Annotated in this window: 57 protein-coding genes, 1 tRNA gene, 1 other RNA gene and 1 pseudogene (1 of these 60 only partly in view); 34 read left to right on the top strand and 26 right to left on the bottom strand. The window is 70.2% G+C overall.

The window, feature by feature from the left end:
• Positions 1-610, top strand: partial view of a class I SAM-dependent methyltransferase gene (locus tag J5X75_RS12935; protein WP_208467586.1) — the 3' portion only. Its footprint begins 188 nt before the window's first position; the window shows 610 of its 798 coding nt (coding positions 189-798); the start codon falls outside the window, past its left edge; the stop codon is at positions 608-610.
• Positions 611-614: 4 nt separating this feature from the next.
• Here the strand turns inward: J5X75_RS12935 and J5X75_RS12930 are convergent, their stop codons facing one another.
• From J5X75_RS12930 to J5X75_RS12915, 4 genes are all read right to left on the bottom strand, one after another.
• The gene (locus J5X75_RS12930; RefSeq protein ID WP_208467585.1) at positions 615-1,199 is read right to left on the bottom strand and encodes a M15 family metallopeptidase; all 585 of its coding nucleotides are present in this window, start codon (positions 1,197-1,199) and stop codon (positions 615-617) included.
• A 42-nt stretch (positions 1,200-1,241) separates the two neighbouring features.
• On the bottom strand, positions 1,242-1,850 hold the full coding sequence (locus tag J5X75_RS12925; RefSeq protein ID WP_208467584.1) for a GTP cyclohydrolase II: 609 nt from the start codon (positions 1,848-1,850) through the stop codon (positions 1,242-1,244).
• A gap of 103 nt (positions 1,851-1,953) precedes the next feature.
• Positions 1,954-2,853: a serine/threonine dehydratase gene (locus tag J5X75_RS12920; protein ID WP_208467583.1), complete on the bottom strand. Its 900-nt coding sequence runs from the start codon at positions 2,851-2,853 to the stop codon at positions 1,954-1,956.
• Between the two features lie 9 nt (positions 2,854-2,862).
• The gene (locus tag J5X75_RS12915; RefSeq protein WP_208467582.1) at positions 2,863-3,921 is read right to left on the bottom strand and encodes a type I glyceraldehyde-3-phosphate dehydrogenase; all 1,059 of its coding nucleotides are present in this window, start codon (positions 3,919-3,921) and stop codon (positions 2,863-2,865) included.
• A gap of 205 nt (positions 3,922-4,126) precedes the next feature.
• Between J5X75_RS12915 and J5X75_RS12910 the strand changes: the two genes are divergently transcribed.
• On the top strand, positions 4,127-4,525 hold the full coding sequence (locus J5X75_RS12910) for a toll/interleukin-1 receptor domain-containing protein (protein ID WP_208467581.1): 399 nt from the start codon (positions 4,127-4,129) through the stop codon (positions 4,523-4,525).
• 84 nt (positions 4,526-4,609) lie between these two features.
• Here J5X75_RS12910 and J5X75_RS12905 read toward each other — a convergent pair whose 3' ends face one another.
• On the bottom strand, positions 4,610-5,377 hold the full coding sequence (locus tag J5X75_RS12905; protein ID WP_208467580.1) for a sulfite exporter TauE/SafE family protein: 768 nt from the start codon (positions 5,375-5,377) through the stop codon (positions 4,610-4,612).
• A 101-nt stretch (positions 5,378-5,478) separates the two neighbouring features.
• On the opposite strand from J5X75_RS12905, the gene rnpB reads away from it, so the two are divergent.
• Positions 5,479-5,881, top strand: an RNA gene (gene rnpB, locus J5X75_RS12900) — RNase P RNA component class A.
• Between the two features lie 422 nt (positions 5,882-6,303).
• Complete coding sequence (locus J5X75_RS12895) at positions 6,304-8,097, top strand: GmrSD restriction endonuclease domain-containing protein (protein WP_208467579.1); 1,794 nt, start codon at positions 6,304-6,306, stop codon at positions 8,095-8,097.
• A gap of 267 nt (positions 8,098-8,364) precedes the next feature.
• Here J5X75_RS12895 and J5X75_RS12890 read toward each other — a convergent pair whose 3' ends face one another.
• Positions 8,365-8,814 carry an NUDIX hydrolase gene (locus J5X75_RS12890; protein ID WP_208467578.1) on the bottom strand — a complete coding sequence of 150 codons (450 nt, stop codon included), beginning with the start codon at positions 8,812-8,814 and terminating at the stop codon, positions 8,365-8,367.
• 27 nt (positions 8,815-8,841) lie between these two features.
• On the opposite strand from J5X75_RS12890, the pseudogene J5X75_RS46380 reads away from it, so the two are divergent.
• The 9 genes and pseudogenes from J5X75_RS46380 to J5X75_RS12850 form a co-directional block, all read left to right on the top strand.
• A pseudogene (locus tag J5X75_RS46380) lies at positions 8,842-9,087 on the top strand (GntR family transcriptional regulator); the annotation flags it as partial.
• 93 nt (positions 9,088-9,180) lie between these two features.
• Positions 9,181-9,636 carry a GntR family transcriptional regulator gene (locus J5X75_RS44215; protein ID WP_238487765.1) on the top strand — a complete coding sequence of 152 codons (456 nt, stop codon included), beginning with the start codon at positions 9,181-9,183 and terminating at the stop codon, positions 9,634-9,636.
• 132 nt (positions 9,637-9,768) lie between these two features.
• Positions 9,769-10,140 (top strand): hypothetical protein, encoded by a 372-nt coding sequence (locus J5X75_RS12880; RefSeq protein WP_208467576.1) that lies wholly within the window; start codon positions 9,769-9,771, stop codon positions 10,138-10,140.
• A gap of 127 nt (positions 10,141-10,267) precedes the next feature.
• The gene (locus tag J5X75_RS12875; RefSeq protein WP_208467575.1) at positions 10,268-11,197 is read left to right on the top strand and encodes a hypothetical protein; all 930 of its coding nucleotides are present in this window, start codon (positions 10,268-10,270) and stop codon (positions 11,195-11,197) included.
• A 114-nt stretch (positions 11,198-11,311) separates the two neighbouring features.
• Complete coding sequence (locus J5X75_RS12870) at positions 11,312-12,166, top strand: FtsK/SpoIIIE domain-containing protein (protein WP_208467574.1); 855 nt, start codon at positions 11,312-11,314, stop codon at positions 12,164-12,166.
• Complete coding sequence (locus J5X75_RS12865) at positions 12,163-12,351, top strand: hypothetical protein (RefSeq protein ID WP_208467573.1); 189 nt, start codon at positions 12,163-12,165, stop codon at positions 12,349-12,351. Before J5X75_RS12870 ends, J5X75_RS12865 begins: the two co-directional genes overlap by 4 nt.
• Positions 12,352-12,463: 112 nt before the next feature.
• Positions 12,464-12,982, top strand: coding sequence for a DUF6197 family protein (locus J5X75_RS12860; RefSeq protein ID WP_208467572.1), 519 nt, complete (start codon positions 12,464-12,466; stop codon positions 12,980-12,982).
• 354 nt (positions 12,983-13,336) lie between these two features.
• Positions 13,337-14,308, top strand: coding sequence for a tyrosine-type recombinase/integrase (locus tag J5X75_RS12855; protein ID WP_238487764.1), 972 nt, complete (start codon positions 13,337-13,339; stop codon positions 14,306-14,308).
• Positions 14,309-14,556: 248 nt separating this feature from the next.
• Positions 14,557-15,300 (top strand): DUF6301 family protein, encoded by a 744-nt coding sequence (locus J5X75_RS12850; RefSeq protein ID WP_208467570.1) that lies wholly within the window; start codon positions 14,557-14,559, stop codon positions 15,298-15,300.
• An 8-nt stretch (positions 15,301-15,308) separates the two neighbouring features.
• Here the strand turns inward: J5X75_RS12850 and mctP are convergent, their stop codons facing one another.
• The 8 genes from mctP to J5X75_RS12810 all read right to left on the bottom strand — a co-directional run bounded on the left by mctP (position 15,309) and on the right by J5X75_RS12810 (position 23,171).
• Positions 15,309-16,955, bottom strand: coding sequence for a monocarboxylate uptake permease MctP (gene mctP / locus J5X75_RS12845; protein ID WP_208467569.1), 1,647 nt, complete (start codon positions 16,953-16,955; stop codon positions 15,309-15,311).
• Positions 16,952-17,167: a DUF3311 domain-containing protein gene (locus J5X75_RS12840; protein ID WP_208467568.1), complete on the bottom strand. Its 216-nt coding sequence runs from the start codon at positions 17,165-17,167 to the stop codon at positions 16,952-16,954. Before J5X75_RS12840 ends, mctP begins: the two co-directional genes overlap by 4 nt.
• 128 nt (positions 17,168-17,295) lie before the next feature.
• Complete coding sequence (locus J5X75_RS12835; protein WP_208467567.1) at positions 17,296-18,582, bottom strand: glycoside hydrolase family 18 protein; 1,287 nt, start codon at positions 18,580-18,582, stop codon at positions 17,296-17,298.
• Positions 18,583-18,662: 80 nt separating this feature from the next.
• Positions 18,663-19,754, bottom strand: coding sequence for a bifunctional RNase H/acid phosphatase (locus J5X75_RS12830; protein ID WP_238487838.1), 1,092 nt, complete (start codon positions 19,752-19,754; stop codon positions 18,663-18,665).
• Positions 19,755-19,759: 5 nt separating this feature from the next.
• Positions 19,760-20,494, bottom strand: a complete 735-nt coding sequence (locus J5X75_RS12825) for a zinc ribbon domain-containing protein (RefSeq protein WP_208467566.1) — start codon at positions 20,492-20,494, stop codon at positions 19,760-19,762.
• Positions 20,491-21,330, bottom strand: coding sequence for a Nif3-like dinuclear metal center hexameric protein (locus tag J5X75_RS12820; protein ID WP_208467565.1), 840 nt, complete (start codon positions 21,328-21,330; stop codon positions 20,491-20,493). The genes J5X75_RS12825 and J5X75_RS12820 overlap by 4 nt, the downstream gene beginning before the upstream one ends.
• A 19-nt stretch (positions 21,331-21,349) precedes the next feature.
• Positions 21,350-21,928 carry a flavoprotein gene (locus J5X75_RS12815; RefSeq protein WP_208467564.1) on the bottom strand — a complete coding sequence of 193 codons (579 nt, stop codon included), beginning with the start codon at positions 21,926-21,928 and terminating at the stop codon, positions 21,350-21,352.
• Between the two features lie 16 nt (positions 21,929-21,944).
• On the bottom strand, positions 21,945-23,171 hold the full coding sequence (locus tag J5X75_RS12810; RefSeq protein ID WP_208467563.1) for a helix-turn-helix domain-containing protein: 1,227 nt from the start codon (positions 23,169-23,171) through the stop codon (positions 21,945-21,947).
• Between the two features lie 222 nt (positions 23,172-23,393).
• Here J5X75_RS12810 and J5X75_RS12805 point away from each other — a divergent pair, with 222 nt between their 5' ends.
• Complete coding sequence (locus J5X75_RS12805; RefSeq protein ID WP_208467562.1) at positions 23,394-24,029, top strand: bifunctional DNA primase/polymerase; 636 nt, start codon at positions 23,394-23,396, stop codon at positions 24,027-24,029.
• Between the two features lie 286 nt (positions 24,030-24,315).
• Entirely contained in the window at positions 24,316-24,864 is a 549-nt protein-coding gene (locus J5X75_RS12800) for a ribonuclease FAU-1 family protein (protein ID WP_208467561.1), read from the top strand.
• On the opposite strand, the gene J5X75_RS12795 is transcribed toward J5X75_RS12800, so the two are convergent.
• The 5 genes from J5X75_RS12795 to J5X75_RS12775 form a co-directional block, all read right to left on the bottom strand.
• Positions 24,854-25,579 (bottom strand): collagen-like triple helix repeat-containing protein, encoded by a 726-nt coding sequence (locus tag J5X75_RS12795; protein ID WP_208467560.1) that lies wholly within the window; start codon positions 25,577-25,579, stop codon positions 24,854-24,856. The two genes, J5X75_RS12800 and J5X75_RS12795, sit on opposite strands and share 11 nt — an antisense overlap.
• A gap of 41 nt (positions 25,580-25,620) precedes the next feature.
• Positions 25,621-25,692, bottom strand: a tRNA-Val gene (locus J5X75_RS12790).
• Positions 25,693-25,735: 43 nt separating this feature from the next.
• Positions 25,736-26,200 (bottom strand): peroxiredoxin, encoded by a 465-nt coding sequence (locus J5X75_RS12785; protein WP_208467559.1) that lies wholly within the window; start codon positions 26,198-26,200, stop codon positions 25,736-25,738.
• Positions 26,201-26,278: 78 nt separating this feature from the next.
• Positions 26,279-26,710 carry a DUF3052 domain-containing protein gene (locus J5X75_RS12780; RefSeq protein ID WP_183226119.1) on the bottom strand — a complete coding sequence of 144 codons (432 nt, stop codon included), beginning with the start codon at positions 26,708-26,710 and terminating at the stop codon, positions 26,279-26,281.
• Between the two features lie 99 nt (positions 26,711-26,809).
• Positions 26,810-29,053: a transketolase C-terminal domain-containing protein gene (locus J5X75_RS12775; protein ID WP_208467558.1), complete on the bottom strand. Its 2,244-nt coding sequence runs from the start codon at positions 29,051-29,053 to the stop codon at positions 26,810-26,812.
• Positions 29,054-29,322: 269 nt separating this feature from the next.
• On the opposite strand from J5X75_RS12775, the gene J5X75_RS12770 reads away from it, so the two are divergent.
• The 4 genes from J5X75_RS12770 to J5X75_RS12755 all read left to right on the top strand — a co-directional run bounded on the left by J5X75_RS12770 (position 29,323) and on the right by J5X75_RS12755 (position 35,081).
• Positions 29,323-29,727 (top strand): YjbQ family protein, encoded by a 405-nt coding sequence (locus J5X75_RS12770; protein WP_208467557.1) that lies wholly within the window; start codon positions 29,323-29,325, stop codon positions 29,725-29,727.
• 169 nt (positions 29,728-29,896) lie between these two features.
• Entirely contained in the window at positions 29,897-32,635 is a 2,739-nt protein-coding gene (aceE, locus tag J5X75_RS12765) for a pyruvate dehydrogenase (acetyl-transferring), homodimeric type (RefSeq protein WP_208467556.1), read from the top strand.
• A gap of 77 nt (positions 32,636-32,712) precedes the next feature.
• Complete coding sequence (gene gltX / locus J5X75_RS12760; RefSeq protein ID WP_208467555.1) at positions 32,713-34,122, top strand: glutamate--tRNA ligase; 1,410 nt, start codon at positions 32,713-32,715, stop codon at positions 34,120-34,122.
• 296 nt (positions 34,123-34,418) lie between these two features.
• Positions 34,419-35,081, top strand: a complete 663-nt coding sequence (locus tag J5X75_RS12755) for a hypothetical protein (protein WP_208467554.1) — start codon at positions 34,419-34,421, stop codon at positions 35,079-35,081.
• Here the strand turns inward: J5X75_RS12755 and J5X75_RS12750 are convergent.
• Both J5X75_RS12750 and J5X75_RS12745 read right to left on the bottom strand, forming a co-directional pair.
• Complete coding sequence (locus J5X75_RS12750) at positions 35,062-35,667, bottom strand: TetR/AcrR family transcriptional regulator (protein WP_208467553.1); 606 nt, start codon at positions 35,665-35,667, stop codon at positions 35,062-35,064. The genes J5X75_RS12755 and J5X75_RS12750 overlap by 20 nt on opposite strands.
• Before the next feature lie 68 nt (positions 35,668-35,735).
• Entirely contained in the window at positions 35,736-35,960 is a 225-nt protein-coding gene (locus J5X75_RS12745) for a hypothetical protein (protein WP_188121593.1), read from the bottom strand.
• Between the two features lie 395 nt (positions 35,961-36,355).
• On the opposite strand from J5X75_RS12745, the gene J5X75_RS12740 reads away from it, so the two are divergent.
• The 6 genes from J5X75_RS12740 to J5X75_RS12715 all read left to right on the top strand — a co-directional run bounded on the left by J5X75_RS12740 (position 36,356) and on the right by J5X75_RS12715 (position 42,481).
• Complete coding sequence (locus J5X75_RS12740; protein ID WP_372450875.1) at positions 36,356-37,441, top strand: PucR family transcriptional regulator; 1,086 nt, start codon at positions 36,356-36,358, stop codon at positions 37,439-37,441.
• 159 nt (positions 37,442-37,600) lie between these two features.
• Positions 37,601-38,530 (top strand): ACP S-malonyltransferase, encoded by a 930-nt coding sequence (locus J5X75_RS12735; protein WP_208467552.1) that lies wholly within the window; start codon positions 37,601-37,603, stop codon positions 38,528-38,530.
• On the top strand, positions 38,527-39,477 hold the full coding sequence (locus J5X75_RS12730) for a beta-ketoacyl-ACP synthase III (RefSeq protein ID WP_208467551.1): 951 nt from the start codon (positions 38,527-38,529) through the stop codon (positions 39,475-39,477). The genes J5X75_RS12735 and J5X75_RS12730 overlap by 4 nt, the downstream gene beginning before the upstream one ends.
• A gap of 52 nt (positions 39,478-39,529) precedes the next feature.
• Positions 39,530-39,772: an acyl carrier protein gene (locus J5X75_RS12725; RefSeq protein WP_183226129.1), complete on the top strand. Its 243-nt coding sequence runs from the start codon at positions 39,530-39,532 to the stop codon at positions 39,770-39,772.
• A gap of 1 nt (position 39,773) precedes the next feature.
• Entirely contained in the window at positions 39,774-41,000 is a 1,227-nt protein-coding gene (fabF, locus tag J5X75_RS12720; protein ID WP_208467550.1) for a beta-ketoacyl-ACP synthase II, read from the top strand.
• On the top strand, positions 40,997-42,481 hold the full coding sequence (locus tag J5X75_RS12715; RefSeq protein WP_208467697.1) for a carboxyl transferase domain-containing protein: 1,485 nt from the start codon (positions 40,997-40,999) through the stop codon (positions 42,479-42,481). The genes fabF and J5X75_RS12715 overlap by 4 nt, the downstream gene beginning before the upstream one ends.
• A 197-nt stretch (positions 42,482-42,678) precedes the next feature.
• On the opposite strand, the gene J5X75_RS12710 is transcribed toward J5X75_RS12715, so the two are convergent.
• Positions 42,679-44,394 carry a glycoside hydrolase family 3 protein gene (locus tag J5X75_RS12710; RefSeq protein WP_208467549.1) on the bottom strand — a complete coding sequence of 572 codons (1,716 nt, stop codon included), beginning with the start codon at positions 44,392-44,394 and terminating at the stop codon, positions 42,679-42,681.
• 91 nt (positions 44,395-44,485) lie between these two features.
• A complete protein-coding gene (locus tag J5X75_RS12705) occupies positions 44,486-44,977 on the bottom strand; it encodes a DUF3145 domain-containing protein (protein ID WP_093611019.1) in 492 nt (163 codons plus the stop codon).
• Between the two features lie 245 nt (positions 44,978-45,222).
• On the opposite strand from J5X75_RS12705, the gene J5X75_RS12700 reads away from it, so the two are divergent.
• Positions 45,223-45,549 carry a hypothetical protein gene (locus tag J5X75_RS12700; RefSeq protein ID WP_208467548.1) on the top strand — a complete coding sequence of 109 codons (327 nt, stop codon included), beginning with the start codon at positions 45,223-45,225 and terminating at the stop codon, positions 45,547-45,549.
• 66 nt (positions 45,550-45,615) lie between these two features.
• Here the strand turns inward: J5X75_RS12700 and J5X75_RS12695 are convergent, their stop codons facing one another.
• Positions 45,616-46,233: a carbonic anhydrase gene (locus J5X75_RS12695; protein ID WP_208467547.1), complete on the bottom strand. Its 618-nt coding sequence runs from the start codon at positions 46,231-46,233 to the stop codon at positions 45,616-45,618.
• 180 nt (positions 46,234-46,413) lie between these two features.
• Here J5X75_RS12695 and J5X75_RS12690 point away from each other — a divergent pair, with 180 nt between their 5' ends.
• A complete protein-coding gene (locus J5X75_RS12690; RefSeq protein ID WP_208467546.1) occupies positions 46,414-47,367 on the top strand; it encodes an alpha/beta fold hydrolase in 954 nt (317 codons plus the stop codon).
• A gap of 188 nt (positions 47,368-47,555) precedes the next feature.
• Positions 47,556-49,679: a HelD family protein gene (locus tag J5X75_RS12685; protein WP_208467545.1), complete on the top strand. Its 2,124-nt coding sequence runs from the start codon at positions 47,556-47,558 to the stop codon at positions 49,677-49,679.
• Between the two features lies 1 nt (position 49,680).
• Here the strand turns inward: J5X75_RS12685 and J5X75_RS12680 are convergent, their stop codons facing one another.
• On the bottom strand, positions 49,681-50,559 hold the full coding sequence (locus tag J5X75_RS12680; protein WP_307798050.1) for an SMP-30/gluconolactonase/LRE family protein: 879 nt from the start codon (positions 50,557-50,559) through the stop codon (positions 49,681-49,683).
• A 180-nt stretch (positions 50,560-50,739) separates the two neighbouring features.
• On the opposite strand from J5X75_RS12680, the gene J5X75_RS12675 reads away from it, so the two are divergent.
• From J5X75_RS12675 to surE, 3 genes are all read left to right on the top strand, one after another.
• The gene (locus J5X75_RS12675) at positions 50,740-51,657 is read left to right on the top strand and encodes a cation diffusion facilitator family transporter (RefSeq protein ID WP_208467543.1); all 918 of its coding nucleotides are present in this window, start codon (positions 50,740-50,742) and stop codon (positions 51,655-51,657) included.
• Between the two features lie 68 nt (positions 51,658-51,725).
• A complete protein-coding gene (locus tag J5X75_RS12670) occupies positions 51,726-52,664 on the top strand; it encodes a 1-phosphofructokinase family hexose kinase (protein ID WP_238487763.1) in 939 nt (312 codons plus the stop codon).
• Positions 52,665-52,693: 29 nt separating this feature from the next.
• Entirely contained in the window at positions 52,694-53,527 is an 834-nt protein-coding gene (gene surE, locus J5X75_RS12665) for a 5'/3'-nucleotidase SurE (protein WP_238487762.1), read from the top strand.
• A 19-nt stretch (positions 53,528-53,546) separates the two neighbouring features.
• Here surE and J5X75_RS12660 read toward each other — a convergent pair whose 3' ends face one another.
• Complete coding sequence (locus J5X75_RS12660; RefSeq protein ID WP_208467541.1) at positions 53,547-53,888, bottom strand: STAS domain-containing protein; 342 nt, start codon at positions 53,886-53,888, stop codon at positions 53,547-53,549.
• Positions 53,889-54,183: 295 nt separating this feature from the next.
• Between J5X75_RS12660 and J5X75_RS12655 the strand changes: the two genes are divergently transcribed.
• From J5X75_RS12655 to J5X75_RS12645, 3 genes are all read left to right on the top strand, one after another.
• Positions 54,184-54,561: a hypothetical protein gene (locus J5X75_RS12655; protein WP_208467540.1), complete on the top strand. Its 378-nt coding sequence runs from the start codon at positions 54,184-54,186 to the stop codon at positions 54,559-54,561.
• A gap of 106 nt (positions 54,562-54,667) precedes the next feature.
• Positions 54,668-56,149, top strand: coding sequence for a serine/threonine-protein kinase (locus J5X75_RS12650; RefSeq protein ID WP_208467539.1), 1,482 nt, complete (start codon positions 54,668-54,670; stop codon positions 56,147-56,149).
• Positions 56,150-56,256: 107 nt separating this feature from the next.
• Positions 56,257-56,859, top strand: a complete 603-nt coding sequence (locus tag J5X75_RS12645) for a hypothetical protein (protein WP_208467538.1) — start codon at positions 56,257-56,259, stop codon at positions 56,857-56,859.
• Positions 56,860-56,936 lie beyond the last annotated feature (77 nt).

Genomic DNA, 56,936 nt, shown 5'->3' with positions numbered 1-56,936 from the left:
CCTCGAGCAGACCGGCGAGGCGCTGGACCTGGCCCGCGCCGAGATCGCGCGGCGCGGACCGGCGAACGTCGGTTTCGCCGTCGGCGACGTGCACGCCCTGGACTTCCCGGACGACAGCTTCGACGTGGTGCACGCCCACCAGGTGCTCCAGCACGTGGCCGACCCGGTTCAGGCGCTGCGCGAGATGCGCCGGGTGACCCGGCCGGGTGGCGTGGTCGCGGCCCGGGACAGCGACTACGCGGCCTTCACCTGGTTCCCGCTGGTGCCCGAGCTGGACGAGTGGCTGGATCTCTATCAGCGGGTGGCCCGCGGCAACGGCGGCGAGCCGGACGCGGGGCGGCGGCTGCTGTCCTGGGCGCGGGCGGCCGGGTTCACCGACGTCACCGCGACGGCGAGCGTGTGGTGCTTCGCCGACGACGAGGACCGGCGGTGGTGGGGCGGCATGTGGGAGGAGCGGGTGCTGAGGTCGGAGATGGCCGCCACGGCGTTGCGCATCGGGGCGGCCACCGAGGCCGGCCTGGAACGGATCTCGGCCGGGTGGCGACGGTGGGCCGGCGATCCGGACGGGTGGCTGATCATCCCGCACGGCGAGATCATCTGCCGCGCCTGAGAACTCAGGTGGGCGGGCGGTACGCCCAGTGCCACGACTCCCGCGCCACGTTCTCCACGAAGCCGTAGTTGCCGGCGTTCTTCCGCATCCAGGCGAGCGCCTTGGCGTTGAGGTCCAGGTCGGTGGCCATGCCCCAGCCGTGTTCGCTGGTGCCGGGTTTGGCCGCCAGACCGCCCTGCGAGTAGAGGCCCTTGCGCCGGGCCAGGTCGACCTGCTCGGCGTAGGGGCGGTACGAGTCGGTGATGCCGATCTCCACGCCGTCCCGCCGGGCGTCCTCGATCATGCCGTTCAGCGACTCGGCCGCCGGGGCCCAGAGCTTGTGCCCGGTGTTGCCGACCCGGCCCAGGGCGGTCTCCGGGATCTTGCCGTTCCCGTACGCGGCAAGATCTTCCGGAACGCCCTTGCTGTTGAGTTTGTAGGTCGTCTTGCCGGCCGGCGCGGTGGACGCGATGGCGCCCTGGAGATGGCTGGCGAAGCTGCCCTGGGTGGACGTGGCCCTCGCCGACGTGGTCGTGGCCTGCTGAGTCTGCAAGGCGATGATCCGGCTCTGGATCTCCGCGATGCGCGAGTTCACTCCCTCGATTCCCACGTTCCCTGGTTCGGCGGGTCCGGGGAAAACTGAGGGAAAACCTCAGGACGCCGGGGCCAGATCGATCGTGTGCTGGGTGTGCGCCACCTTCGCCTGGAGGTAGCGGACGTTCACCGGGGAGGCGTGCACCCCGGTGCGCCGGACCGCCCGCACCTCGACACCGAGATCCCGCAGCTGGCGGGATTTGTCCGGGTTGTTGGTGAGCAGGTCGACGGCGGGCGCGCCGAGCGCCTCGAGCATCTGCGCGGCGGCGGTGTAGTCCCGCTCGTCGTCGCCGTGGCCGAGTGCCCGGTTCGCCTCGTACGTGTCCATCCCGAGGTCCTGGAGGGCGTACGCGTCGAGTTTCGCGTACAGCCCGATGCCGCGGCCCTCCTGGCGCAGGTAGAGCAGGTAGCCACCGGCCTCGGCGATCTGCTCCACGGCCTCCCGCAGCTGGGGGCCGCAGTCACAGCGCTGCGAGCCGAAGACATCCCCGGTCATGCACTCGGAGTGCATGCGGACCAGTGGCACCCCGGCCTCCGCGACGTCGCCCAGGGCGAGCGCGAGGTGCTCCTTCCCATCGGCGAGCCCGGTGAAGGTGATCACCTCGGCGGTGGTGCGGTACCCGTCGGGGAACTCGAGCGGAACGATGACGCGCGTACGAACCGGCATGCCCTCTCCCTGTGCACTTGACACTTCAAGTACGGATCGACCGTACGCGGCGGTTCATGAGGTGACCATGCTTGCCTGTGGGGCACGAATCACAGGCCCGGAGTCAGCCGGTCAGATCGGCCGGATCGGTGTTGGCCCCGCAGAGCAGCACCACCACGCGCTCGCCCGGTTCCGGCTGGTAGGCCTTGGTGAGCAGGGCGGCGTACGCGGCGGCGGTGCCGTGCTCGACCACGAGACGGTAGTCGTCCCACAGCCGCCGGCGGGCGTCGACGATGGCGTCGTCCTCGACCAGTACGGAGATCGCGTCACGGGCCAGGGCGAACCCGACATCCCCGATGCGCCGGGCGCCCAGGGAATCCGCCGCCACACCGGAGACCGGCACGTCCACCGGATGACCGGCCCGCTGCGCGGCATGGAACGCACAGGCCGTGACCGGCTCGACCCCGACGATGCGGATGTCCCGCGGGAGAGCGGCACGAAGCCCACCGATCAGGCCGCCGCCGCCCACCGCCACCAGCACGGTGTCGAACCCGTCCGGCACCTGCGACAGCAGCTCCAGCCCGATGGTCCCGTTCCCGGCCACCATCTCCGGACCGTCGTAGGCGTGGCAGAACAGGGCGCCGGTCTCCGCGGCGCGGATCGTCGCCGCGGCGTACGCCTCCGCGTACTCCGCGCCCTCCTGGACCACCCGCGCGCCCAGCTTGCCGAGTTTCGCCACCTTGACCGCCGGGGCGGTGACCGGCACGAACACCTCGGCCGCGGCGCCCAGCTCGCGGGCCGCGTAGGCGGCGGCGAGGCCGGCGTTGCCGCCGGAGGCCGCGACGATCCCGGCCGCCGGCGGATCGACGATCCGGTTGAGCATGCCCCGGGTCTTGAACGAACCGGCGTGTTGGAGGAACTCCAGCTTGAACCAGAGGTCCGGCCCGGCCGCGAGCACCGGGGTACGCCGGACCCGGCCGGCGACGCGTTGCGCCGCGGCCCGCACGTCAGACAGGTCGATCACGGGGAAAGCCTAGGCGACGCTCCAGGTCACCCGGCTGGACGGAACCGGTAAACGGTCGCCCACCAGCCTCGCCAGGTCCAGCAGCCGGTTGGAGAAGCCCCACTCGTTGTCGAACCAGCCGCGCACCTTCACCCCGCCGTCCGCGGTGGTCTGCGTGCCGGAGGGGTCGAACAGGCAGGACGCCGGATTGTTCTTCACGTCGATCGACACGGTCGGGTCCGGGTCGTACGCCAGGATGCCGCGCAGCGGCCCGGCCGCCGCCTCGGCCATCGCCCGGTTGACCTCGTCGGCGGTCACCGGCCGATCGGTCTGCCCGGACAGCTCGGCGAGCGACCCGATCGGGGTGGGCACGCAGTAGTAGCTGTACCGCATCTCGCCGATCTCCGGCAGCGCCACCCGGACCAGGTCACCGACCACATAGTTGTGCGGGATGATGCTCTCGCCGGTGGCCCGGCCCAGCCGTGGATCCTCCCGGGACGTGCCGACCAGCGAGTCCTGCACCCGCTGCCAGCTCTGGGCGGCCAGCATCACCGACGTGTTCACCGACCGCAGCCCGAACCGGTCGAGCAGCACCTTCGCCATCACGGTGAGCGCGTTCACCCCGCACGAGGCCGGGGAGACGACGTCGTGCAGCGCCGGGTCGTAGCTCTTGTGGTTCGCGCCGACCACCAGGAACGCGTCCGGGTCGTCGGCGGAGGCGCTGATCACCACCTTGCGGGCGCCGCCGTGGATGATGTGGGAGCGGGCCGCCGTCCCGGCGCGGAACCGGCCGGTGGCCTCGATGACCACGTCGACGCCCTCCTCCGCCCAGGGAATCCGTTCCGGGCGCTCGTGGTGGAATGCCCGAATGGCGTGGTCGTTCACCACGAGATAGTCCCCGCTCGCGGTCACCGTTCCGGGAAAGGCGCCGCGGACACTGTCCCGGCGCAGCCCGTAGGCCAGCTTGTCGGTCGACGCGACGTCGTTGACCGCGGCGATCTGCACACCCGGGTTCGAGGCGGAAGCCACGATCCGGGTCACACTTCGGCCGATCCGCCCGAGCCCATTGATCCCGATCGCGACAGTCATCGAGCTCTCCTCGATTTCGGATGCTTTGCCAGGATTTCCCCCGTGACCAGGCTCACCTGTTTCCCCCAGGATCCACCCGCAGTCACGGGTTCGACACTATGAGTTGTGCAAGTTGCACGTCAACGGACGACATTCTCACACCCCTCCAACGACGGACGTCGAACCGCGGCCAGCACTGTGGACCGAGGTCCGGCATTCTGGGGGCGTGCCCGTACTCGTCTCCCACTCCCCCGCCGACGAACCCTGGGCACAGTGGATCGCTCTGGAGCTGCGGGCCGCCGGCCACGACGTCCACCTCGACCCGGCCGGCCCCGGCTTCGTGCGCCGGCTCGCCGCCGGCCTCGGCGGCACCGATCCGGTGCTCCTGCTGATCTCCGCCGAACACCGGGCCACCGCCGAGGACTGGGCCACCCTGCTGCGGGCGCCGGCGATCGTCGGCCGGCTGATCGTTCTGCGACTCGACGCCGCCGAACTCCCCCGCGCGCTACGCGCCCTCCCCTGCCGCAACCTGCACGGCCTCGACGAGGAGGACGCCCTGGAGCTGCTGCTCAACCTGGCCGGCGGCATCCGCCGCCATCAATTCCCGCGCGCCGCCGGCTGGTGATTTCCGGTCACCCTCCGAAAACAACGACAACCCCTGCCCGGTACGCCGAAAGCGCACCGTCCCCCTTGCGCAGATGACCGACGGTCAGCCGGTGACGGCACGGTAGAGCAGGATGAGGCCCACCGTCGTACCGAACGTGACGATGACGTATTTCAGCACCCGCTGCGGCAGACGCCGGGCGAGCCGAGCCCCCACATAACCGCCGACGACCGCGGCCGGCGCCAGAATCGCCACCGCACCCCAGTCCACGTCCGCGAACACGGCGAACACCACCAGCGTCACGAACCCGACCGCCGCCGACAGCACGTTCTTCAGCGCGTTGATCCGCTTCAGCGACTCGTCGAGGATCAGCGCCAGCGCGGCCACGTACATCACCCCGAGCGCGGCGCCGAAATACCCACCGTAGACAGCGCCGGCGAACACCACGGTCGGTAAGGTGACCGCGGCCCGCCGCGGTGACATCGCCCGCGGGTGCCCGACCAGCCCGCGCAGCCGCTCCTGGAACGCCAGCGTCGCCGCCGCCCCCAGCACCAGGAACGGCACCACGATCTCGAACGCCCGCGCCGGCGTGAGCAGCAGCAGCGCACACCCGGCGGCCGATCCGAGGACCGCGGCGGGCAGTGCGGCCCGGACCCGCCGACCCTGTCCGGCCAGGTCGGCCCGGCTGCCGGCGACGCTGGACACATACCCCGGGAACACCGAGACCGAGTTGGTGACATTCGCGTCCACCGTCGGCAGCCCGGTGGCGATCAGGGTCGGGAAGGTGATCAGCGACCCACCACCGGCGATCGCGTTCACCGCCCCGGCCGCGACGCCGGCCGCGACGAGAAGCAGGATGTGCGTGAAATCCATGGCGTGAGTGAATCTACGTGCTTCCCGCCCACCCGGCCCGGTGATCTTGCTCCCCGCCCGGCCCACGACCTCCCCGGCACGTAGGATGGCGGCGCGACGGACGAGTCGGCTGGGCGGCCGCGTCGGCGCCCGCAGGGGCGTCGCCGAGGAACGTCCGGACTCCGCAGAGCAGGGTGGTTGTTAACGGCAACCCGGGGCGACCCGCGGGAAAGTGCCACAGAAAACAGACCGCCCTCCCTTCGGGGAGGGTAAGGGTGAAACGGTGAGGTAAGAGCTCACCAGCACCCCGGGTGACCGGGGTGGCTCGGTAAACCCCACCCGGAGCAAGGCCAAGCAAGGCCACACGCCGCAAGGCGGTGGCCGGCGCAGGCGTTCGAGGGCTGCTCGCCCGAGCCTGCGGGTAGGCTGCTCGAGCCTGCCGGCAACGGCAGGCCTAGATGGATGGCCGCCACCGGCGACCACGGTCACCGGCCACAGAATCCGGCGTACAGGCCGACTCGTCCGCCGCCCTCAAGGTCACGGCCACCGGGGTGGCGCTGACCTCTCCTTATATATAGATATATAGGCGCTGTTGGGCAACATCAGTCAGCGTTGGTCGCCGTCAGACGCCCTGGCCACGCCCTGACGCCCTGAAGACGCCCCGCAACCTCGACGCCGAAGGGTCATCCCGGTCGCCTGGGCTCCGCCATACCGGGTCGCTGGCCGGATGCCAAATAGCTCCATCGTTTGGCATCCGGCCAGCGAGCTGGTATCCCTCTGGGCAGGCGATCGGGATGACCCGACCCCTACCAAACACCATCACTCACGGTGAGTGCCCGTCGTTGCCAGTCCATCCCGGGAGCCTGCCCGTCCGGCGAGGACATGCCGGTTGCCCCCTTCACCGAAAGGGCTCATCAGATAGATTTCGCACGAGGAGGGCAGACACGGTGACCGGACCAACGGAGACGGAACTCTCGGTACAAGGCGAGAGTCTGCAGCAACTCTACAGTCAGTACACGAAGGGCCGCTTTCTGGTTAACCGACGCTACCAGCGCAAACTGGTTTGGTCGGTTGAGGAGAAGGAAAAGCTCGTTGACTCCGTCCTCGAGCGCCTCCCTATACCTCTCATCCTTCTAGCGGAGACGGTGCATGAGGAGGCCGCGCGCTTGGAGGTCATCGACGGCCTACAACGGCTAAACGCGATCTTTGCTTTTATCGAGAACGAATTCCCAATCGACGGTAAATACTTTGACCTCGAGACTCTCGCAGACACTAAGTACCTAAAGGACCACACCAAGCTTACGCAGCGCGAACCTATGCTCGACAGGGGCCAGTGTCGAGACTTCGCCAACTATCTGCTTCCAGTCTCGACCTACAGGTCAGCAAGTGAGTCATCAGTTGACGAGGTGTTCCGCAGAATTAACTCTTCCGGTCGCCATCTCAGCCTCCAAGAAATCCGCCAGGCGGGCGCAACAGTAGAAATAGCCAACCTGGTGCGCAAAATCAGTGCAGCCGTACGAGGCGACGCGTCTCTCACCGACTACGTCAAACTAGAAGATATGCCGAAGATCAGCATCACAAATCGCCAGCTAGAATACGGCATTTATGACGCTGAGATCTTCTGGGTGAAGCAGGGCATCTTATCCCGCGATGCAGTGCGTGAGTCACGTGATGAGGAACTGGTTCTCGACATTCTACTAGACCTTATCCTGCAGCCACTTGCTAGCAGTGGCTCGGAATATCGGAACGCAGCATACGGGGACGATCGTGCGGGTGGAGCCACCTCAGCGGCGATCGTTCACACCCGTCTCCTCACCCTCGGGCCGAAGGAGGTAGAGCGGCGTTTCATGGAGGTCCTTGACCTCTTCAAGGAAACGCTGGATGTAGCAGACTCCCCGTACGCCACCTGGACTGTTACCCAGCAAAATCCGCGGGGAGTTCCTCGCCACTTCCACGCACTATTCGTCGCTGTCGCCCAACTGGTTCACGATGAGAACCTCGTACCCAAAAGTCGAAACGAGTTTGCGGATGCCCTCAAGGGCTTTTGGGACCGAGACCTCAGCATTCCAGGCGGTGGCAACTGGGGTGGTGAGCGAAAATCTCAACTGATCAACGCCGTTAAGGGGTTATTGCGACCCCACTTTACGCGAACCACCGATAGACATAGTTTGCAACTTCAGGAACACGCGCTTCGGTTTGAGTCGACTCTTCGGATGGCCCTTACGGAGGAAGCTTTATTCGAACTCAAACAGGGCTTTTGTCGACTGAATAACGCGGGGATGTTCGACGACGCCAGCTTTGAGAAGGTACTCAGGACCGCCAGCGCGATGGCGAACACACGACCTTCATCGTCTGGACTTATATTCTTTGGTGTCGCCGATGACCTGAAGGACGCGAAAGCAGTCGAGAATTTCTCAAAAGTTCAGGCCACCAGGCTCGACCGGTTCTATATAACTGGGACACAACACGAACTTGAGGCTTTAAAACGGTCCGTCGACGAGCACTTCCGATGGCTCATAAATCGGATCAAAAATTCTAAGCTACAGCCGGAGTTCGCCGACGCTCTGGCCGCCACACTAAGCCCGTTTAGATACCGCAACTACCTTCTATGGAAACTTGAGCCGAAGCCAGGTCGGTCTCCGGTTACACACGACGGCAAGTTTTACGAACGACGCGGTCCGAGCACCGAACTAGTCGAGGGACCAAACGCCCTTATCGAGCTTGTCCGCCGGTTTCCTTAGAAAGGCAACACAAGACCGGTTCCCTTAGAAGAATGTCAAAAGGCCCCCAGTCTCATAGCGAGGCTGGGGCCTTTCTCTACTTCGCGCCTGCCGCCGGGCTGGAACCGACGGCGCCGCCGCGCAGCAGAGGCGTCCGGCGGCGGGCCTCCGGCCCGGCCCCGCTGGGCGGCGCGAGCGGCTCGCGAAGCGGGCCGCCTTGAACCCGTACAGAAACTTCTCACAAATGGCTATAGGGCTTGGGCCACTGCAAGACGCCTGCCTGCACGCCTACAACGGGGAGCCGTTCGGTAGGAGATTCACTCCGTCATGCGCACGGACTGCGGGCTCCGCGTTTTCGCGTACCGCATCGAGCATCCTGATGGCGTAGGCCGGATCCATGCCCGTGGCCACCTCTTCGGGAGTCCACCACTCAACGCGGGCGGTCTCATCCGAGGTAGCGATAGATCCTCCAACGACTCGCCCCTGGAACATGATGGCGACCACTCCAAGCACCATGTTCTTGTAGACCCCGGTCAGTCGTACGGGCTCGATGGTCAGACCCGTTTCTTCACGGACTTCCCTGACGACACCCTCGGTTATCGACTCGGTCATCTCCAGGACTCCGCCTGGCGGCTCCCACCGGCCGTTGTCGCGACGCCTGATCACAAGAAGGCGGCCAGCGTCATCGACCACCGCAGCGGCAACGCTCACGGAGTGGTGCTCTCGGGCCGTTGTCATAGAAGCATGGTAACATGTTGACGACACATGTATACATGCCGGGAGGAAGCCAGCGTGGCACTGCGGCGCATTGACCCAGCAAGCGATCGAGCCGTGTACCGGCAGATCGCGGATCACCTACGCGCCGACATCGAATCCCACGAGCGCCCTCCGGGTTCGCAGCTCCCGTCAGAAAGCTCTCTAGTCGCAGACTACGGAGTCAGCCGAGTAACCGCTCGGCGAGCGCTTAGCGTGCTGGTTACGGATGGCCTAGCCATCTCGGAGCACGGTAAGGGCTGGTTCGTCCGACGCAGGCCCCCGGTCAAACGGCTGTCATCGGATCGATTCGCGCGCCGCCATGAAGGAAAAGCCGCTTTCACGGTGGACATGGAGGCCAACGAACGAAAGTTCAGCGTGGAGGTCATCTACGTTGGCCAAGGCGATGCTCCACCCGAAATCACCTCGCGACTGGGACTACCTCCGGGCACGGCCGTCCTCGTGCGTCGTCGCCGGTACCTCGTTGAGGGCCAGCCGACCGAGTTCGCCACGTCCTACATCCCGCTCGACATCGCGGCCGGCACTCCGATTGAGCAGGAGAACCCGGGTCCCGGCGGAATTTACGGCCGCATGGAGGACCACGGCCTCGTCTTCGAGCGCTACGACGAGGAGATTTCCGCGCGGATGCCAACCGAGGACGAGGCGCGGCATCTATCGCTACCAGCGGGTTCGCCAGTGCTGCACCTGGTCAGAACCGCGGTCGCGTCGGGCCGGGTAGTGGAGGTCTGCGACACCATCATGGACAGCGCAGCATTCGTGCTCTTCTACTCTCTTCCGGCTCGGTAGACGGCGCGGTAAAGATCTTGGCGATTTCATGCGATTCCACTTGTGTACACGAGTCCTCGTGTCTACCTTGAAGTAGGACCGATGGTCGGTCGTAACCAAATCAAGGAGTCAGCAATGTCTAACCAGCCCCGCGTGAGCACTCAGCCGCGTCTGATGCTGGACATCACGAACGTCATCTTCGAGATGGCGGACGAGATCATGCCGAAGCTCGATGACAAGGGTGCGCAGAAGATCGACACCCGTGACACGGGTCTGCCGATGTGGACCGCTCCGATGTTCGGTCGTGGTCGTACGCCCGGCAAGAAGTGGAGCGGTCAGCTCAACGTCACGATCGTCAGCGCCGAGCGGCCGAACGTGCAGGACGGTGACCAGGTCGTTCCGCGTGACCTGGAGGCTCTGCCCTGGGTCTCGGAGCAGAACGGTAAGACCCGCTCCGGTGTGGCCTACAAGGCTTCCGCTCTGGAGGTCGTGTCCGGCCCGACGGCGCTCAGCAAGGCTGCCTGACCTCTTATCCGCCTGGCTCCTGAAGCCACCGACTCACAGGAGGCGGGGTCGCCAGAGATTGGCGTCCACGAGCGGCCCCGCACCTGTTCAACCCAACTCCTAGCCCTCCGGAGAGGGAGGAATCGTTGTGCAGAAGTCTAGCCGCCGCCGACTGATCGGCGGTAACGGCAAGGGGCAGTCGTTCACGGTCATTGAGGCCCCGATCGCTCACAGTCAGCGCCGTAAGGCGATCATCGCGTTCTGGGTCACGCTGTTGGTGACCGCGTTGCTGGGCGGCACGGTCGCCTCGCACTACATGCACCCCATCCTGGGCGGTGCCGTCGGTATCGCGTCCGGCTTCGTCCTCGGTGTGGTCTTCGGATTCCTGGTCATCGCCTGGCCGATCTTTCGGATCGTCTGGTGGTGGACACCCGAGATGCTGCTCGGGGTGTTCCTGGTCTACGGCTGGACCTGGCTCATGCTGGCTACGCCCTTGTGGCTGTCGCTCGGCCTGGTGGTCACGCTGGCGCTGGTCTCCGTCTTGGTGCGGGTGATCCGGTACGGGTTGATGGCGGTGTTCTGGTGCCTGACGGTGCGGCATCGGCTGCGGATGTGCTTCGCGGCGTTCGTGGCTCGCAACCGGCAGGGCACCCTGCCGTTCATCCTGCTCGCCCGGCCTACCCCGGCGGGTGAACGGGTGTGGATCTGGTTGCGGCCCGGTCTGGCTCTGCCCGACCTGGAGAAGGAAGACCAGCTCGCCCGGATGGCGGTGGCCTGCTGGGCCAAGAACGTCCGGATCGCTCCGGCGTCACCGAAGTACGCGCCGTTGATCCGTGTCGACGTCACCCGCCGCAACACGCTGGCGAACACGGTGCTGTCGAACCTGCCGGACCACGTTCCGGACGGCATGCCGGCCGATGCTCCGGTCTCTCCGGTCGTTCCTCCGGTCGGCGTCAACCTTAACGACATTCCGGTGCGCTCGCGGCGCTCTCCGGACATCAACGATTCCCGCCCGCGTCGTGCACGCACGCCGGACCCGTCGCCCTCGGACGACTACGACGGCAACGACTACGCCTAACCCTCGCTGACACGTACGTGTCAACGCCTTTTCACCGGCTCCGGCGTGGTCATCGACTCCACGTCACCAGCACCACGCCGGACCATTCCTGCCCTTTCCGATCGGAGCCTCGCGATGAGTTCACCCCTCGCCCGGCCGTACACCCCGGTCGGTCCGAACCTGTCCATCTTCGACCCGCTGTTCATCGGCCTCGACGAGTTCGGCCAGCCGGTCCATCTGTCGCTCATCTACCGCAACATCCTGCTCGGCGGGGAACCCGGCGCGGGTAAGTCATCCCTGCTCAACAACGTTGTCGGACACGCCGCCCTCAGCGACGACACCGACCTGGTCCTGATCGACGGCAAGTTGGTCGAACTCGGGCTGTGGCGCGAATGCGCCGACGTTTTCGTTGGTCCGGACCTCGATCACGCGATCGACACCCTGGAACGGCTCCAGAAGGTGATGGACAACCGCTACGAGTACCTCGACAGCCAACGGCGGCAGAAGATCGTGCGAGACGACGTGATGCGTCGCATTCTGCTCGCCATCGACGAACTGGCGTACTTCTCCGCCACCGTCGGGACGAAGATCGAGCAAGACCACTTCTCGGCGCTCAACCGCGATATCGCGGCGCGGGGCCGGGCGGTCGGCATCGTCGATGCCTCAGCCACGCAGCGGCCGAGCTCGGACATCATCCCGACCTCGCTGCGATGCCTGTTCGCCTGGCGGTGGGCAGGCCGGTGTGTCGACGACTCGTCGTCCGACGTGGTGCTCGGTCACGGCTGGACCAACCGGGGCTATTCCGCCGCCCGGATCGACCCCAACAACCAGGGCGAAGGGCTACTGCTCGCCGAGGACGGCATCCCGGTAGCGCTCAAAGCCGCCCACATGACCAACGACGACATCATCCGCGTCGCGGACTACGCCGCCTCGGTGCGCCGCACCCGGGCCGCCAACGCCACGACTCCCAACCTGGGGGCTGTCGCATGACTACCACTGCACTGATCCCTCGCGTGCGCCGCAATCACCACGGCCGCGCCATCGCTATCCGCTGCACCGCCTGCGGCGCCTGGCGCAAGCCCTACCGCTTCACCCGCAACGCGGTGACCTGCCGCCGCTGCCCGTACGGCCCGGTCGGCCGGCATCTCGCCACCTACGCGGCCAAGCGCCGCTGACATACGGCATCACCAGCACAAACCCATAGGAACAGCCGACGAACCGGGACCTAGCCCTGGAAAGCAGCCCGGCCCGTCGGCCACCACCACCGCCCCGAAAGGACGTGGCGTCATGAACCGTACCCAAAACCCGACCGGCCCCGCCGCCGACACCACCACCGATGTTGTGGTGACCCCGGCATTGATCCTGCGCGGAGCCGCCCGCTACATCGAGCTGCACGGCTGGATCCGTGGCTACTCCTACGGCTCGGCACGGCCCTTCCCGCCGGCCTGCACCACCGGTGCGCTCGGCATGGCCGCGAACGGCACGATCACCGAGTTTCCGCTGTGGAACGACCGGAAGCCCGCCGACGACAACTACCGGGCGTGGAAGTACCTGCTCGGCTACCTCGCTGACCGGGGTGAGATCACCGGGCTGTTCGAGCCTGGTCCCGCGTGTGTGAGCGAGTGGAACGACCAGGACGACCAGTCCGCCGAGAACGTCATCGCCACTCTCCGGGCGGCGGCCGACGAATACGACTGGACGCACGCGTCCGAGGACGACGTCGAAACCTACGCCGACTCCTGCCTCGACAACGACACCTGGCCCACCCGTGAGGGCTTCCTCGCCTGGCTGGCGGCCCGCTCATGAGGACCGCAACCCGTAGCCGCTGGCACCGCCGGTGCCGTCACCTCCACCGCACCACCGCCGCGCCCGTCACCGACAAGGGCTTCGGCTACTCGCGCGAACCCGACCCGGTCCGGCCTGAGCCGGTGTACCCGCGGGCGTCGACCTGTACTTCTTCACCGGCCGCGCCCCTCGGAGGGCCGCCGCATGACCACACCCCCGATCGCGGACCTGACACGTACGTGTCAACCCTTCACCTCCGCCGGGATCGTCTCCGCTCTGGAAACCGCGTGGGCCGCTATCCGTGCCCGGCATCCCGAGGTTCCCGAGGTCGTCCTGATCGTCGGGTCCGGCTCACCGGCCACCCCGAAGGCCTCCATGAAGTGGGGCCACTTCGCCTCGCTGCGCTGGCAGCACGGCGACCGGCAGTTGCCCGAGGTGCTCGTCTCCGGCGAGGGACTCAAGCGCTCCCCGGCAGAGATCCTCGTGACCCTGCTGCACGAAGCAGCTCACGGCCTGGCCGACGTGCGCGGCATCCAGGACACCTCCCGTCAGGGCCGCTGGCACAACAAGAAGTTCGGCAAGAACCCGTGCTCCGCGAAGTCGGTGGACAAGCCCCGCCCGAATGAACGCAAAATCGTGCCGTGGACCCTGGACCAGGTTCGGGCCGTCCGAGCGGCGATACCGGCGCGTTATCAGCCGATGGTCGACCTCGGTAGTGCGTGCGGAATGCGGCAGGGTGAGATCCTCGGCCTCGCCGTGGACGACATCGACTTCGCCGACGGCTGGATCACTGTGCGGCAACAGGTCAAGCGAGTGCGATCCCGGCTCGTTTTCGGGTTGCCGAAGAACAACAAGGAACGCCGGATTCCGCTGTCGGATGCGATTGCCGACATCCTGGCTCAGCACATCATCGACGTACCCCCGCGATCGGTCACCCTGCCCTGGGAAGACCCGGACAACGACAAACGGGTCACCGTCACCCTGCTGTTCACGACCACCCGGAAGAACGCGATCAACCGCAGCCACTTCAACCCGGACTTCTGGCATCCCGCCGTCAAACAGGCTGGGCTGGATCGGAGCCGGGACAACGGGATGCACGCGCTGCGTCACTTCTACGCCTCGGCCCTGCTGGACGCGGGCGAGACCATCAAGGCCGTCGCGGCTTACCTCGGCCACGCCGATCCGGGCTTTACCCTCCGGACCTACACCCACCTGATGCCGGCCAGCGAGGAACGAACCCGCGCCGCGATCGACGCTCTGTTCGGTAAGCCCAAAAAGGCCCCGACGCCCTCGACACGCCCTGGACGCACCTGGCGGCGGCGTTTCCGCAGGTCCAGGGCAACCTAGAGCACAACGTCCGGCGTACAGGCCGACTCGTCCGCCGCCCTTCGGGCAGGTCTCTCGGCCCGGCCGAGACCGCGATCAAACCCCTCCGAGGTACGACGTGAGCGCACCGCGCCGCTAGAATTCGGCCCCTATCGGACAATTATGCCAAGTCGGGCCAATGCTGAGATTCCGCTCGCATGCTCGGCCGCGCGACTATGTGACCTTGATGCGCGAGAATGGCCGCCGGTGCTGGTGGAACGGGGGTCGTGGTGAGCGTTCTGGCGCGGACCGTGGCCGCGCTCGCCCGGACCGGCTGGGGCTGGTCGGCGGACGAGCTGCCGGATCTGGTCACGGCGGCCGGCTGGGTGTGGCGTGCCCCCTCAGAGGGAACGGTGAGCTGCCGTTTCGACGCGGACCCGGGCAACGCGGGCGCGTTCCTGTTCGGCGCCGAGGTGACCGCGCTGTACCTGAGCCTGGCCGAGCGGGACGAGGCGGCCGGGCCGGAGGCGGTGCTGGCCCGGCGGGACGGGTTCCGGGCCGCCGTCGATGAGGTGACGGAGCTGCTCGGGCCGCCGCCGGCACGCTGCCCGGGGCCGGATCCGAGCGCCGGCTGGCGGGTGGCGGCCGGGGTGCTGGAGATCGTGGACCGGCCGGGTGTCCTGGATCTGTGGCTGCGGCCGGTGCCGCGCCGGGTGCCGCCTTCCCCGGTGGCCCCGGCCGCGGACGGGACGGCCCTGCCGGTGGGGCTGGCCGCGGCCGCGGCGTCGCTTCCGGCCGGCGCGGTGGTGACTCTTCTGGACGGGCGGGGCGGGGTGTGGGCGGAGTTGCGGCAGACGGACGGCGCCTTGACCGTGGTCGCCGGCGACGACGAGACGGTCCTTGTCTGGCCGGCCGCCGGGACGGCGTACCGGGAATGGGCCGCCGGCCTCGCCGACCGCTGGGGTGACGAGGCCGGCGAGCTCAGCTACCGATCGGACTTTCCGGTTCCGCATCTGCCACTGCCGCGAGCATAGGGAAAGGGTCAGGTCGACGAGATGTTGTCGATCGTGCCGGCGCGTTCCCGTTCGATGCGGGGGTCGCCCTCGTCGGCGAGGTAGTCGCCGGGCACGGTGCCGTCGACCCCCTCGGCCACCTTGGCGGCCCGCAGGGCGAGCGTCACGAGCACCGCGACCAGCGCATTGACCAGCACCGCCACGAAGCCCACGTAGATCGTCCGGGTGCTGTCGAACCCGAATTCGGACAGCGGGAAGGCCGAGCCGCCGAAGTGCTTGCGCCCGGTCGCCGCGTTCGGGATCTGCCAGAGCATCCAGAATCCGAGCGCCATGCCGGCCGCCCAGCCCGCCACCAGCGCGCCCCGGTGCAGCCACCGGGTGTAGAGGCCGAGGACGACGGCGGGCGCCGTCTGCAGGATGATCACGCCGCCGATCAGCTGGAGGTCGATGGAGAACTGCGGGTCGAGGAAGACGATGCAGGCCACCGCCCCGATCTTCACCACCAGCGAGGTGATCTTGGCGACGTTCGCCTCCTGCGCGTGGGTGGCGTCCTTGCGCAGGTATTCCTTGTAGATGTTGCGGGTGAACAGGTTGGCCGCGGCGATCGACATGATCGCCGCCGGGACCAGCGCGCCGATGCCGATGGCGGCGAACGCGATGCCGGTGAACCAGGCCGGGAACTGCTGGTCGAAGAGGATCGGCACGACCGTGTTGCTGTCCACACTGCCGGGTTTGGCGCCGGGCAGCGGCTTCACCCCGGCCGCGACGGCCATGTAGCCGAGCAGCGCGATCAGGCCGAGCAGCAGGCTGTAGGCCGGGAGCGCGGACATGTTGCGCTTGATCACGTCCCGGTTCCGGCTGGCCAGCACACCGGTGATGCTGTGCGGGTAGAGGAACAGCGCGAGCGCCGAGCCGAGTGCCAGGGTGAAGTACTGCACCTGGTTGTTGGCGTTGAGCAGGATGCCGTCGTTGGGTGCCGGGGACGCCTGGAACTTCGCGTCGGCGGCGTCGAAGATGGCGTTCCAGCCGCCCAGCTTGTAGGGCAGCCACAGCACCGCCACCAGGATCACGATGTAGATCAGCGTGTCCTTGACGAAGGCGATCAGCGCGGGCGCCCGCAGCCCGGACTGGTACGTGTAGGCGGCCAGGATCGCGAACGCGATGATGATCGGCAGATGCCGGGCCAGGGCGCTGTCACCGGTGACGCCCATCGTCTTGAGCACCGCTTCGATGCCGATCAGCTGGAGGGCGATGTACGGCATGGTCGCCACGATCCCGGTGATCGCGACCACCAGGGCCAGCGTCGGCGAGCCGAACCGGGTGCGCACGAAGTCGGCCGGTGTCACGAAGCCGTGCCGGTGCGACACCGACCAGAGCCGGATCAGGATGAGGAAGAACAGCGGGTAGATGATCACGGTGTAGGGCACCGCGAAGAAGCCGGCCGCTCCGGCGCCGAAGATCAGCGCGGGCACCGCCACGAAGGTGTACGCCGTGTAGAGGTCGCCACCGACCAGGAACCAGGTGATCCAGCCGCCGAAGCTGCGGCCGCCCAGCCCCCACTCGTCGAGATGGGCCATGTCCTGCGGCGCCCGCCATCGGGAGGCGACGAAGCCCATCCCGCTGACCAGCAGGAACAGGACCGTGAAGATGACGATCTCGGTGATGTGGTCGCTCATGACCGGCCCCGCTTCGTCATCTGATAGACGAGGGTCGTGGTGCCGACGCCGAGCAGGATGAAGGCCAGTTGCAGCCAGTAGAAGAGCGGGAAACCGGCGAGACGCGGCTCGTCGTGGTTGTAGAGGAAGGTCAGCAGCGGCACCACGATCGGCACCAGGAGCAGCCAGTTCCAGGGACTTCTATCGGTTCGGGGACGTTCCGGCTCAGCCATGGGTCACCTCTGTCACTTCCGTTGCGTGTGCGTTACGTCACGCTAACGAGGCATCGGAAGATCGGGCGATCCCCTATGCGCCGAACGGGCGAGGCGGTGCGCCGAATGGGCGCACCGCCTCGGGTCCGTCAGCGCAGTCCGGCCGAGATGGCCTTGGTGAGCGACGCGTTCTCGTCGTCACCGTCGAGCGACCACATCATCGCGCCGCCCAGGCCCTTGGCCCGGATGTAGAGCGCCTTCTGCACCATCACCGCCGGGTCGTCGTACGTCCAGAAGGTGGTGCCGTCGAACAGCCAGGCGTGACCGTTGCGCAGGTCCCGGTGCACCGTGAAGCCCTGTGCGGGCAGCTTCTCGACCGTCTTGAAGTCCTCGACGCCGTTGGCGAAGACGCCCGGCGCCGGGCCGGCGGCCGGCTGGAACAGGCCGTTGCCGGTGCCGGTGACCCCGGTCCAGCCCTGCGAGTAGTAGGGCACGCCGAGCACCAGCTTGCGCTTCGGGGCCCCACCGGCGATCCAGGCGTTGATGGCGTTCTCCGCCGAGAAGTCCGGGTTGTCCGGCGCCCCGGCCGGTACGCGCAGCGCCGACTGCTGGTTGGTGACCGGCTCCCAGGTGCCGTGGAAGTCGTAGCCCTGCACGGTGGCGAAGTCCAGGTACTTGAAGATCCGGTTGGCCTCGAACCCGGCCGCGATCTTCGCGGGCGCGGCCGGCACGAACGCGGTGAGCAGGTACTTCTTCCGGTTGGTCCGGCCCAGCCGGTCGAGCTGGGCCCGGAACTCCGCGGCCAGCAGGGTGAAGTTCCGCTTGTCCTCGGGCCGGATGACGTTGCCCACCTCGCCGGCCGAGCCGGGCCACTCCCAGTCCAGGTCGACGCCGTCGAAGACGCCGGCCGCCACCCCCTCGGGCAGGCCGGTCAGGTTGCCCTTGATCCACAGGTCGAGGCAGGAGCTGACCAGCTTCTTCCGGGAGGCGTCGGTGAGGGCCGCGTCGGAGAAGTACCGGGATCCGGTCCAGCCGCCGAGCGAGATGAGCGCCTTGAGTTTCGGGTTCTTCGCCTTGATCTCGGCGATCTGGTTGAGGTTCCCGGCGAACGGCTGGCCCGCCACGTCGGCGACACCGTCCACACTGTTCTCCGCGGAGAACGGCGTCTGCCAGTCGGCCCACGGGTCGGCGGAGGCGCAGACGCCGTCCGCGGTGACCGGGCCGAACGCGTAGTTGAGGTGGGTCAGCCGGGCCGCCGCACCGGAGCTCTGCACGTCGGCGAGCTGGAAGTTACGGCCGTAGATACCCCACTGCGTGAAGTACGCGACCTTGGCATATGAGTCGTCCGAGTGTGCCTGTGCGGGAGCGGGTGCTGCGGCCACGACAGCCGAGGCTACAGCCACCCCGGCGACGAGGCGGCGGGTGAAACCGCGCATGAGCCCTCCAGGGCGAAACGTTGAAGAAAGTTTCCTAATCGAGGAAGCTAAACGTCCGCCCTGCGAGGGTCAATATCCGCTCAGCGAAGATGGGCCGTCTCGTTGACCGATCTGACCGCGATGTTCCCGTCCGGCCACACGTCCATCATCGACACACCCGCCGCGTCGAGAAACAGCCGGTGCAGGAAGGCATCCCCCGCCGCCAGCGCGTCGCGCAGGATCAACTTGATCGGCGACACATGAGAGACAAGAACGACGACCTTTCCGGGGTACGCGCTGAGCACCGCGGCAAGAGCACCACGCACCCGCTTGGCCACCGCCTGGAACGACTCCCCGCCCGGCGGCGCCACACTCGTCGACGCCAGCCACGCGGCCATCTCGTCCGGCCACCGCTCCTGCACCTCGGCGAAGGTCTTCGCCTCCCACTGGCCGAAATCGCACTCGATCAGATCGTCCATCACCGTCACCGGCACACCACCGGCCTCGGCGGCGATCAGCTCAGCGGTCCGCGTACACCGGGAAAGGGGTGACGACAGCACCGCCGCGATGTCGCGGGATATGCCCGCCACCCGCCCGGCCGCGGCCATCGCCTGCGCCTCGCCCTCGTCGGTGAGCGGCACGTCCCCGCGTCCCGAGTAGCGGCCCTGCGCGGTCAGCGGGGTGGCGCCGTGCCGGACCAGGATGATCCGGGTGGCGTCCTCCAGGGTGGCCGGCGGCGCCCACGACTTCGGCGCCCCCGCCTTGACCGGGGCCTGCTTCACCGGGGCGCCGGCCGCCTCGTCCATCGCCCGGTTGGCCAGCTCGTCGGCCGCCTTGTTGCGGTCCCGCGGGATCCACTCGTAGGTCACCCCGGCGAACCTGCCGACCAGTGCCGCGGCCTCGGCGGCGAGCGGGCGCAGACCCGCGTTCTTGATCTGCCAGCGGCCGGACATCTGCTCGATGACCAGCTTCGAGTCCATCTTGACGGCGACCCGCTCGGCGTTCAGCTCGGCGGCCGCCGCGAGACCCGCGATCAGGCCCGAGTACTCCGCCACGTTGTTGGTGGTGACACCGAGTGAGGCGTACCGCTCGGCCAGGACCTCGCCGGTCCCGGCGTCCCGGACCACCGCGCCGTACCCGGCCGGGCCCGGATTCCCACGGGAACCCCCATCGGCCTCGACGACCACCCGCAGACCGGTCACAGGCCGGACTCCGACGTGCGCACCATGATCCGGCGGCACTCCTCACAGCGGACCACGTCGTCCTTGGGAGCCGACTTCACCCGGTTCAGGTCGGCGCCGTACAGCTCGATCCGGCAGGCGCCGCACCGCCCGGCGTACACCAGGGCCGCGCCCATCCCGGTCTCGGTGCGGATCTTGTCGTACAGGGCGACCAGGTCGGACGGCAGGTCGGCGGCGAGCGGCACCCGGGCCTGGGTCTTGAACTCCAGCTCCTTGGCGATCTCCACGTTCGCCTCGTCACGGCGGCGCTCGGCGTCGGTGCGCCGGCCCACCGCGGCCGACAGCCGGCCCTGCACCTCGGTGAGCACGGCCTCCGCGGTCTCCCGCTGCTCCATCAGCTCCAGCTCGGCGTCCTCCAGCTCGGACTGCCGCCGGTTCAGCGTGGTCAGCTCGTGCTGGAGGCCCTCGACCTCCCGCAGCGAACCACCCGCGTCCAGCCGCTTCTGGTCCTTGTCCTTGCGCTGCCGGACCTGGTCGATGTCCTTCTCCAGACGGGCGATGTCCCGGTCCAGGTCGTCGACGACCACCTGGGCGCGGACCCGCTCGTCCTCCAGCGCGGAGATCTCCCGCGCGACCGCGTCGATCTCGGCCAGCTCGGGCAGCGACTTACGCCGGTGCGCGAGCTGGGCCAGGGTGGTGTCGACGGCCTGCAGGTCGAGCAGACGGCGCTGGGCTTCCGGGGCGGCCTTCACGGGCGGATCTCCAAATCGTCGCGGTTCGCATGGACGGTCCAGGGGTCGGTGTCCACGTCTGACACCACCACATCGACGGGAAAGACCTCGCGCAGCCAGGCCGCCACGTCGTCGAGCCACGGGCGCTCGCTCGCCCAGTGTGCGACGTCGAGCAGCGCCGGGCCACCGGCCGCGAGATGCTCGCTCACCGGATGATGCCGCAGGTCCGCGCAGAGGTACGCGTCGACGCCGGCCCGGGTCGCGTCCGGCAGGAACGAGTCGCCCGCGCCACCGCAGACGGCGACCGTACGGATCGGGCGGTCCGGGTCGCCGGCGGAACGCACACCGGCCGAGGTGGCCGGCAGCCGCTCGGCCGCGAGCCGGGTCAACTCCACCAGCGTGAGCGGCTCGGGCAGCACACCGATCCGGCCCAGGCCGCGCCCCTCGCCGGCGGCCGCGCCCTCGGCGGGCGCCAACGGGCGCAGGCCGGTCAGGCCGAGACGGGCGGCGAGGGCGTCGGAGACGCCGGGGTTGGCCACGTCGGCGTTGGTGTGCGCGGTGTAGAGCGCCACGCCGGCACGGATCAGCCGGTGCACGATGCGGCCCTTGAACGTGTCCGGGGCGATCGACGACACCGGCTTCAGGAACAGCGGATGGTGCGCCACGATCAGGTCGGCGCCGAGGTCGACGGCCTGCTCCACGGTCTCCGGCACGCAGTCGACGACGCAGAGGACACGAGCGACGGGGTGGTCGAACTCGCCGAGCACCAGCCCGACCCGGTCCCAGGACTCCGCCCAGCTCCGCGGGTATCGCGTGTCGAGGGCGTCCACCACGGTCCGGACGGTTGAGTCGGTCACGAGGGCTGAGCCTATACCGCTAGGTGACCGCCCCCGGCTCGACTCGGGCGGCGACCGGGTTGCTGACCGCCTGGAGGGCCCGCCGCCAGGGGAACTGACCCCGGAACCGGTCGGTCTGCCCGGGGCCGCCGAGGCGGCACACGTCCTCGCCGTAGAGGACGTGCACCCCCCAGTCGCGAAGTTTCGCGAGGCTCTCGTGCAGCGCCGGGTGCAGCGCCATGACCTTGTTGGTGTACGGCACCACGGCGATCGGGACGCCGTAGCCGTACGCCTCGATGAGGAGGCCGAGCACCAGCGTGTCGGTGATCCCGGCGGCCCACTTGTTGACCGTGTTGACCGTGGCCGGCGCGACGATCATCGCGTCCGCCTGCGGCAACGTGTCCGGGTCGCCGGGGCTCTTGTACGCCGATCGAACCGGATGTCCGGTCTGCGCCTGGAGCGCCGCCACGTCGACGAACTTACGGCCGTCCGGCGTGGTGATCACGCACACGTCCCAGCCCTCGTTCTGGGCGAGGGTGACGAGAATCCCGACGTCCCGGGCCATCGGTGAGCCGCACACCAGCACGTACAGCACACCGGGTGAGGGGTTACCCGTCATCACTCGCAGACCCACCTCATACACCGACTCCCATCTGTTCAGCCAGCTCCGCGATCGGAGCGGGTGGCGCGCCCCGGGTACGCCGGAGCACGTCGGAAAGGACTTCGTGGGCGAGTGGCCGGCACCGGATCTCGGAAGGGGCGAGCCGGTCGCCCTCCAGCAGCATCTCGCCCGCCTTCTCCACATCGCCGATCTGTGTGTAACCGCGCGCGATGTCGAGGAAGTGGTGTGCCCGCCGCTCCGGGAGCATGGCGTGGAACCCGTTCTGGTCCATGCTCAGATGCGTCTCCACCGCCAGCTTCCCGTCCCCGAGCTCGACCGCGGTCGCGCAGCGGTGCAGCTGCACGTTGGTCGGCCCGAAGCTGGTCCAGTAGTGGTTGAAGTCGCCACCCAGCTCCAGTGACGCCTGGTCGGCCCCGCAGAGCAGATCGCGGACGGTCGCGCTGTCCCCGATCCGGGCGGCCGCCATGGCCCCGTTGAGCAGCAGCATCCCGTACACCGAGAGCTGCTCGGCACGTGGCCGTTCCGGACCGGGCGCCAGCCGGTTGGCGATGTTGACGTTGACCTCGAGCGACGGCCGGACCCGGCCGAGCGCGAGCAGCGCGCTGCCGACCCGGTAACTGGCCAGCCCGGCCAGCAACTGGTCACCGGCCCGCTGGGAGACGGCGATCGAACGGTCCGCGGCCAGCCAGGACAGTTCGTGTTCGCCGACCTTGCGCAACGCCGACGAGGCGATCTGGTAGACCTGGCCGAGCAGGTGTGCGGCCTGCGACGCATCGTCGCTGTTGGCGTGGGCGCTGTCCGCCGCCTGGGCGTCGCGGAGCAGCTTGGGCAGGGCGCGCGCCAGGACCCCGTACTTGGCGTGCTGATAGGTCAGCCAGGCGTGGCTGACGGCCTTGCGCATCTCCGGTAGCGGCGGTGAATGTGGCACCGCCTGGAAGAACGCGCTCATCTGGTCGTACCGCTCGAGAGCGGCGCGGATCTCCTCGACCTCGACCTGGTCTATGCAGTTCTGGGTCTCCGGCTTGCGCTCCACCTCTTTGCCCAGCAACAGCTGGACGTCGACCTGGAGCACGTCGGCGATGTCGTACACGACTGAGAACTTGTCGAGCCGGCGAACCCCGCGTTCCACCTTGTCGACCCAGCTCTTCGATTTGCCCAACCGGTCCGCGAAGACCTGCTGGGACATTTTGCGTCGGCCCCGCCAGTAGGCGACGCGGCGGCCGATCGGCAGCTCGTCCACGGTGCCTCCCCACTCAACCGGCGGTCTTTCCGCCGGCGAGCCATCCGGTGTCACTCGCAGTGTGGACCGCTCACGTGTGCACAGATCGCACAGCGTGTGTGATCGCCTGCTCACCGATGCTCGTAGTTTTCTTGCAAGTTGCAAAGGGTGGATCCGCCGAGCCCAACGATGGTTGTCGTGACGGGTAACGGCGCTCCCGCCCGATCCCGGGGGTATCGAGCTATGCAGTGGACCAGCCGTCAGCCGTTCGTCCCACCGTCAATCCTCGACCGGCCACTCCTGCGCCGCGCCGCCCTGCGGTACGCGGCACATGGCTGGCCCGTGATGCCCGGCTCGTACCTGACCGGAAGCCGGTACGACTGCGGACGGCCGGGTTGCCCGATCACCGGATGTCACCCGGCGATCGAGTCCTGGGTCACCTCCGCCACCGACGATCCGGCCCGGATCACCGACTGGTGGCGACGGCACCCCTACACCGTTCTCCTCACCACGGGAACGGTCTTCGACGTCCTGGAGGTGCCCGCGTCGCTCGGCCGGCACGGCCCGAACGCCGGGCCGGTCGCCGTGACCCCGGCCGGGAGCTGGATGTTCCTCGTCCGGCCGGGCACCGCGCTGCGACCCGAACTCGAACGGCGCCTCGACGTGGTGCGGCACGGCGTAGGATCGTGGATCCCGGCACCGCCCAGCCGGACGGCCGACGGACCGGTCCGCTGGGAAGTGCCGCCCGGCCGGTCACAGTGGCGCCTGCCGGACTCGGCCCAGGTGCAGGAGCGCCTGGTCATCGCGCTGGGCCCGGCTCGCCGGCCGGGACAACCGGACATCCCCCGGCAGCTGTCCACCGCTCGCCGGGCAGCCTGAGGCTCTTTGCACGAGTCCACATGTCACTCGACAACCCTAGCCTGGACCGGGGTCGTCCGCGCGTCCCCCGAAAAGGTGAGACGCGTGAATGAATTCAGATGGTGAGATCCCGGCCGGGCATGATCACGGCCTCGGCGCTGCCGGGCGGGCCCCGGCCGCCAAGGGGAAACCGGCCGGGACCCGCCCACCGCGGGTGTTCCCCGCGGACACCAACTGTGATCGGTCCGGTCCGCTCCCGGCTGAGCCCCCACCCCGTTGCGCCCCGGTTGCGGCTAGTCTCGCCCCCGTGGACAGGGTCGAGCTGGTGCTGCGCAAATACGACGGCCGCCCGCACCGCAGCGTCACCGGCCTCCGGCTCGGCGACGACGAGCACGGCACCTGGATCGGCACGCCGAGAGGCAGCGTGGTGCGTTTCAGCTACGGCGCCAGCCCGGTCGAGCACACCCGCCACGACGCGGTCCGCCTGATCCCGCACGACGGCTGGTGGATGGCGATGTTCCTGGCCGAGCCCTCCACCCAGGAGATCTACTGCGACGTGACCACCCCGGCCGAACACTCCCCCGGCCGCATCACGGTCATCGACCTGGACATCGACGTGACCCGCTTCCGCCCCGACGGCCGCGTCCTGATCGAGGACGAGGACGAGTTCGACCAGCACCGCCGAGAATTCGGCTACCCACCCGAGATGGTGACCCGGGCGACGGCCGCCGCCGCCCACCTGCACAACGCCCTGACCAGAGCCGACGAGCCTTTCGGCACACACGCCCTCGGCTGGATGACCCGCCTGGGCGGCGCCACGCCTCCGCGGACCGGAAACCCAGCCGCTACGGAGTGAGATCCAGGCACTGAACGCGGATTCTGGCCCCTTGATAGGCCGGAGTCTCCCCCTCGGGATCATCGGTTATCTCGAAGGGAATCGTGCTGATCATGAACCCGGTCACCGGGTCGAGCCGATATTCCCCGGTGCTTCCGGCCGCGTAGTACCCCTGCTCCCAGGTGTTGTCCGACGAGAACTGCGGCGAGTCACCGGACAGCCATCGGTTGAAAGCACCCGTGAGCATGTCACCCTCGTCGCAGGAGACGGCGGGCATGGTTCCCGTCTGGCCTTTGGGGACGACCAGCTCGTTCTCCCGCACATAGGCCGACGCCGCGGCGCCCGGCGCGCCCGGGTCGCCCTCGGGGCCTCGTTCACCCGCCTCGCCCTTGGCGCCGGCCGGCCCCTGCGGTCCACGCGCGCCCGGAGGGCCCTGCCGCTCCCAGGACAATGCCGACTCTGTGGCCTTACACCGCCCGCCCTTGCGCAGGACTCTGACATCGCCGGACTTCTTGGTGACGCAGGCGCGGATCTCCTCGGCCCCGGCGGCGGTATCCGTAGCCGAGGCGGCCGACGCGCCGACGAGCGAAAGACTCACCGTGACGGCCACCGCCGAAATCAGGCGCTCGCGACCCGAGGTCATCGTCATGCCCACAGCATCGCGCAGCGAATTCAGCCCGGTGAGGGTTTCCGGCAACGAGCCGACGAGAACCGGATTCGAGACCGGCCGGGTCACCGGCCGAACCGGTGGCCCGCTCCAGCCCTGATCAAGAAGGGTGGGCGCGGTAGGTTTCGAACCTACGACCCCTCGCTTGTAAGGCGAGTGCTCTCCCACTGAGCTACGCGCCCGGCTCGGCGAAAAGCCGGAGTCGTCATCCTACCCTGCCGGGGATCAGTGGTTCAGGGTGGCGAGGGCGGCGCGCCAGGGGGCCTGGTCGCGGGCCTCGCCGGGGGTGTTCATCTCGGCGAAGACGATGCGGCCCGCCGGGTCGATCAAGAAGGTGCCGCGGTTGGCGAAGCCGCGCTCGTCGTCGAAGACGCCGTAGGCGCGGGCCACCTCGCCGTGCGGCCAGAAGTCGGCGAGCAGCGGGAAGTCGAAGCCTTCCTGGTCGGCCCAGACCTTGTGGCCGTAGACCGAGTCGACGCTCACCGTCAGCACCTGGACGTGGTCGTTCGCGTACGCCGGAAGGTTCTCCTGGATCTCGGTGAGCTCGCCGTGGCAGCGGCGGCTGAACGCCAGCGGGTAGAACACCAGCAGGACCGCCTTGCGACCGCGGAAGTCGCTGAGGCGTACCTCCTGGTTGTTCTGGTCCTTGAGGACGAAGTCCGGCGCCGGCACGCCCAGCTCGATCGGCATCCGCCCAGCCTAGACCAGGCTAACGCCGCATGGTCGGCGCCCGCCGGGCGCCGACCAGAGAGGGGTGAGGGCAGTGAGCTACTTCTTCTTGGCGCCCCGTGGGGAGACCAGGCGCGCGCCTGTCCAGTCCTTGCCGGCGTTCACCGTCGAGGTCTGCTGGAGGCCCGCGGTGGGGGCCGCCTCGCTGATCTCGCTCGGCTCGACGTGCCCGTCACGGCCGGCTTTCGGGGTCAACAGCCACACCACGCCGTTGTCGGCGAGGGGGCCGAGTGCGTCGGTCAAGATTTCGAAAAGGTCGTCGTCGCCGTCGCGGTACCACAACAGCACCGCGTCGACCACCTCGTCGGTGTCCTCGTCGACCAGCTCTCCGACGCGTTCGGTCAGGGCGTCACGGAGATCCTCATCGACGTCCTCGTCGTAACCCATCTCCATGACCACCATGTTCGGCTCGAAGCCGAACCGGTCCGCCAGGCTGCGTACGCCGTCGGCCTGACCCGCGGTCGCGCTCACTGTCCAAATCCTCCTAGCCGTCAAAAATGTTCCGGAACCTGGGGGTAGTCCACACATTCCGGGGCCGGTACGCAAGTGGCGCACCGAGTGTGTGGCAATTTACCGCGCCAGCAGGGCGTGGGCACCCTGTGTGATGGCATCCTCTCCCACCAGAACCTGCTGGGCGGCGGGACCGAGCGGAACCGGCACATCCGCGGCCGCCACCCGGCGTGCGGATCCGACGAACGCCCCGTCGACCAGGGCTGCCAGCACCCCTTCGCCGACTCCTCCGGAACGCCGTGTCTCGTCGACGATGAGCACCCGCCCGGTGGCCGCGGCCTCGCGCAGCAGATCGGCCGTGGGCAGCGGGTTCAGCCACCGGAGGTCGACCACCCGGGAGCCGTATCCGTCGGCGGCCAGTTGGGCGGCGACACGCAGCGACATCCGGACGCCGTTGCCGTACGTCACGATGGTCAGGTCCTGCGCGGTGCCCAGCCCGTAGATCCGCGCGCGGCCGATCGGCACGTGCTCGTCGGCCCATCCGCCGGGGGCGGGATAGGGCGCCAGCCACTCGTTGTCGCCTTGTTGATAGAGGTCCCTCGTCTGGTAGAGGGCGGCCGGCTCGAGGAAGACGCAGACGCTGCCGTCCACCTCGGCCGCGGCGAGGCAGGAGCGCAGCATCGGCGCCGCGTCGGCGGCGCGGGCGGGCGCCGCGACCACGAGACCGGGGATCTCTCGCAGCGCGGCGAGCGCGTTGTCGTTGTCCAGGTGACCCCCGATCCCGTACGGCTGGGCGAACCCGGGCACGCGCAGCACCAGCGGGTTGCGGTAGGCGCCGGCCGACAGGTACGCCATGGTGGCCGCCTCGGCCCGCAGTTGCTCCATGCCGCTGTGCAGGGCGGCCAGGCAGTCGAGTTCGGGCACCGGCAGTTGCCCGGCCAGCCCGGCGCCGAGGGCCAGCCCGAGGATCGTGGTAGCGTCCGGCGGGCTGTCGAAGACCCGGTCGGTGGCGTGCTCGGACAGCCCGGTGGTGACGCCGTGCCGTCCGCCGCGGGTGACGGTGGGGCCGAAGATCAGCGTGCCGGGGTTGGCCAGCAGCGCGTCGGTGAGGGTGGCGCCGATGGTCTGTGCCAGGGTCATCGGCCCGGTGTCCTCGGGGAGGCGGCCGCCGAAGGCCCGCAGGCGGGTGGGCGCCCCGGCGCCGAGGGCGTGCCCGGCCGCTTCGGAGACGGCGTGCGCGACCCGCAGCGGACGGCGCGGCGCGAGTGAGGCGACGACCTCCGCGGTCGAGGCGAGTTTCGGTTCGCCGAGCACCTCTTCGGCGGCTTTGCGGACCTGCCAGCCGACCTCGTCGTACCGGGTGATGACCTCGTCCGGGCCGAGCAGGCCGGCGGCGACGAGCAGCCGGGCGGTGCCGATCAGCGGGTCGCGGTCCAGGCTGTCGCCGGGGTCGGGGTCGCCGGGCAGGCCGAGCAGGTGCAGGGTGGCCAGGTGCAGGACGGCGGGGCGGCGCTCGCGGCGGACGAACTCGGCCGCCTCGGCCGCCGCGTCGTACGCCGCCGCCAGGTCGCATCCGTCGGCGTACGAATACCGCAGTCCTGGTCGCCCGCGCAGCACTCCGGCCACCCAGCCGTCCGGGCCGGCGCCGGCGGGGGCGTCGTCCTCGCAGATCAGCAGCAGCGGCGCCGGCTGCCCGGCGTGCCCGAGGCGGCCGGCGGTGTCGAGGGCGACCGCGGCGCCGGGGCGGGCCGTCGCGCCGTCGCCGAAGGAGGCCACCACGATCGCGTCCTCGGGCCACGGGGCGGCGTGCCCGGGCCGGGTGAGGGCGTGCGCCAGGCCGGCCGCCCGGGGCAGGTGGCCGCCGCCGGCCGAGAGCGCCGGGACGAGGTGCAGCGCCGGGTTGCCGAAGATCTTGTCGCGGCCGCCGGTGATCGGGTCGCGGACCGAGGCGACCACGCCTCGCAGGATGTCGCGGGCGGCTTCCTCGAGCCGCCGGGACGTGTCCGGGGCGCCTCCGGCGGCGGTGCTCGCCGCCCGTACGCAATAGAAGGCCGATGATCGGTGGTGCAGGAGGGCCGGATCGTCGGCGCGCAGCGCCGCGGCGACCGCGGCGTTGCCCTCGTGGCCGGCCGACCCGCCGGTGTGGAAGCCCTCGTTGAAGCTGCGCAGCCAGCGCGCGGCGAGGTCGAGGTGGCGGCTGGTGAGCTGGGCGTCGAAGAGGTCCCGGGCACGGGCGCCGGTCAGGGTGGTGCCGTCGCGGACCGGATCGCCGGGGGCACGCCCGGACTCCGGTGGCCGGAGGGCCGAGACCGCATCGCGGAACCGCTCGTCGAGGCTTTGCGGGGTGGTCACGGAGTTCAGCATTCCCGACCCGCGCCAGCCGTGCCACTGCGAGAAATCTCGATCTAGGCCCACGCGGCGTCACCCGATGGTGTACTCGGTGACATGATCTTGTCGGCCGCCGCCGTGGCCGTCGCGCGGTGCGTGGGCTGGCTGCTCTGCGCGGCGGCGGTGTTCCTGGTGCTCGATCTCTATGCGCCGGGACCTTTTCCGGACCTACCTTGAGTCGCGCTCGGCCACGGATCGGCGGCTCGGTCTCCACCGTCCGGAAAAGGTCTCGCTAGGGTCGGCGGATGCGTACTGAAGTGATCACCGTCCGGACCGGCCGCTCGCCCACCGTCACGGACATCACCCGGGAGGCGGCCCGGTTCGCCGAGTCCGAGAAGGACGGCCTGCTGCACGTCTTCGTCCCGCATGCGACCGCCGGGGTGGCGATCATCGAGACCGGGGCCGGCTCGGACGACGACCTGCTGACCGCGATCGGCGAACTGCTTCCCACCGACGACCGGTGGCAGCACCGGCACGGCTCGCCGGGGCACGGCCGGGACCACGTGCTTCCGGCGTGGATCGCGCCGTACGCCACCCTGCCGGTGATCGACGGCCGGATCGCGCTCGGCACCTGGCAGTCGATCTGTCTGGTCGACCCGAACGGCGACAATCCGTCCCGCCAGGTGCGTTTCTCGTTCGTCCAGGGCTGACGTCCCCGCCGGGTCACAAAGTTACTGGTCAGTACGTGTGTCGAGCGTCGCTGAGACGGCCGGTAGGCGTGACGAGTCACACCGTGAGGGGGCAGGATGGAGACCTATTCCGAGCGATTCGCCACCTTGGGTCGCACGGATCCCGTCACTCACACCTAGAGGATTGCCTGTGGCCACGGAGCGCAAGCGCCCGGTGATCAGCGATGGCCTGCCGAGCCAGCTTCCCGACATCGACCCTGAAGAGACCAACGAATGGGTCGAGTCGCTCAACGGAGTCATCGACGAACGCGGCGCGAAGAGAGCCCGTTATGTGATGTTGCGCCTTCTCGAGAAGGCCCGGGAGCGACAGGTCGGCGTTCCGCCACTGACGTCCACCGACTACATCAACACCATCCCGCCGGAGCGTGAGCCCTGGTTCCCCGGCGACGAGTTCGTCGAGCGGCGGATCCGGGCCTACATCCGGTGGAACGCGGCGATGCTGGTGCACCGGGCGCAGCGCCCGGAGATCGGCGTCGGCGGTCACATCTCGACGTACGCGTCGAGCGCCAGCCTCTACGAGGTCGGCATGAACCACTTCTTCCGGGGCAAGGACCACCCGGGCGGTGGCGACCACATCTTCTACCAGGGCCACGCCTCCCCGGGTATGTATGCGCGTGCCTACCTCGAGGGCCGGCTCACCACCCACCAGCTCGACGGTTTCCGGCAGGAGCTGTCGCACCCGGGTGGCGGCCTCCCGTCGTACCCGCATCCGCGTCTCATGCCGAACTTCTGGGAGTTCCCGACGGTCAGCATGGGTCTCGGCCCGCTGAACGCGATCTACCAGGCCCGGTACAACCGCTACCTGCACAACCGCGGCATCAAGGACACCAGCCAGCAGCGCGTCTGGGCGTTCCTCGGCGACGGCGAGATGGACGAGGTCGAGTCGCTCGGCGCGATCGGCCTGGCCGCCCGCGAGGAGCTGGACAACCTCACCTTCGTGGTCAACTGCAACCTCCAGCGCCTCGACGGCCCGGTGCGCGGCAACGGCAAGGTCATCCAGGAACTGGAGGCCTTCTTCCGCGGCGCCGGGTGGAACGTGATCAAGGTGGTCTGGGGCCGCGAGTGGGACGGCCTGCTCGCCGGCGACACCGACGGCGCGCTGGTCAACCTGATGAACGTGACGCCCGACGGTGACTACCAGACCTACAAGGGCGAGTCCGGGGCGTATGTGCGGGAGCACTTCTTCGGCCGTGACCCGCGGACCCGCAAGCTCGTCGAGGGCATGACCGACGACGAGATCTGGAACCTGAAGCGCGGCGGGCACGACTACCGCAAGCTGTACGCGGCGTACAAGGCGGCCACCGAGCACACCGGCCAGCCGACCGTGATCCTGGCCAAGACGGTCAAGGGCTGGACGCTCGGGTCGCACTTCGAGGCCCGCAACGCCACCCACCAGATGAAGAAGCTGACCCTGGAGGACCTGAAGGGCTTCCGGGACCGCCTCTACCTCGACATCAGCGACAAGCAGCTCGAGGAGAACCCGTACCTTCCGCCGTACTACCACCCCGGCGAGAAGTCCGACGAGTTCCAGTACATGATCGAGCGCCGTCGTGAGCTGGGCGGGTCGATCCCGACCCGGCGGACCAAGGCGAAGTCGCTGGCGATCCCGGACTCGAAGGCGTTCAGCGGACTCAAGGGCGGCAGCGGCAAGCAGAAGGTCGCCACCACGATGGCGTTCGTCCGCCTGCTCAAGGACCTCATGAAGGACAAGGAGTTCGGGGCCCGCTGGGTGCCGATCATCCCGGACGAGGCCCGGACCTTCGGCATGGACTCGCTCTTCCCGACCAAGAAGATCTACTCGCCGCACGGCCAGACGTACACCTCCGTGGACCGGGAGCTGTTCCTGTCCTACAAGGAGGCCACGAACGGCCAGATCCTGCACGAGGGCATCAACGAGGCGGGTTCCACGGCGAGCTTCATCGCGGCCGGCACGTCGTACGCGACGCACGACGAGCCGATGATCCCGCTGTACATCTTCTACTCGATGTTCGGGTTCCAGCGCACCGCCGACGAGCTGTGGGCGGCCGCCGACCAGATGACCCGTGGCTTCCTGCTCGGCGCCACCGCCGGCCGGACCACGCTCAACGGTGAGGGCCTCCAGCACGAGGACGGGCACTCGCTGCTGATCGCGGCGACCAACCCGGCCGTGGTGTCCTACGACCCGGCCTTCGGGTACGAGATCGCCCACATCATGGAGAACGGCCTGCACCGCATGTACGGCGAGAAGCAGGAGAACATCTTCTACTACCTCACCATCTACAACGAGCCGGCGATCCAGCCCGCCGAGCCGGCCGGCCTCGACACCGAGGGCCTGCTCAAGGGCATCTACCGGTTCAACGAGAGCTCGCTGAAGGACGGCCCGAAGGCGCAGCTGCTCGCCTCCGGCACCGGCATGCGGTGGGCGCTCAAGGCTCAGGAGCTGCTCGCCCAGGACTGGGGGGTCAGCGCCGACGTCTGGTCGGTCACCTCCTGGACCGAGCTGCGCCGCGACGCCATCGAGGCCGAGGAGCACAACCTGCTGCACCCGGGCGACACCCCGCGCAAGCCGTACATCCAGCAGAAGCTGGAGGCGACCGAGGGTCCGTCGGTGGCGGTCAGCGACTGGATGCGGGCGGTGCCCGACCTGATCGCCCGCTGGGTGCCGAACGGCTACACCTCGCTGGGCACCGACGGGTTCGGCATGAGCGACACCCGGCACGCCCTGCGCCGCCACTTCCACGTGGACGGCGAGTCGGTCACCGTGGCGACGCTGCGCGAGCTGGCGCTGCGCGGCCTGGTGCCGGCGCACGTACCGGCCGAGGCGGCCAAGAAGTACGCGATCGACGACGTCAACGCGGCTCCGGTCGGCGAGACCGGCGGCGACTCCTAAGAGGGCCGGGCCCGCGTTCGGATCCGAGCGCGGGCCCTTCCCCCTAACTCACTCGTCCACGTCGGTAGTCTGGGGCGGTGACTGTTCGCGTACGCTTCGCTCCCTCTCCGACCGGCATGTTCCACGTGGGCGGCGCCCGCACCGCGCTGCAGAACTGGATCTACGCCCAGCAGCACGGCGGTGTCTTCGTGCTCCGGATCGAGGACACCGACGCAGCCCGTAACCGGCCCGAGTGGACCGAGGGCATCATCTCGGCGCTCGACTGGATCGGCATCGAACGCGGGGCGTACGAGGGTCCCCACTTCCAGTCGTCCTACGCGGCCGATCACACCGCCGCCGCCACCCGGCTGTACGGCGAGGGCAAGGCCTACTACTGCGACTGCACCCGCGACGACGTGGTGGCGCGCTCGGGCAACAAGCACACCGGCTACGACGGCTTCTGCCGGGACCGGGCACTCGGCCCGGGCGAGGGCCGCGCGCTGCGTTTCCGTACCCCCGACGAGGGCGAGACGGTGGTCGAGGACCTGGTCCGCGGCAAGCCCACCTTCGAGAACCGGCTGATCGAGGACTTCGTCATCGCCCGCAGCGACGGCTCGGCGGTCTTCCTGCTGGCCAACGTGGTCGACGACATGAGCCTGGGCATCACCCACGTGTTCCGCGCCGAGGAGCACCTGCCCAACACGCCGAAGCAGCAGCTGCTGTGGGAGGCGCTGGGCGCCACGCCGCCGGTCTGGGGCCACGTCCCGGTGATCGTCAACGAGAAGCGGCAGAAGCTGTCCAAGCGCCGCGACAAGGTGGCGCTGGAGCAGTACCGGGACGAGGGCTACCTGGCCGCCGCCATGCGCAACTACCTGATGCTGCTCGGCTGGGCGCCCACCGGCGACCGGGAGATCGTCCCGTGGTCGGTGATCGAGGAGGAGTTCCGGATCGAGGACGTCAACCACGCCCCGGCGTTCTACGACGTCAAGAAGCTGCGCGCCTTCAACGGGGAGTACATCCGGGCCCTGACCGTGAGCGAGTTCACCCAGGTGTGCGCGCCGTGGCTGACCGGCACCGACACGATCCCGGCCCCGCCGTGGTCGCCGGCCGCCTTCGACGCGGGCGTGTTCGCCGCGATCGCCCCGCTCGCCCAGACCCGGATCGGGGTGCTCTCCGAGATCGTCGACAACGTCGACTTCCTCTTCCTCGACGAGCCGGTGCACGACGAGGCGTCCTGGGCGAAGGCGATGAAGGACGGCGCCGACGACATCCTGGACGGCACGGCGGCCGCCTTCGCCGCCCTGCCCGACTGGTCGGCCGAGGCGCTCAAGACCGCGCTCGAGCAGGTCGGTGAGGCGCGAGGTCTCAAATTGGGCAAGACTCAGGCACCGGTACGGGTGGCGGTCACCGGCCGCACGATCGGCCTGCCGCTGTTCGAGTCGATCGAACTCCTCGGCCGCGAGCGCACGCTGGCTCGTATCACCGCAGCTCGCGCGCGTCTGAGCTGACGTCTACCGCATTCGGCGACCGGCTGCCACAGCCGGTCGCCGGAATCGGTGATGCTCTCCGTCACGAGGGTGACCACCACCCCCACCGTTTGCGTGGGGTGGGTACTATTCGGCCGCTGATCAACGGCCGTTCCGTCTCCGCGGCCATCCCCCACATGGCTCCAATTCACCCTGCCTCGAGATGCGGCCGGGCCGGTGTCCGGGAAGGCTGGAGGCCTGGGCCGTGCACGGTTCCACCGCCGGGCACGAGCAGCAGGTTGAGTGGGGCCATGTCCATCCACGGGCGGGGAGGTCGGATGGTGCGGGGGACGACGATCAGGAGGCTGGCGTCCGCGGTGACGGCGCTGGCCGTGGCGCTCGCGCTGGCGGTGGGGGCGGCGCCGGGCGCGGTGCGGGCCGCGCCGAAGGCGCCACCGAAACCGACGGCGCTGGAGCTCACCGGCACGGACATCCCGGAGCCGGTGCTGGTCCGGGAGGACGAGCGGCCGAAGCTCTTCGAGATGCTGGTCAGCGAGGTCGGCTGGCTCGCCACCGCCACGGCGTCGACGTCGGCGCCGAAGGCGGCGAAGCTGGGGCCGAAATACACGGTGACCCTGCTGGTCAAGGACGCGCCGAGCCAGATCTACCACCTGTACCCGCTGGCCGCCGGCGGCCCGCGGGCGCACCGGCCGGCCAAGCAGCCGTCCGGGAAGAAGACCGAGGGCTGGTTCTACGGCCGGATGTCCATGCCGGAGTCGCTGCGACTGGGCGGCGCTCCGCTGGAGGCCAAACCGGACGTGGTGCACGGCGGCATCGGCGGTGGCATCGGGGAAGACCTCAGCGCCGAGGTGAACCCGGTCGAGGAGATGTCCGAGATGTTCACCGAGATGCGCCGGCTGTTCCTGCTCAACGGCGCGGTCCTGCTGGTCATCCTGACCGGTCTGGCGGGCATGGCGTTCCTCATTCGCCGCCGCGTGTGATCGCGCTCTCCTGAGCGGTGCTTCGCGAAGCGGGCGCTGCCGAGTTCTCCACCAGGCGGACCAGGTCCTCCAGGTCGGCGTCGAACTCGGCGGCGCCCTCCAGCGTTTCCGGGGTCGATCCGGGCAGTCCGCCGGTGACCTCGCCGGTCGTGTAGCCGAGCAGGAAGGCGCAGATCATCCGGGCGATCCTCGGCACGTCCGGCCCGGGCACCCCGGCGTCACTCAGGACGCCCTGGAGCGCGCCGGAGAGCCAGGCCGCCGACGGGCCGGCCGCGGAGCGGTTCAGCAGCAGCGGGAAGGCGCTGGGATGGGCCCGGGCCAGCGAGCGGACCGCCCGGCCCAGCGCGCACAGCCGTTGCCGCCAGCCGATGCTCGCGAGGTCGTCGCCGAACGCCGCGCCCAGTTCCAGGTGCAGCAGATCGACGAGCCCGTCGAGGAGAGCGTCCTTGCCGCCGACGTACGGGTAGAGCGCCATCGAGGTGAGCCCGACCCGTTCGGCCACCGCCCGCATCGACATGGCGGCCAGCCCGCGCTCGTCGACCAGCGCGAGGGCCTGGTCGAGGATCTGCCGTCTCTTGTCGTCCACCGTTTCCACCTGACCAGGCCGGGACGCTCAGGACAGGGAAACGCGCCCGCCACTCACCCGTACGAGACTCAGCACCAGCGGCCCGGTGGGCGCCCTCGCCCGGCGGCCCGGCGGCGTGGGCGGACCGCGCCGTGCAGGTGGGCCCCGGCCCAGCCGCGCAGTTCGGTACGGCATCCGACCCGTCCCGTGCCCGGGTCGATGATCTGCTCCTCGTCGGCCGGCGGCACCGCCGGCAGGTCGTCGAGGGCGGGATCCCTGTCGGTGTACGCGAACGCGTCGTCCCGTTCCATCATCTCGCCTCCTCGATCACGTACCCACGACACCGATGTGCTCCCGGCACCGCTTCCTCATCGGCACCGTGACGCCCGGTGTTAATCCCCGCCCCGAAGCGCACTAGTCCGACACCTTGCCAGGTCACCGACCGAAATCGCGGGAGAGGCGCACCGCTACGCCGGTCAAATGTCATAAAAACCCCTAAGATGCATGCCGTCTCCGCTTCCGTCACCTGTCATCCGGATGCCGGACACCCGGGGTGCCGTGGCACGCTGTGCCGGTGGCAGAAACTGAGACCGGCGCCACTCCCGCGCCCGCCGGGCGACCGGAGACGCCGGTGAATCCGCTGCTCCCCGGCACGCTGCGCCGGATCGAACGGCACGCGGGCGCACTCGCCAGCGCCGCCGTGGCCCGTATGGATGAGACGCTGCCGTGGTTCCGGGCGCTCCCGGCCGACCAGCGGTCCTGGGTGATGCTCGTCGCACAGGCCGGCGTCCGGTCGCTCGTCGAGTGGCTGCGCTCCGGCGGCACGGTCGCCGCCAGCACCGAGATCTCCGACGAGGTGTTCGCCGCCGCGCCCCGGGCGCTGGCCCGGGTGATCACGCTGACCCACACCGTCCAACTGATCAAGGTGACGGTCGACGTGGCCGAGGCCGAGGTGCCCGGGTTCGCCGAGCCGGCCGAGCACGAGGCCCTGATCCAGGCGATCCTGCGCTTCTCCCGGGAGATCGCGTTCTCCGCGGCCCGGGTCTACGCGCGGGCCGCCGAGTCCCGTGGCGCCTGGGACGCCCGGCTCCAGGCCCTGCTGGTCGACGCCCTGCTGCGCGGCGACTCGTCGGACGTCCTGGCCAGCCGGGCCGCGGCGCTCGGCTGGGCGGACGCGCCGCCGGTGGCCGTGGTGGTGGGCCGCTCCCCCGGCGGAGACATCACCGCGGTGCTGCACGCCGTCTACCGGGCCGCCCGCCGCGCCCGGCTCGAGGTGATCGCCGGCGTGCACGGCGACCGTCTGGTGGTCGTGGTCGGCGGCGCCACCGACCCGGTGGCGGCCGCGTCCGCGCTCAGCGGCGGGTTCGGCGAGGGCCCGGTGGTGGTCGGCCCGGCCGTACCGTCGCTGGATCAGGCCACCGAGTCGGCGCGGGCCGCGCTGGCCGGTTTCCGGGCCGCGCCGGCCTGGCCCGGGGCGCCGTCCCCGGTGGCCGCCGACGACCTGCTGCCGGAGCGCGCCCTCTCCGGGGACATGGACGCCCGGCGCAAGCTGCGCCACGACGTCTTCGGGGCGCTGACCCGGGCCGGCAGCGGCCTGCTGGAGACCCTGGACGCGTTCTTCGCCTCCGGCGGCGTGCTGGAGAGCGCGGCCCGCGAGCTCTACGTCCACCCGAACACCGTCCGCTACCGTCTGCGCCGGGTGGCCGAGGTCACCGCGCTCTCCCCGCTGGACGGCCGGGACGCCTTCGCCCTGCGGATGGCCCTCACGGTGGGGCGCCTCGACCCCGGAACGTGAGCCGGATCTCGCACCATCAGACACGATGGTGGTAGTCACGAATGGGGTGAAAGTTGCCCAAGTAACCCCCTGTTTTGTAGGAACCCTACAACGCTGGTCGTAGGGTTTGGTCGTGCCCGGCTACCGCGCAAAGGCCTCCGATCCGGAAGAGTCGAAGGCGTGCTCGCCGTACTCTCGCCAGGCCAGGGCTCGCAGAAGCCCGGCTTCCTGACTCCCTGGCTCGACCTCCCGGACGCGGAGTCCCGTCTCCGCGGATGGTCCGCGCTCGCCGGGGTCGACCTGGTTCATCTCGGCACCGAGGCCGGAGCCGACGAGATCAAGGACACCGCACGGACACAGCCGCTGCTGGTCGCCGCCGCCCTGCTGGCCGGCGAACACCTGCCGCCGGCCGGTGTCCGGGTGGTCGCCGGCCACAGCGTCGGCGAACTGGGCGCGGCCGCCCTGGCGGGCGTGCTCTCGCCGGAGGACGCGATCACCCTGGCCGGGATCCGCGGCCGGGAGATGGCCGCCGCCTGCGCCCTCGAGCCGACCGGGATGAGCGCCGTCCTCGGCGGCGACCCCGACGAGGTGGTCGCCGCGATCGAGAAGCACGGCCTGCACCCGGCCAACCGCAACGGCGCCGGCCAGATCGTCGCCGCCGGCGCGCTGCCCGCCCTCGCCGGGTTCGCCGCCGAGCCACCGGCCCGGGCACGGGTCATCGCGCTACCCGTAGCGGGCGCGTTCCACACCCCTTACATGGCTCCGGCCGAGGCCGTTCTGGCCGCCGCCGCGGGTAAGGTTGTCGCGCATGATCCGGTCCGGACCCTGCTGTCGAACTCCGACGGCACGGCGGTGACGGACGGCGCGGAGATCATCCAGCGCCTGGTCCGTCAGGTCACCGCCCCGGTCCGCTGGGACCTGTGCATGCGCACCCTCAAGGAGCTCGGCGTCACGGGCATCATCGAACTACCCCCCGCCGGCACCCTCGCGGGCCTGGTCAAGCGCGAACTCAAGGGCGACGGAGCCCCGGAGATCGTCACGCTCAACACACCGGACGACCTGCCCGCCGCTCTCGACCTGATCGCCCGCCACGAAGGAGAAACACGATGACCGCGGGTTCCCGCATCGTCGCGATGGGGCACTACCAGCCCTCGCGCGTGGTCACGAACGACGACCTGGCCCGTACGCTGGAGACCAACGACGCGTGGATCCGCGACCGGGTCGGCATCGCCGAGCGCCGGATCGCCGGCACCGAGTCGGTCGCCGACATGGCCACCTGGGCGGCGGAGAAGGCGCTCGCCGCGTCCGGGCTCACCGCGGCCGACATCGACATGGTCGTGGTCGCCACCTGCTCCGCGATCGACCGCTGCCCGAACGTGGCGACCCGGGTCGCGGCCCGGCTCGGCATCGCCGCCCCGGCCGCCTTCGACCTGAACACCGCCTGCTCCGGCTTCTCGTACGCGCTGGGCACCGCGGACCACGCGATCCGTGCCGGCGCGGCCCGCAACGCCCTGGTCATCGGCGCCGAGAAGCTCTCCGACGTGGTCGACTGGTCGGACCGCACCACCGCCGTCCTGTTCGCCGACGCGGCGGGCGCGGCCGTGGTCAGCGCCGTCCCGGACGGCGAGGAGGCCGCGATCGGCCCGGTGCTGTGGGGTTCCGCCCCGGACAAGGGCGACGCCCTCACCATCGCCGGCTGGCAGCCGTACATCAAGCAGGAGGGCCAGACGGTCTTCCGCTGGGCCACCACCGCGCTCGCGCCGTTCGCGCTCGAGGTCTGCAAGCGGGCCGGCATCGAGCCGTCCGAGCTGGCCGCCTTCGTCCCGCACCAGGCCAACACCCGGATCATCGACGGCATCGTCAAGCGGCTCGGCCTGGGCCCGGACGTGATCGTCGCCAAGGACCTCGTCGAGTCGGGCAACACGTCCGCGGCGAGCGTCCCGCTGGCCCTGTCCAAGCTGATCGAGCGGCGGGAGGTGCCCTCCGGGGCGCCGGTGCTGCTGTTCGGCTTCGGCGGCGGCCTCACCTACGCCGGCCAGGTCGTCCGCTGCCCCTGAGCAGCGCGACCAGCCGCCGATAGTCCGCACCATCGAGAGGAAAGAATCCGAAATGGCAACTCGCACAGAGATCACCTCCGGCCTCGCCGAGATCCTCGAGGAGGTCGCCGGGGTGAACCCGGACGACGTCGCCGAGGAGAAGTCCTTCACCGACGACCTGGACGTCGACTCGCTGTCCATGGTCGAGGTCGTGGTGGCCGCCGAGGAGAAGTTCGGCGTCAAGATCCCCGACAACGAGGTCCAGAACCTCAAGACCGTCGGCGACGCCGTCAGCTACATCGAGGCGAACCACTGACATGAGCACCGTAGACGTCGTCGTCACCGGGCTCGGCGCGACGACCCCGCTGGGCGGGGACGTCGCGTCCACCTGGGACGCAATGCTCGCCGGCCGCTCCGGGGTGACTCCGCTCACCCAGGAGTGGGCCGGTCAACTCCCGGTCCGCATCGCCGCCCAGCTCGCCGTCGAACCCATCGAGGTCATCGAGCGGGTCAAGCTGCGCCGGATGGACCGGGCCGAGGCGATGGCACTGATCGCGGCGAAGGAGGCCTGGGCCGACTCCGGCCTGGCCGACTCGGGGCTCGACCCGGAACGGCTCGCGGTCAGCTACGGCACCGGCATAGGGGGTGCGATCACCACCCTCGACCAGGACGACATCCTGGAGAAGTCGGGGCCGCGGCGGGTCAGCCCGCACACCGTGCCGATGCTCATGCCGAACGGCCCCGCCGCGTACATCGGTCTGGAACTCGGCGCCCGCGCCGGTGTCCGGGCCATGGCGAGCGCCTGCGCCACCGGCGCCGAGGCGGTCGCGCTCGGGCTCGACCTGATCCGCGCCGGCCGGGCCGACGTGGTGGTGGCCGGCAGCACCGAGGCCGTGGTGCACCCGCTGCCGCTCGCCGGTTTCGCCTCGATGCGGGCCATGTCGACCCGCAACGACGAGCCGGAGAAGGCGTCCCGCCCGTGGGACAAGAACCGGGACGGCTTCGTCCTCGGTGAGGGCGCGGGCGCGCTGATCCTGGAGCGGGCCGATCACGCCGCGGCCCGTGGCGCCCGGATCTACGCACGGCTCGCCGGCGCCGGCATCACCTCCGACGGGTACGACATCGTCCAGCCCGACCCGGAGTGCCGGGGCGGCATCCGCGCCATGCGGATGGCCATCCAGGACGCCGGGCTGACCGGAGCCGACATCCACCACGTGAACGCCCACGCCACCTCGACCCCGGTCGGCGACATGGGCGAGATCAAGGGCATCAAGGCATCCGTCGGGACGCACCCCATCCTGACGTCGACCAAGTCGATGTCCGGCCATCTGCTCGGCGCGGCCGGCGCGCTCGAGTCGATCGCCACCATCCTGGCCCTCCGGGACGGCATCATCCCTCCGACGATCAACCTCGACGAACCCGACGAGCGCCTCGACCTGGAGGTCGCGGCCCACAAGGCGCGATCCGCGGACATCCGCGCGGCGATGAACAACTCGTTCGGCTTCGGCGGCCACAACGTGGCACTGATCTTCACCAAGGCCTGACGCTGATCCCCTCCGGTCAACCCGATCCCGTCGACCACCGCGATCCGGAACAACGGCTCAAGGCGCTCTTCGACCGCGGCACGCTTCGGCTGCTGGCGGCGAGGGACGACTCGGGCGTGCTGTACGGGCGCGGCCAGGTCGACGGGACACCGGCGGTCGCCTTCGCCACCGACGCCACCCGGATGGGCGGCGCACTGGGCCTGGACGGCTGCCGGCGCATCGTCACGGCGATCGACACCGCGGTCCGCGACCGCGTCCCGGTCGCCGGCCTCTGGCACTCCGGCGGCGCCCGCCTGGCCGAGGGCGTGGTCGCGCTGGACGGCGCCGGCCAGGTCTTCGCGGCCATGGTCCGGGCGTCCGGCCGGGTGCCACAGATCTCCGCGGTGCTCGGCCCGGCGCTCGGCAGCGCCGCGTACGGCCCCGCCCTCACCGACATCGTGATCGCGAGCCGGGCGGGCCGGGTCTTCGTGACCGGCGACGCCCCGTCCGGCGCCGCCCGCTCCGACCCGTCCGGCGCCGCCTCGTCCGCCCCGTCCGGCGACGGCCCGTCCAGCGCGTCCGTCGCCGCCCGCTCCGACCCGTCCGGCGCCTCGTCCGGCCCGTCCGGCGCCGCCGGCTCCGAGGTCGTCCACCTCACCGCCGCGAACGACGCCGAAGCCCTGGCCCGGACCCGCGAGATGGTCCTCCTGCTGGGCCGCCAGGGCCGCCTCTCCCCCGACGACGTGCCCCTCGGCAGTCGTGCCGGCGGTTCCCCGGACGCTCTCCTGCCGTCCGGCCCGAACCTGCCCTACGACGTGAAACCGCTGGTCCAGGCCCTGCTCGACGCCACCGGCACGGAATTGCACGCCGACTGGGCGCCGAACATCGTCACCGTCCTCGGCCGGTTCGCCGGCCGCACGGTCGGCGTGGTGGCCAACAACCCCCTGGTCCTCGACGGCTCCCTGGACGCCGGCGCCGCCGAGAAGGCCGCCCGCTTCGTCCGGATGTGCGACGCCCTGGCCGTCCCGCTGATCGTCCTGGCCGACACTCCCGGCTACCTGCCCGGCCCCGGCCACGACGGGGACGGCGTGGTCCGCCGCGGCGCCAAGCTGCTGCACGCCTTCGCCGACGCGGTGGTGCCCCGCGTCACCCTGGTCACCCGCCGGGCCTACGGCGGCTCGTACATCGCCATGAACTCCCGCGCCCTCGGCGCCACCGCCGTCTTCGCCTGGCCCACCGCCGAGGTCGCGGCCCTCACTCCCGAAGCCGCGGTCGACGTCCTGCACCGCAAACGCCTGGCCGCCACCCCACCCGGCCGCCGCGCCCACCTCCGCGGCCAGCTGGCCACCCACGAATCGGCCCAGACCGGCGGCATCGACCGAGCGGTCGAGATCGGCGTGGTCGACGCGGTCATACCCCCCGCACACACCCGCCGCCGCATAGCGCTGGCCCTGGCCGCCGCCCCCGCCGGCCGGGGCCCCCACGGCAGCATCCCCCTCTGAAACACCCCATTTCCGGTACGCGCGACGCCGCCCCGCCCTCGTGCGACCGTCCCGTGGCGCCACGCGAGCATCTGCCGGCTCCAGCCTGTGCCGCGCCCACCGGGCGCGGCACGGGCGCAACCCCGCAGCCCGCTCGCGTGGAGCGGGCGGGACGGGGAATCTCGGCGGTGGGCGGAGTCGCCCGTACCGGAGAGGGGTTATGCGGCGCAGGCACTCCGGGGGAGCTTGCCGACCGCGATGGGTGACCGGCCCGGCGCCGCGGCCTTTCCGGCGATCACCGCGGCGAGCGCCTCCATGGAGAGGCGGCTCGACGAGTACGTGGCGATCAGTGTCGGCGAGGTGGCCGACGCGAGCAGGCCGGGTGAGTCCATCATCACGGTGATCGCCGCCCGGTCGTTGAGGTCGACGCGTTCGTCGCCGTAGCCGGCCAGGTGGATGACCGTGCCGCCGGACGTCTGGACCGGGACGCCGGCCGTCTGGAGGGCCTTGACCAGGTTGACCCGGGCGACCTCGCGGGCGGCCGGGGCGGTGACCGAGACGGGCCCGGTGGTCAGCGGCCCGGCGCAGCGGCCACGCAGGATCGTGACAGCGGCGGCGTCGGCGGCGGCGACGGCCTTCTCGTGTGCCGCGGAGCCGATCACCGCGAGGTCGGGCTGCGGGGTGAGCGCGGTCGTGAACTTGAGGGTGAGGATGCGGGTGACCGCTTCGGTGAGGCGTTCCCGTTTGAGGGCGCCGGTCTGCAGGCCGGCCAGGATGCCGTCCCGGGCCGCGCCGATGTCCGGCGGCATGAGCAGCATGTCGTTGCCGGCGTTGAGGGCCCGCACGGCCGCCTCGCCGGCCGGCCACTGCTTGGCGGGGGCCATGTTCATGGCGTCGGTGACGGCCACCCCGGTGAACTTGAGCTGCCCGCGGAGCACCTCGGTCATGATCTTGTGGGAGAAGGTGGCCGGGACGCCCTTGTCGACCGAGGACAGGTTCAGGTGGCCGGACATGACCAGGCCGGCGCCCGCCTCGATGCCGGAGCGGAACGGCGGCAGGTCCTGCGTCTCCCACGTCCTGCGGCTCTGGCCGATCAGCGGCAGCTCGCTGTGGCTGTCGGCGGTGGTGTGACCGTGCCCCGGGAAGTGTTTGAGCGTCGCGGCGACGCCGGCCGACTGGAGGCCGCGGACGGCGGCGGCGACCTGTCCGGCGTTCACCCGGGGGTCGCTGCCGAACGAGCGTGATCCGATCACGCCTCCGCCGCCGCTGTTCAGCGTGTCGGCGACCGGGGCGAAGTCGACGGTGACGCCCATCGCGGCGAGTTCCTCGCCGGCGGCGTGCCAGGCGGCCTCGGTGAGGGCCGGTTTCCGGGCGGCGCCGAACGCCAGCGCGGACGGCAGCATGGTGACCCCGTCGGCGACCCGGGTGACGACGCCGTACTCCTGGTCCATGCCGATCATCAGCGGCGCCGTGGCGGGCAGTTTCCCGGCCGCCTGCTGGAGTCCGGCGGTGAGCTCGCGGACCTGCGCGGGGTTCTCCACGTTGGTGGTGGGGTTGGTCTTGCTGGTCGGGTCGTCCACGGTGAATCCGACCAGGATGAGGCCGCCGAGCCGGTACTTCGTGATCATCTCGGCCGGGGTGTCCACGCCGGCCAGGCCCTGGTTGGCCTTCGCGTTGTCCGGATCGACCGTGGTGGCCGAGCCGCCGTAGGCGTAGGGCATCAGCACCTGCCCGGCCAGGTCCTCGTCACTGAGCCGGGCGACCACCTCGGCGGCCCGCGTGGCCGGGTCGCCGCCGGCCGACGGCGGGACGCTCACCACCGGCGGGGCGGATCTCGTCGCGGCCGGGGCCGGGGCCGGCTCGTCGCCACATGCTCCGAGAAGAAGGAGCAGAGGTACGGCGAGGGCACGCGACAGACTCTTCACGATCGCCATCGAACCAGTTCACGGCAAAGGTCGCTACTTGACCCCACCCGGGTTTTGAGCATGGTTCAGGGAGTTTTGCCCTGATCATCGGGGACAGCGGTCAGCCGACCCGGGTGAGCAGGGTCACCGGCGCGCCGTCACCGGCGTAGCGGTAGGGCTCCAGTTCGACGTCCCACGCGGTGCCCAGCGCCTTCTCCAGCGCATGCGACAGCGCCTCGGGCGCACGGACCGAGGACATGATGGCGCGCAGCCGGTCCTCACCGATCTGGATGTCGCCCGAAGCGCCCATGACCCCGTGGAACAGCCCACGGCCGGGAACGTGCATGAACCGCTCCCCGTCGACACCCGGGCTGGGTTCCTCGGTGACCTCGAATCGGATCATGGGCCACTGCCGCAGGGCAGCAGCCAGCTCGGCGCCAGTACCGGCTCGGCCGGTCCAGCTGCACTCGGCTCGGCGCATGCTCGGATCGACCGGTTGCACGGTCCATTGCAGATTGACCGGCGCGGTCAGGACGCGCGCGATCGCCCACTCGACATGCTGGCACACGGCGAGTGGGGTCGAGTGGACGTATACGACGCCACACGTTGGCACGGTGACCTCCCGGAGACCGAGGTGCGTCTTCCCCTACGACCTCGACCGCGGTTGATCGTGTCCCATGATGCCGGGTGGTACGGATGGTGCGCCAGAGAATCCACAACATCGACTATGGGAGCGGCCGTAGTGGCATACCCTGCCCAACGCTGTTACCTGCTCCGACGGTATGGTTCCGGGGCCGTCGTGTAGAGTTGCCACGGCCTTTTTTCTGCCTTTACAGCTTTCCTTCAAGGAGTACCGCCGTGGCGAGCAACACTTCAAAGACCGCCCGCGCATCAGTCCGCGCCGGCCAGGGCAGCGGTGGCGCCCTCAGCGTGCTCGGTGAGTACAAGTACCTCATCCCGCTCGCCAACGGCCGCTTCGCGTATGTGCGCAACCTGACCAACGGCAAGACCACGCACCTGCAGACCGACTCGGACGCGTTCGTCGAGGAGATCCGGGTGCTGGCGGCCGCCGGTCACGGCGCCAAGATCCGCGCCGAACTGACCAGCCTGCACACCGTGAACCCGGACCACGGCTGGGCCGACACCGAGAAGCGGCTCGTGGACGCCGGCGTCTTCGAGGGCTGAGCAAGCACACGAGAAGGCGCCTCCCGGTTTTCCCGGGAGGCGCCTTTTCGCATGATCAGCACAAGATCAGTCGAGGAATTCGACCCAGCCGCTGTCCAGGTCGTAGACGGCGCCGACCACCCGGACCCGGCCGGCGGCGATCTCTTCGGCCAGACCCGGGTTCTCGCGCAGCCGCTCCACCGTGCGCCCGACGTGCTTGCGGACCGCCTTCTCCTCGGCGCCCTCGCCGTCCAGGCCCACCTCCTGCACGGCCGGCGCCAGCTCGTCCACCAGATAGCCGACCGACCCCGAGTCGCTGCCCGGGGTGGCGCCGTCCCGCAGCGCCTGCACGGTGGCGTGCACCGCGCCGCAGCGTTTGTGCCCGACCACCAGGATCAGCGAGACGCCCAGCTCGGCCACCGCGAAGTTGATCGAGCCGATCAGCGAGCGGTCCAGCACGTGCGCCCCCGAACGGGCCACGCAGATCGAGCCGAACGACTGGTCGAAGATCGCCTCCAGGGGCACCCGGGAGTCGATGCACCCGAACACCAGCGAGTGCGGCTTCTGCCCCTGCGCGGTGGCCGCCGCCTGGGCGACGTCGTGGCCGTAGCGGGGGTGTCCGTAGACGAAACGTTTGTTGCCTGAGATGAGCTCGCTCAAGGCGGCTGCGGGCGTGCTGACCTGGGCATCGCGAGTGGCCGTCATAGTGGAGATTCTGGTCGGCCCGGCCGCTCGCAACAGTGTTTGCGAGCTAACTCACGGTCCAGAGGCTTCCGGCCCCCATCAGCCGGAAATTGGATCGAAACAAGCTGGCAATCGTGGTGATCACGAGTGATGCTTATTACCCGTGGGTACACGGGGACCGTGAACATCACGGAGGTGCCCATGCAGACGCGTTCCGAGATCACCACGGCCGACGGCGTCCGGCTGCATGTGTCGATCTCCGGCCCCCAGGACGCCCAGGTCACCGTGGTGCTGGCGCATGGCTGGTGCCTCGACCGCCGGACCTGGCAACACCAGATCACCGCTCTCGCCGGAATGGGCCGCAAGGCGCCCCGGGTGATCGCCTTCGACAGCCGCGGCCACGGCCGGTCCGGCGCCACCCGGTTGGGCGAGGCCACACTGGCCCGGCTCGGCGACGACATGGCGGAGGTGATCCGCCGTTGCGCGCCAACCGGCCCGGTCGTACTGGCCGGGCATTCGATGGGCGGGATGACGATCATGGAGTACGCCCACCGCCATCCCGGCGAGTTCGCCGCGCGGGTGGCCGGCCTGCTCCTGGTCTCGACCACCGCCGAGGGCCACACCCACACCCGGTACGGGCTGCCCGGCAGCCTGGCCAACCTGCTGCGGGCCGGAGAGACCTTCGGGGCGGGGCTGCTCGCCCGTTCCGGCACCTGGCGCCCGCACCGGGCCGTGCTGCCCGCCCTGCGGCCGGCCCTGCGCTGGCTGCTCTTCGGTGACGACTGCGCCGAGGAGGCCATGCTGCTGACCATGCGCAGCCTGGGCCGGGCGCCGCTGCGGTCGATCGGCGGCTTCCGGGAGTCGGTCGGCGCCCAGCTGCGACTGGACACGCTGGCCGAGCTGAGCGGGATGCCGGCCACCGTGCTGGTCGGCGACCGGGACCGGCTCACCCCGCCGGCCTGCGCCGAGTCGATCGCCGGGGCGCTCACCGGGGCCGAGCTGACCGTGCTGCCCGGGGCCGGGCACATGCTGCCGCTGGAACGGCCGGAGGAGGTGTCGGAGGCGCTGGTCGCGATCGTCCGCCGGGCCGCCCGGGACGCCAAGCGGGCCCGTCGCGCGCTGACCCGCCCGAGCCGCTGCTCCCGGGCGGCGTAGTCGGCGCCCCGATCGTTTCCTTCGGAAATGCACATCTCGTGGGGTTTCGGCGAGGATCCTAAAAAGTTCCGACCACGGGGTGACCGCCGGGCTCGTTCGACGCGGACCGGGGCGTGGGAGTAAGTTCGATTGCCCCCTTCGCGCCGAGCGCGCTTTGGTGGTGCGCCACGAGAGGGAGAACAGCGGACTTGAGCGACACCACCGTCCTGCAACAGGAGATCGCGGTCGAGCAGCAGCACGTGGACCGCGTCTACGCCCGCCTCGCCGAACTGCGCCGGGACGCCTCCCGCGCCGAGAAGGAGGGCTACCGCCTGGCCGGGGTGGGCACCTTCGGGGCGCTGGTGGAGCGCGACGCGATGGTCTTCCACGCGGCCCGCCGCCGGCACGCCCTCGACACGGAGTACGAGGGCCTCGTCTTCGGCCGCCTCGACCTCAAGACCGGCGCCACCCACTACGTGGGCCGGATGGGCATCCGCGACGACGGCTCGAAACCGCTGGTGGTGGACTGGCGGGCGCCGGCCGCCGCGGCGTTCTACCGGGCCACCGCGGCCGAGCCGCTCGGCGTGGTCCGCCGCCGCATGATCCAGTCCAGCCGGGAGCGGGTCATCGGCATCGAGGACGACCTCCTCGACCCGGACGCGGCCCCCGACGGGATGCGTGTGGTCGGTGACGGCGCGCTGCTGGCCAGCCTGGCGAAGGCGACCGGCCGCGGGATGCGGGACATCGTCGCCACCATCCAGCGCGAGCAGGACGAGGCGATCCGCTCCCCCGCCTCCGGTGTGACGATCGTGACCGGCGGACCGGGCACCGGGAAGACCGCGGTGGCCCTGCACCGGGCGGCCTACCTGCTGTACTCGGACCGCAGCCGGTTCGCCGGCGGCGGCATCCTGGTGGTGGGCCCGTCCGGCGTCTTCGTGGAGTACATCGCGACCGTCCTGCCGTCGCTCGGCGAGGAGACGGCGACGCTGCGCTCGCTCGGCTCGCTGGTGCCCGGCTACGACGCCACCCGGGTCGACTCCGGCGAGGTGGCCGCGATCAAGGGTTCGCTGCGGATGCGGCGGGTGCTGGAGCGGGCCTCGCACGACGCGGTGCCGGGGGCGCCGACCGAGCTGCGCCTGCTCTACCGCGGCACGCTGCTCCGGCTGGACGCGAACGCACTGGACCGGATCCGGCGCTCGGCGCTGCCCCGGGGCGCGCGGCGCAACGAGGTCCGCGGGCACGGCTTCGACCGGGTCTTCGACGCGCTCTGGGCGCAGGCCCGGGAGGCGCGGGTGAGCGGGCTGCCGGAGAAGAAGGAGTTCGAGTCGGAGCTGGCCGACCGCACCGACTTCCGGGAGTTCCTGAAGGCGTGGTGGCCGCGGTTCACGCCGATGCGGGTGCTGCGCTGGCTGGCCGACCCGGGACGGCTCCGGGCGTACGCGAACGGTGTCCTCTCCCGGGACGAGATCGCCGCGTTGCAGGGCTCGTTCGACGCGCTGGCCGAGCACGGGCCGACGATCTCCGACGTGGCGCTGCTGGACGAGCTGGACGAGCTGATGGGCCGTCCCCGGCAGCCGCAGCGGAAGACGAAGAACCCGTTCCACGTCCGGGACGGGATCCAGGAGGTCAGCACGTACGCGGACCGGCAGGCGGCGGCCCGCGCCCAGCAGGTGCGGCGCGAGGAGGACTACCGGGAGTTCGCGCACGTGGTCGTCGACGAGTCGCAGGACGTGACGCCGATGCAGTGGCGCATGATCGGGCGGCGCGGGCAGTACGCGTCCTGGACGATCGTCGGCGACCCGGCGCAGACCGCGTGGTCCGGCGACCCGGAGGAGCTGGACCGGGCCCGCGATCGGGCACTGGGCACCCGCAAGCGCAACAGCTACGCGCTGACCACGAACTACCGGAACTCGTCGGAGATCTTCGAGGTGGCGGCGCGCGTCATCCGTACGATCATGCCGGATCTGCCGTTGCCCTCCGCGGTGCGCAGCACCGGGGTCGAACCGGCCGATGTGACGGTGACCACCGGCGGTCTTCCGGAGGCGGTCCGGGAGCTGACCGAGAAGCACCTCGCCGAGGTGGACGGCACGATCGGCGTGATCATGCCGGTGCCGCGGCACGACGAGGTGGCCGGCTGGGTGGCCGGGCTGCCGGAGCGGGTGCAGGTGGTGACCGCGCTGGAGGCCAAGGGCATGGAGTACGACGCCGTCGTGCTGGTCGAGCCGGCGCAGATCGCTATCGACCCGGCCGGGGTCCGCACCCTCTACGTGGCCCTGTCCCGCGCGACGCAGCGGCTGACCACGGTCGGCACGAACCCCGGCTGGCTGCCCTGAGCTAGGGAATCGGCACGGAGACCGCGTCGTAGGTGGTCTCCGGGGTCGGCGGGGTGGTGAAGCGGGCGTTCGGCAGGTAGAAGCGCTGGCGGTACTCGGCGATGGTGGTCGGCACGTCGAAGGCCGGGTCGGTGGTCACCGACGCCAGGGTTCCGGCGGTCCCGGACCGGTTCAGCGTGATCTCGGCGATCTGGTTGAGCCGGTTCCGCACCACGTAGAGGCTGCGGCCGCGGAGCCAGAGGCCGTCGCCGTTGGTGAGCAGCGTCTCCCCGACGTCGATGCGTGACGTGACGCCGGAGGGGGAGACCCGGAACAGGAATCCGGTGTTGGACTGCACGATGATCAGGCCGCGGCCGTCCGGCGTCTCGCTGATGCCGTTGGCGTTGTTGCCGGTCAGCAGCTCGATGTCGCCGGTGAGCGGGACCGCGGTGGCCGTCTCGGGCAGGCTGCCGTGCCGGCCGAAGGGCACCTTGAACAGCACGAGGTTGCGCGAGTCGGTGAACCAGGCGGCCTCGTCGGTGACGATCACGTCGTTGATGAACGTGTTCGAGCCCGCCGGTTGCAGCCGGTAGGACCGGAGAACCCGGCCGGTGCGCAGGTCGATGATCCGGGCGTCGCCGCCCGCCCCGCCGGCCACGAAGAGCCGGCCGTCGTCGATCTTGAGGCCCAGCGAGGCGGTCCCGGGGCCCTCGCTGAACACGGCGCCCTCTCCGGTCCGCAGGTCGGCGCGGTAGATGTCGCCGTCGACGCGGGAGCCGAAGTAGGCGTAGGGCTTCCCGCCGATCGCGATGCCCTCCGGCTGGAAACCGCTCGGCAGGGTGATTGTGCTGGGTAGTGGCCTGGTCACGGCCGCCGAGGCGGGTGCGGCGGTTACGGTCACGGCACACGTGGTGAGGCAGAGAACGTTCGCAAGGGTACGTCGAAGCACGAAACTTCCTTTCCGATGCAGAACGGGTCATCAAGATTCTCATCGCACGACACCGGAGCCACAACCGTTTGCACATATAGCAATGTCCGCATACATTAGCGGCGGCCTGCCGGACGACGGAGGGTAAACGACATGGGAGCCGGCCACGACCACGGAACCCGGGACCTGCTCACCAGCGGGGCCGGGCATCGACGGCGCCTCTGGTGGGCGGCCGGGCTGCTGACCGTCTTCATGGTCGTCGAGGCGGTCGCGGCCGGGATCACCGGGTCGCTGGCGCTGCTCTCCGACGCCGGTCACATGTTCACCGACGTGCTGGCGATCGCGATGACGCTGGCCGCGATCACCGCCGCACACCGGGCCGGCACCGACTCGGGCCGCACCTACGGGCTCTACCGGCTGGAGGTGCTGGCCGCGCTCGCCAACGCGGCGCTGCTCACCGTGGTGGCCGGGTTCGTCCTGGTGCAGGCGGTGCAGCGGTTCACCGATCCGCCGCACGTGCCGGCCGGCTGGATGCTGGTGGTCGCGGTGGGCGGCCTGCTGGCGAACCTGGTGGCGTTCGCGCTGCTGCGCTCGGGGGCCAAGGAGAACATCGGGGTGCGCGGGGCGTACCTGGAGGTGCTCGGCGATCTGCTCGGGTCGGCCGGGGTCATCGTGGCGGCGCTGATCATCTGGCGCACCGGGTGGGCGTACGCGGACCCGATCGTCGCCGTCCTGGTGGCCCTCATGATCCTGCCGCGCACCTTCGCCCTGGGCCGCTCGGCGGTCCGGATCCTGGTCCAGGCCGCCCCCGAGCACCTGGACGTGGCCCGCGTCCGGGAGCGGCTGGCCGCCGTGCCGGGCGTCTGCGACGTGCACGACCTGCACGTCTGGACGCTCACCGAGGGCATGGACGTGGCCTCCGCGCACCTGCGGCTGGATCCGCAGGCGGAACTGGGCACGGTGCTCACCGAGGCACGCCAGGCGCTGCACGAGGACTTCCACATCGACCACGCCACGTTGCAGGTCGAACCGGCCGGGGCGGCACGGGACTGCACGCCGGTCAGCTGGTAAACCTTCGAGCTTTAAACCTGATCTGTACTTTTTGCGAACCGCCACGCCGGATGCGCGGAAAGATAACAATGCGAGACATGAGTGACGGGCGAGTCATGGTCTTCGCGCCGGCCCCACAGCTGACGGTGACCATCGAGCAACACCACGACGAGCCCGAGCTGCACGTCCATCCGGGCGGCCAGGGCATCTGGCAGACCCGGATGATCACGTCGCTCGGGGCCCGCGTGACGCTCTGTGCGGCGGCCGGCGGCGAGGTGGGCCGGGTCCTGGCCCCACTGCTGGCGCTGCCCGGCGTCACCCTGCGGCTGGTCATGCGCGAGCACGGCAGCGGCTGGTACGTGCACGACCGGCGCGGCGGCAGCCGGCAGGAGATCGCCGAGCGGCCCGGCACGCCGCTGTCCCGGCACGAGCTGGACGAGCTGTACAACCTCACGCTCGCCGAGGGCCTGCGGGCCGGAATCGCCATCCTGAGCGGCCCGGCCCATCCCTCGGTGATCAAACCCGAGGTGTACGGCCGCCTCGCCGCCGATCTGCGGTCGAACGGCTGCAAAGTGATCGCCGACCTGTGCAGCCGCCACCTGGCCGCGGTGCTGGAGGCCGGTATCACCGTCCTCAAGATCAGCCACGAGGAGCTGATCGCCGACGGGATGGCGCCCGACGGCAGCACCGGATCGCTGGTGAAGGCCCTCATCCAGCTGCACGAGAGCGGCGCCGAGACGGTACTGGTCTCCCGGGCCGACGAGGGCGCGCTGGCCCTCTTCGACGGGGAGATCTACACGGTGGCGCTGCCCCGGCTGACCCCGGCCGAACACCGGGGCGCCGGCGACTCGATGACGGCCGGGGTCGCCGCCACTCTGGCCCACGGAGGCCACATCGAGGAGGCTGTACGTACCGGGGCGGCGGCAGGGGCGCTGAACGTCACCCGGCACGGGCTCGGCACCGGGCACGTGGACGCGGTCCGGGTCCTCACCGAGCGGGTCCGGCTGACCCCGATAGAGAAGGCATGATGACCCCTCAAGCGGGCAAGCAACCCCGAATGCGCATTCTGATCACCAACGACGACGGCATCGAGGCGCCCGGAATCCGCTGGCTGGCCCACGCGGTGGCACACGCCGGGTACGACGTGGTGGTGGCCGCGCCGCTGAGCGAGTCCAGCGGTAGCAGCGCCTCGATGACCGCGGTCGTGAAGGATGGCAAGATCGTCTCGGAGCCGCGCGAGCTCGCCGGGATCAAGAACATCCCGGCGTACGGGGTGGCCGCCTCCCCCGCCTACATCGTCCTGCTGGCGCTGCGCGACGCCTTCGGGCCGGCGCCGGACATCGTGCTCTCCGGCATCAACCGGGGCGCCAACGCGGGCGCCGCGGTGGTGCACTCCGGCACGGTCGGGGCCTGCCTCACCGCCTCGCACGCCGGGATGCACGGCCTGGCCGTCTCGCTCGACGTGCTGACCCCGGCGGCGGCCACCGCGGCCAGCGGCGGCGCCGCCATCGCCGCCCTCGACCACCTCGACGACGAGCAGCACCACTGGGGCAGCGCGGCCGACCTCGCGGTCCGCCTGCTGCCCTCGCTGCTGCACACCCCACCCGGCACGATCTTCAACCTGAACGTCCCGGACCTGCACGTGGACGGCATCCGTGGGCTACGGCAGGCGACCCTGGCGGGTTTCGGCCAGGTGCAGATGAGCATCGCCGAGGCGGGTGACGGCTACGTCCGGACCGCCGTGCAGGCCGCCGAGGAGACCCCGGACCCCGGAACCGACCTGGCCGCGCTCGCCGAGAACTTCGCCGTGGTCACCCCGATCCGGGCGCCCGCGGAGGCCGACGTCCGGATCAACGTCGGCGCCATCCAGGTGCAGACGCCCGCCTTCTGAGCGGGCGCCACGGCGCGCGTCAGGCGGTGACGGTCTCGTCGAAGGGTTGCGGGTTGCCGAAGAGGCCGAGCAGCCCGGTGACCCACAGCTGCCGGTGGGCGAAGCGGCTGGGCCGGGTGACCACCAGCTTGACCCCGCTGACCGCGGCCAGCTGGAACGCGGCCACCAGGGCGCTGATGCCGACCGAGTCGATGAAGGTCACGTGCCGCATGTTGAGCTCGATCCGGGCAGGGGATCCGGAGGACAGCTGAGCCGCCACGGCCTCACGGATCTCGTACGCGTTCTCGACATCGATCTCGCCTCGCGGGGAGAGCTCCACCGCGCCGTCGGCCAGCGTCGACGTCGTTATCGACAGCGTCACGCCTCTTCCCTCCACCCACCCGGCCGATCCGGGCGTTGTTCCTTCAAACGCGGGCGGCGGCCATGCCGACCCTGGACAGGGCGGCAGGACTCCTCCCGAAAGGTTCGGTAGAAACTGCCCGAAAGGTTAGGCGCCGAACCTGTTAGTCACCTGAGTGGTCCGTGTGAACCCGGTCAACCCTACTGCGCCGCGTCAAATCGTTTTGGAACCGTGATGGCGTCCACAGCGGACGTTTGCGGAGAGTTGATCGGGGGCAAGCTCACCCGGGAAGACCGTGCAACCGGAGGTGCAGACGATGTTCTCGAGGAAGAACCAGGCCGAGAAGACCGCCGACGAGGCCTGGGAGCATCTCCAGAGCGCGTGGGCCACGGCCGGGGAGAGCGCGGGCCGTGCCGGGCGCACGAGCCGGAAGCTGGCCGGGCGGGCCGGCGACCGAGTGAGCTATGTCACCGACGAGGCCTGGGCCAGGGCCAACGCGGCCGCGAGCGCCCTCGCCGGCCGGCGGCCGGCCCGCCCCTGGGGCCTGATCGTCGCGATCGGCCTGGTCGGCGTCGCCGTCGGCTGGGTGGCGGCCGGCACCGCGCGGGCCGCCCTGGAGCGGCAGGCCGAGAACGAGGAGATCGAGCTGGCCGAAACGGCGGTCGTGGTCACCCCGACGTACGACGAGAGGTGACCCGGCGGGGCCGTTTTCGCAGGCCCTTGCCGACCTCCCACAGAAGGCCACGGCTCTGTACAGTTGAGCGGCATTCGGCTTGAACTCCTACAGATAAGGTCCGCTGGTGCTCAACGCGGGAAACCTCCTGGACAACCGCTACCGGTTGGACGAACGCGTCGCCACCGGCGGGATGGGTGACGTCTGGCGCGGCACCGACGTCGTGCTGGGCCGGACCGTCGCGGTCAAGGTGCTGCGCACCGCGATGCTGGAGGACCCGGAGTTCGCCGCCCGCTTCTACGGCGAGGCCCGGATGATGGCGGCGTTCCGTCACCCGGGCGTGGTCGAGGTCTACGACTACGCGAGCGACGGCGACTACGAGGGCCCGGAGAAGGTCGCCTATCTGGTGATGGCCTTCGTGGAGGGCGAGCCGCTCTCCGCCCGGGTCAAGGAGGGCCCGCTCGGGGTCGCCGAGACCATGTCGATCGTGGCGCAGGCGGCCGACGCGCTGCACGCCGCCCACGAGAACGGGATCGTCCACCGCGACGTCAAGCCCGGCAACCTGATCGTGAAGCCGACCGGCGCGGTGATCCTGGTCGACTTCGGCGTGGCCCGGTCGAACGCGATGACCAGCGTCACCGGTCTCAACGCGATCGTCGGCACCGCCCTCTACATGGCGCCGGAGCAGGTGGCCAAGGGCAATCTGACACCGGCCACCGACATCTACGCGCTGGGAGCGGTGGCCTACCACTGCATCGCCGGTGTGCCGCCGTTCGACGGCGACAACGCTCTCCAGGTGGCGCTGCGCCATCTGGAGGACGATCCGGAGCCCCTGCCCGACCACGTTCCGTACGAGGTTCGCGACCTGATCGCCCGGGCGATGGCGAAGCAGCCGGCCGACCGGTTCCAGAGCGCCGCCGAGTTCGCCGAGGCGGCGTTCGCCGTGGCCGGGCCGATGGACTGGAAACGGCTCACCGGCACCACGCTGGCCGCCCCGATCAGCCCGGCCGCCCGGATGGGCAGCGGGCAGTTCCCGGTCACCCGGTCGGGCAGTGGGCAGTTCCCGGTCACCCGGATGGGCACCGGCCAGTTCCCGACCACGCCGATCAGCCCGGCCGCGCCCCGGCCGGCGCCGATGCAGCGTGCCGTCCCGGCGCCGGTCCCGTTCTCCCGGCCGGGCGCCAAGCCGGCTCAGCCACCGGCACAGCGTCTGCTGATGTTCGCGATCCTGGCCCTCTTCCTGGTGGCCGGCGGCATCGGCGTGGCGTTCGCGGTCAAGGGCGACCCGCCGGCCCCGGGCAGCACCGGCAAGCAGAATCAGGGCAACCAGGCCGACCCGATCCTCCCGCCGCCGCCGAGCGCGGAGGACTCCCCGTCCGTGGTGGAGACGTCGGAGACCAACACCCGGCCGACCAAGACGAAGAAGACACCGGCGAGCCGTTCGGCCAGCCCGTCGTCGGCCTCGCCGTCGGCGTCGTCGTCGTCACCGGATCCCACGGACCCGACGACCGACCCGACGACCGAGCCGACGACCGACCCGACGACCACGGCGCCGACGACACCGACGACGGAGCCGGTCACCGACCCGCCGGTGAACCCGGGCGGCTGAGCGCCGCACCTGAAATACAACTAATCCTCAACTCAGGCGGACCGTGGCCGATGATCCCGAGCGCCCGGAGAAGCATCCGGCCGCCAGGGGAAGAGGTTCGCCGCACCATGACAGTCCAGACGCCACCGGAGCCGGGGCGGTACCCCTCCGCTCCGGCGTGGGCCCGACCGCCGGATCCCGTTCCGGCGCCGGCCGCCCCGCCGGTCGACCCGACCGGTCACCAGCACGGCCAGCTGCTCGTCCGCTTCCCCGGGGAGGTGCGCGCGGCGGGCCGCCCGGAGGCGCCGTCCTGGCGGCCGGTGGTGTGCTGGACGTTCTTCCTGAGCGTGCTCGGCATCATCTCGGCGCTGCGGCGGTCCGGTCAGGCCCACCGGTACGGCCGGGAGCGCTCGCCCTACTGGATCGCCTACGGGTTGACGGTGCTGGGCGGCGCCGCCGTCTGGGCGGCGCTGACCTTCGCCGTGGCCGTTCCGGCCTACCACGCCTACCGGGAGGACCGGATCACCACGGTGCTCCAGGACACCCTCGCCGCGGACAGCCGGATCACCGCCGCGGTCGGCCGGTTCACCTCGGTCACCTGCCTGACCGAGAGCGATCGGGACGCCGAGGGGCTGCGCACCTATCTGTGCACGTTCGACCTGGCCACCGGGAAGAGCACCGGCATGTACGTGGTGGCCGACACCCGCGGCAACTGGCAGGAGAAGGAGTGAGCGGGCCGGTCACCCGGCCCGCGCCCCCCCGCCGAAGACCGGCCCGCCCGCGCGGCCGAGCGGCCAGGTGCGCCCCG

Source organism: Actinoplanes flavus, assembly GCF_017592555.1.
In the GTDB taxonomy this organism is placed as follows: domain Bacteria; phylum Actinomycetota; class Actinomycetes; order Mycobacteriales; family Micromonosporaceae; genus Actinoplanes; species Actinoplanes flavus.
Note: the sequence above shows the minus strand (reverse complement) of the source record. Positions and strands in the feature narration are given on the sequence as shown.

Coding starts and splice junctions, on each gene's coding strand:
- J5X75_RS12925 (WP_208467584.1), bottom strand. CDS start 1,850: ATGCCGGTTCGTACGCGCGTCATCGTTCCGCTCGAGTTCCCCGACGGG.
- J5X75_RS12915 (WP_208467582.1), bottom strand. CDS start 3,921: ATGACTGTCGCGATCGGGATCAATGGGCTCGGGCGGATCGGCCGAAGT.
- J5X75_RS12905 (WP_208467580.1), bottom strand. CDS start 5,377: ATGGATTTCACGCACATCCTGCTTCTCGTCGCGGCCGGCGTCGCGGCC.
- J5X75_RS12890 (WP_208467578.1), bottom strand. CDS start 8,814: ATGACAACGGCCCGAGAGCACCACTCCGTGAGCGTTGCCGCTGCGGTG.
- J5X75_RS44215 (WP_238487765.1), top strand. CDS start 9,181: ATGGAGGCCAACGAACGAAAGTTCAGCGTGGAGGTCATCTACGTTGGC.
- J5X75_RS12870 (WP_208467574.1), top strand. CDS start 11,312: ATGAGTTCACCCCTCGCCCGGCCGTACACCCCGGTCGGTCCGAACCTG.
- J5X75_RS12865 (WP_208467573.1), top strand. CDS start 12,163: ATGACTACCACTGCACTGATCCCTCGCGTGCGCCGCAATCACCACGGC.
- J5X75_RS12860 (WP_208467572.1), top strand. CDS start 12,464: ATGAACCGTACCCAAAACCCGACCGGCCCCGCCGCCGACACCACCACC.
- J5X75_RS12855 (WP_238487764.1), top strand. CDS start 13,337: ATGAAGTGGGGCCACTTCGCCTCGCTGCGCTGGCAGCACGGCGACCGG.
- mctP (WP_208467569.1), bottom strand. CDS start 16,955: ATGAGCGACCACATCACCGAGATCGTCATCTTCACGGTCCTGTTCCTG.
- J5X75_RS12840 (WP_208467568.1), bottom strand. CDS start 17,167: ATGGCTGAGCCGGAACGTCCCCGAACCGATAGAAGTCCCTGGAACTGG.
- J5X75_RS12835 (WP_208467567.1), bottom strand. CDS start 18,582: ATGCGCGGTTTCACCCGCCGCCTCGTCGCCGGGGTGGCTGTAGCCTCG.
- J5X75_RS12815 (WP_208467564.1), bottom strand. CDS start 21,928: ATGACGGGTAACCCCTCACCCGGTGTGCTGTACGTGCTGGTGTGCGGC.
- J5X75_RS12805 (WP_208467562.1), top strand. CDS start 23,394: ATGCAGTGGACCAGCCGTCAGCCGTTCGTCCCACCGTCAATCCTCGAC.
- J5X75_RS12785 (WP_208467559.1), bottom strand. CDS start 26,200: ATGCCGATCGAGCTGGGCGTGCCGGCGCCGGACTTCGTCCTCAAGGAC.
- J5X75_RS12775 (WP_208467558.1), bottom strand. CDS start 29,053: ATGCTGAACTCCGTGACCACCCCGCAAAGCCTCGACGAGCGGTTCCGC.
- J5X75_RS12770 (WP_208467557.1), top strand. CDS start 29,323: ATGCGTACTGAAGTGATCACCGTCCGGACCGGCCGCTCGCCCACCGTC.
- J5X75_RS12755 (WP_208467554.1), top strand. CDS start 34,419: ATGGTGCGGGGGACGACGATCAGGAGGCTGGCGTCCGCGGTGACGGCG.
- J5X75_RS12745 (WP_188121593.1), bottom strand. CDS start 35,960: ATGATGGAACGGGACGACGCGTTCGCGTACACCGACAGGGATCCCGCC.
- J5X75_RS12740 (WP_372450875.1), top strand. CDS start 36,356: ATGGATGAGACGCTGCCGTGGTTCCGGGCGCTCCCGGCCGACCAGCGG.
- J5X75_RS12730 (WP_208467551.1), top strand. CDS start 38,527: ATGACCGCGGGTTCCCGCATCGTCGCGATGGGGCACTACCAGCCCTCG.
- J5X75_RS12725 (WP_183226129.1), top strand. CDS start 39,530: ATGGCAACTCGCACAGAGATCACCTCCGGCCTCGCCGAGATCCTCGAG.
- fabF (WP_208467550.1), top strand. CDS start 39,774: ATGAGCACCGTAGACGTCGTCGTCACCGGGCTCGGCGCGACGACCCCG.
- J5X75_RS12710 (WP_208467549.1), bottom strand. CDS start 44,394: ATGGCGATCGTGAAGAGTCTGTCGCGTGCCCTCGCCGTACCTCTGCTC.
- J5X75_RS12695 (WP_208467547.1), bottom strand. CDS start 46,233: ATGACGGCCACTCGCGATGCCCAGGTCAGCACGCCCGCAGCCGCCTTG.
- J5X75_RS12690 (WP_208467546.1), top strand. CDS start 46,414: ATGCAGACGCGTTCCGAGATCACCACGGCCGACGGCGTCCGGCTGCAT.
- J5X75_RS12675 (WP_208467543.1), top strand. CDS start 50,740: ATGGGAGCCGGCCACGACCACGGAACCCGGGACCTGCTCACCAGCGGG.
- J5X75_RS12670 (WP_238487763.1), top strand. CDS start 51,726: ATGCGAGACATGAGTGACGGGCGAGTCATGGTCTTCGCGCCGGCCCCA.
- surE (WP_238487762.1), top strand. CDS start 52,694: ATGCGCATTCTGATCACCAACGACGACGGCATCGAGGCGCCCGGAATC.
- J5X75_RS12655 (WP_208467540.1), top strand. CDS start 54,184: ATGTTCTCGAGGAAGAACCAGGCCGAGAAGACCGCCGACGAGGCCTGG.
- J5X75_RS12645 (WP_208467538.1), top strand. CDS start 56,257: ATGACAGTCCAGACGCCACCGGAGCCGGGGCGGTACCCCTCCGCTCCG.